Here is a 57,671-nt window from a genome sequence, read left to right on the forward strand (position 1 = left end):
CGCAGGTTGAGGGCGTGCGCGTGCCCCTGGCTGCCGTAACCGATGACGGCCACCTTGCGGCCCTGGATCACCGACAGGTCGGCGTCGTCGTCGTAGAACATCTCAGCAGGCACGTTGTGGATCTCCTTGGTAGGTCGGATTTAGTTGAGTAGGAATGTGATTCAGGCCGAACGGCGACTGCGGTCGGTGATCGACCGGCTGCCGCGACCGATGGCCACGAGCCCGGACTGCACCAGTTCGCGCACGCCGTACGGCTCGAGGACGTCCAGCAGCGCGATCAGCTTCTCCGGGGTGCCGGTGGCCTCGATGACGATGGAGTCGACGGCCACGTCGACGACGTTGCACCGGAACAGCTCGGTGATCTGCACGATCTCCACCCGGCTCGCCGCGTCGCAGCGCACCTTGATGAGCACGATCTCGCGCTGCACCGAGTGACCCGGCTCGAGCTCGACGACCTTCAGCACCTCGATGAGCTTGTTGAGCTGCTTGGTCACCTGCTCCAGCGCGACCGGGTCGACGTCGACCACGATCGTCATCCGCGACACGGTGTCGTGCTCGGTCGGCCCGACGGCCAGGGAGTCGATGTTGAAGCCGCGGCGCGAGATCAGTCCGGCGATGCGCGCGAGCACACCGGGGCTGTTCTCCACCAGGACCGAGAGCGTGTGCCGCGCCATCAGGCGTCTCCTGCCTCGTCGTCGCGATCCCAGACCGGCGTCATCGCCCGGGCCGTGGTCACCATGTCGTTGCTGACGCCGGCCGGCACCATCGGCCAGACCATCGCGTCACGCTCCACCACGAAGTCGATCACGACCGGAACGTCGTTGATCTCCAACGCCTTCCGGATGGTGTCGTCGACGTCCTCGGCGCGCTCGCAGCGCAGGCCCACGCAGCCGTACGCGTCCGCGAGCTTGACGAAGTCCGGCACCCGCGAACCGACCGAGGTGTTGAGGTCGGTGTTGGAGTAACGCTCGTTGTAGAAGAGCGTCTGCCACTGGCGCACCATGCCGAGGCTGGAGTTGTTGATGATCGCGACCTTGATCGGGATGTTGTTGATGACGCAGGTCGCGAGTTCCTGATTGGTCATCTGGAAGCACCCGTCGCCGTCGATCGCCCACACGGTGCGGTCGGGTTCGCCGACCTTGGCGCCCATCGCAGCCGGCACGGCGTACCCCATCGTGCCGAGCCCGCCGGAGTTGATCCAGGAGTTGGGCCGTTCGTACTTCACGAACTGGGCGGCCCACATCTGGTGCTGGCCGACTCCGGCGGCGTAGACCGCGTCGGGCCCGGTGAGGGCGCCGATCCGCTCGATGACGTACTGCGGCGGGATCGCCGCCGCGTTCTCCTCCGGCGCGTAGCCCAGCGGGAAGGTCTGCGCCCAGCCGGTGCTGCGGGTGCGCCACGCGGCGTAGTCGCCCTGGCGGCCGGCCTCCTGGTCCGCGCGCACCACGGCCGTCAGCTCCTCGATGACCTCCTTGCAGTCACCGACGATCGGCACGTCCGCGATCCGGTTCTTGGAGATCTCGGCCGGGTCGATGTCGGCGTGCACGACCTTCGCCTCGGGCGCGAACGAGGAGATCTCGCCGGTCACCCGGTCGTCGAACCGGGTCCCCAGCGCGAGCAGCAGGTCCGACTTCTGCAGCGCGGTCACCGCCGCGACCGAGCCGTGCATTCCCGGCATGCCCAGGTGCAGCGGGTGACTGTCGGGCAACGCGCCGCGGGCCATCAGCGTGGTGACGACCGGGATGCCGGTCAGCTCCACGAACTGAGCCAGCTCTGCGCTGGCCTCCGCACGGATCACTCCGCCACCGACGTAGAGCACCGGTCGCTTCGACGCGAGCATCAGGTCGGCGGCGGCCCGGATCTGCTTGCTGTGCGGGCGCGTGACGGGCCGGTATCCGGGCAGTTCGAACGCGGGCGGCCAGGAGAAGTCGGTCCGGCCGGTCAGCGCGTCCTTGCTGATGTCGACCAGCACCGGGCCGGGCCGGCCGGTGGAGGCGATGTGGAAGGCCTCGGCGAGCGCGCGGGAGATGTCCGCCGCACGCGTCACGAGGTAGCTGTGCTTGGTGATCGGCATCGTGATGCCGCGGATGTCGGCCTCCTGGAAGGCGTCCGTGCCGATGGCCCGGGAGGACACCTGACCGGTGACCACGACGATCGGCACCGAGTCCATCGAGGCATCGGCGATCGCGGTGACCAGGTTGGTGGCGCCGGGTCCGCTGGTCGCCATGCACACACCGACCTTGCCGGTCGCCGCGGCGTACCCCTGAGCGGCGTGACCGGCGCCCTGCTCGTGGCGCACCAGGATGTGGCGCACCTTGGTGGAGTCCATCAGCGGGTCGTACGCCGGCAGGATCGCGCCACCGGGGATCCCGAAGACCGTGTCGACGTCGAGGGATTCCAGGGAGAGGACGAGGCTCTGTGCGCCGGTCACCTCGCGCGGAGGCGCTGCCGGGCGAGCGCCTGCGGGGGGCGCGGGCACTGGGGCGGACGGCTTGTGCGTCACGTTGGTCATCGTTGTCCTCGCGTTCGGTCTGGCCCAGCTGGAACATGGCATGAAAAAGGCCCCCAGCCTTCGCAGGCATTGAGGGCTGGCACGCTCACCGACGGGATGTCAGCGGGCGTGCCTCACAAGTACGAGAATTCGGGCCACGTCCACAGTCTGCAACCGGCTCGCAGCACCGTCAACAATGTGAGACCGACGTCTCATCATTCGAGAACGTCTCCCGATTGTCAGCGGATTACCGGCATCGGCACCAGTGATCCGCTGACAACCGTGGGGGTTCACAGACCTTCGAGGGCCTCGCCGATCGGGGTGGGCCCGTTGTTGAACTCGATGATCCGGCCGTACGACGCCGGGAGCTCCAGGACGCCGGCGATGACCGCGGCCACGTCGGCGCGGTCGACCGAGCCACCCTTCACGGAGCCGTCGTTGATCTCGATGCGGCTGGTCGGCTCGTCGTCGGTCAGCGAGCTGGGCCCGAGGATGGTCCAGTCGAGCCCGGTCCCCCGCAGGTACTCGTCCGCGGCCGCCTTCGCCTCGGCGTACGCGAAGAAGGAGTTGTCGTGCGGCACACCGTGATCGGGACCGGCTCCGAAGTAGGACACCATCACGTAGCGCGTAGCCCCGGCCGAGACCGTGGCGTTCATGCTGCGGATCGCGGCGTCGCGGTCGACCGCGTAGGTGCGTGCCTCACTGCCGCCGCCGGCGCCCGCGGTCCAGACGACCGCCTCGACACCGTGCAGCAGCTCGGCCATCGCGGGGACGTCTGAGGTCTCCAGGTCGGCGACCACAGGCGTGGCGCCGGTCGCGAGGACGTCCTGCACGTGGTCCTCGTTACGGAAGATCGAGCGGACGTCGTGGCCCGCGGCCACCAGGAGCCGGGACAGCGTGAGTGCGACCTTGCCGTGGCCGCCGAAGATTGCGATGGAAGTCATGCGACCACTGTGCCGCATGCACCGCGTCCCCTTCAGGGTGGTTCAGGCGAACTTGCGCAGCTTGCCCAGCATCTCCGGTGCTCCCCGGTCCAGTCGTCGCCCGCCCCACCAGATCCCGATCCCGAGCCCGCCGGAGCCCCAGATCAGTGCGGCCGCGAGCACCACGCACTCCGCGATGGCCGAGTGCCGGGCGAGGACGGCCCCGACGATCACCGGCGCGACCAGGACCGCGGGTACGACGAACATCACGGCGGCGGTGAGGCACCCTCGGGCGCCGCCCCCCGCGTTGCCCGCGAACGGGTTCGCGCCTCGGCGCGTCGCCTGGCCCGGGTCCAACGCTCCCATTGCTGCGCCCAGGCCGAGGGAGATCAGCAGCGCACCGACCAACGGCCCGCTGACCGCCAGCCAGGCGGTGTGTGCCCCGACGGCGATCTGCAGGACCGACACCAGGGCGTCGAAGACGAGGATGCTCACGCCGATCGCGAGAGCGCGGCCGGCACGGTCGACCCAGCCGGGTACGCCGGCAACGACCTGCATCCACCACGCCGTGCCGTCATAGGCGAGGTCGTTCGCTATCAGCACCCCGGCCATGACGGAGGACAGGGCCAGAGGGAGCAGTCCGGACGGATGGCTACCGCCCGAGCTGATCAGGGCCGGCAAGACCGGGAGGACCGACACCGCGATGAGCGAGACGGCCTGCATGGTGAGGCGTGGGTCGCGGCGCCAGCCGAGCAGCCGCCGCCGGGCGATCGCGGTCAGGGGACGGGACCGCCTCGACGGGGCGCGCGAGACGCGCACCGTCCCCGCCTGCCTGGGTGCGGTGGTCGTCAGTTCGACGTCGAGCACCCGTTCCCAGAGCACGACGAGGGTCAGCAACAACGCGGTGGCGAGTGCGAGGTGGAGCAGCGCATCGGCGTACGCGCCACGGGCGACCTCCCATGGGACGGCCCAGGCCCATCCGAACGGGGTCCACTCCGCGACGGTCGCCGCGTGGTGCGCAGCGGCGGACCCGTGGCTGGACCTCCTGCGCTCGAGGAACTGGTCGAGCACCAACGGCGCGAGGTAGATCAGCGGCAGCACCATGGTCACGAGAAAGCGCGCGCGCCGTCTCCACAGCGACCGGGCGATCACGGAGGTGACCATCCGCGACAGCACCACGCAGGTGGCGGCGCCGAGGAGTGCCGCGACGATCGCGGCGAACGTCGCGGGCACCGACCGGCTCCACACCAGCACCTGTTCGAGGGCGAACGCCACGGTGACCGCGCCCGGTATGCCGACCAGCGCGGCCAACGTCAGTCCGGGGATGAGGCGGCGGGCGCCAAGCGGCAGCACCGAGAAGGCACCGGCGTCCAGCATGTCGTCCACTCCCGCCATCAGCAACGGAGCGAGCATCCAGAGCAGGGTCACGGTGCTCATCGCCGCGACGGCACCGGACGCGTCGGTCACCGACCCGGCACGCAGACCCACAGCCACGGGCAAGGATCCGATCACCAGGATCGCCGCGACGATCGCTCCGATCAGATAGCTGACCAACCGTGAGGTGTCCCTGCCGAGGGACCGGAGCAGGATGGTGAGCTTGAGTCGGATCAGGACTGCAGCCACTGCAACCCGCTTCCGAGCTCGTCCACGCCCACCCCCGCCAACTGCAGGAACCGCTCGTGCAGGCTCATGCCGCCCTGTACGTCGGACGTGCGCCCCGCCGCGAGCGCCCGCCCACCGACGATGACCGCGACGTGATCGCAAACGGCCTCGACAAGCTCCATCACGTGGCTCGACATGACCACCGTGCCGCCGCCTGCGACGTACCGGGCGATGACCGCGCGCATCGTCTGCGCGGACACCGGATCGACGGACTCGAACGGTTCATCCAGGATCAGCACGCGCGGCGCGTGGAGCATCGCGCAGGCGAGCCCGATCTTCTTGGTCATGCCGGCGGAGAAGTCGGCGACCACCACGTTGGCGGCGTCGGCCAGTCCGAGCACGTGCAACAGCTCGGCAGCGCGCTCGGCGATCACCGGGCCGGGCATCGAGCGCAACTCGCCGACGAAGCGCAGCAATTCCTGCGCGCTCAGGCTGTCGAAGAGCCGCAGGCCGTCCGGCGCGACACCGAACAACGCCTTCGCCGCCACCGGATCGGCCCAGACGTCGTGGCCGAGCACCTGCACGCGCCCTGCGTCGGGGCGCAGCAGCCCGCTCGCCATGAGCATCGAGGTGGTCTTGCCTGCGCCGTTCGGCCCCAGCACCCCGTAGACGGACCCGACCGGGATCTGCAGGGACAGTCGGTCCACCGCCACCCGGCCGCCGAAGGCTTTAGAGAGTCCGTCGAAGACGACCGCGTGCTGCACGAGCGCAGTCAACCAGGATCGACGCCCCGCGGGGGTCAACCGCGCGGGGAGGGCCTCTCCGGATCGGGGCGGTCAGTCGCAGACAGCCCCGTTGCTGGCCGAACCGACCAGACGGCGGTACTTGGCCAGCACGCCGCGGGTGTACTTGGGCTCGGGGTGGGTGACGCCCGCAGTACGTCGGCGCGCCATCTCCTCCTCGTCGACGAGCAGGTCGAGGGTGCCGCCCGCCACGTCGAGCCGGATCGGGTCGCCGTCGTGCACGAAGGCGATGGGTCCCTCGTCCACCGCCTCGGGCGCGACGTGCCCGACGCACAGGCCGGTGGTGCCTCCGGAGAAGCGACCGTCGGTCAGCAGGAGCACGTCCTTGCCCAGCCCGGCGCCCTTGATGGCACCGGTCACGGCGAGCATCTCGCGCATGCCCGGGCCGCCCTTGGGTCCCTCGTACCGGATGACGACGACGTCCTTCGGCTTCAGCGAGCCCTCGGACACCGCGTCCATCGCGGCGCGTTCGCCGTCGAAGACCCGTGCCGTGCCCTCGAAGACATCGCTGTCGAAGCCGGCCGACTTCACGACCGCGCCCTCCGGTGCGAGCGAGCCCTTGAGGATCGTCAGTCCGCCGGTGCGGTGGATCGGTTCGTTCATCGCGCGGATGACCTTGCCGTCGATGTCCGGCGGCGGCACGTCGGCGAGGTTCTGCGCCAAGGTGCGCCCGGTGACGGTCAGGCAGTCGCCGTTCATGAGCCCGGCGTCCAGCAGCGCACGCATGACGACGGGCACCCCGCCCACCTTGTCGATGTCGGTCATCACGTAGCTGCCGAACGGCTTCACGTCGGCCAGGTGCGGCACCCGGGACCCGATCCGCTGGAAGTCCTCGATCGACAGATCGACGTCGGCTTCGTGTGCGATCGCCAGCAGGTGCAGCACCGCGTTGGTGGACCCGCCGAACGCCATCACCACGGCGATGGCGTTCTCGAACGCCTCCTTGGTCATGATGTCGCGCGCGGTGATGCCCCGGCGCAGCATCTCCACGACGGCCTCACCGGACTTGCGGGCGAACCCGTCGCGGCGGCGGTCCGTCGCCGGTGGTGCGGCGCTGCCGGGCAACGACATGCCGATGGCCTCGGCGACGGACGCCATCGTGTTGGCGGTGTACATGCCACCGCAGGCACCCTCGCCCGGGCAGATCGCACGTTCGATGGTGTCGACGTCCGCGCGACTCATCAGTCCTGCCGCGCAGGCACCGACCGCCTCGAACGCGTCGATGATCGTGACCTGCTTCTCGGTGCCGTCCGACAGCTTCGCGATGCCCGGCAGGATCGATCCGGCGTAGAGGAAGACACTGGCCAGATCGAGGCGCGCGGCAGCCATCAGCATGCCGGGCAGCGACTTGTCGCATCCCGCGAGAAGGACTGTGCCGTCGAGGCGTTCGGCGCTGACGACCGTCTCGACCGAGTCGGCGATGATCTCGCGGCTGACCAGGGAGAAGTGCATGCCCTCGTGGCCCATCGAGATGCCGTCGGAGACGCTGATGGTGCCGAACTCCAGCGGGTAGCCGCCGGCCGCGTGCACGCCGTCCTTGGACGCCTTCGCGAGCCGGTCGAGCGAGAGGTTGCAGGGCGTGATCTCGTTCCAGGAGCTGGCGACGCCGATCTGCGGCTTGGCCCAGTCCTCGTCGCCCATCCCGACCGCGCGCAGCATCCCTCGGGAGGCGGTCTTCTCCAGGCCGTCGGTGACGTCGCGGCTGCGGGGCTTCAGATCAGGGGTCCCAGACATGCCCGGCAGCTTATTCCGCCGGGCCGGCCCCCCGCCGCACGGTCTCAGACCCGGCGGCGGCGTCCGGTACGGGGGGCTCGGCGTCATCCTCGTGCGTCGTACGCCGTGCCGTCCTGCTGGCGGCCACCGCGTCGTAGGCCCGAAGCACCCACGACTCGGTCATCAGGAGCAGCAACGGGTAGTAGGTCGTGGCCGGGATCGCCAGGGTGATGACCAGGGCAACCCCGAGCAGCACCGCACTCACCACCGACGGGGCCATCTGGGGCAGGCCCACCCCGTCGGCCAGAGGCGGTCGGCGCCGAATGGTCCGGACGGTCAGACCGATGACGACCATGCTCACCGTGATGGTGCCGATGTAGAGGACCTTGACGACGGCCTGATGACCCGCCTCGGCGACCAGCGCGGTCGGGAAGGGCAGGAAGACGATCGTGAGCGTCCAGAGGACGAGCAGCCACGACACCGTCGCGTCCGCATCCTGCAGGTGACGCACGGCGCGGTGCTGGGCGAACCAGAGCCGGGCGATCACCGCGAAGCTGAGCAGGAAGGACCAGATCTGCGCCTGGTGGACCCGCAGGAGATCGGCCACGGACCCTGACCCGGTGACCCCCGAGGCAAGATCCGCCAGCGGCAGCACGAGCAGCGTGATCGCGATGGCGACGATCGCGTCGATGAAGGTGAGCAGTCGCTCCAGGTCTCGCCCACGCTCTGCCTGTGTAGCCCGGTGATCCACACCTCAGAGTAAGCGCGCCACCGTGACGCAGGTCGGTCCGAGAGACACAGGCCGACGTGTGTCTCCCGGGCGTACCTGCGCCACGGTCGGCATCGCTGCTGGGGCCTGTCCGCATGGCGCGACGGCTCGTCGTACGCCGTGATGCAGCCTGCACAATGCGCGGATGCGTTTCTTCCTCGCGCACCGCTTCGGCATGCCCGCCATGCCTGTCCGGGGTGACAGAGACACCCGAGCCACCCCGTCAGCGCCTGGCCCGCGGGCTCCCCGGCCCCTACGTCCGCTGGGCCCGCGACCGGTGGTGAGCCGTGCCGTGGGGCAGGCCACCAGGCGGGTACGCGCGGGCGGCCGGGTCACGCGTCAGCCCACGGCGCAGCAGCGGCGCGATGCGCGGGATCTGCTGCGCGGGTCGATCTACGACGGCATGACCTTCCGCGTGACGCCCGCCAACCAGCACTACTCCGCGCGCGAGATCCTCAACTTCTGCCTCGACCTCGGGGAGCTCATGCTCACCGCCGGAGCCGACACGCGCAGCGTCGAGGTGGCCGTGGTCGCGGTGTGCTCGACGTGGAACCTCCTGCCGATGGAGATCGACCTGGCGTCGGAGTCGATCTACCTGATGTACACGCCCGCCGACGGGCAGCCGGTCGTCACCATGCGCGTCATCCGGACCGAGACCTCCGACCTCGGCCGGGTGGACCGGTTGCACCGGGTCGTCGAGCAGGTCGTGCTCGAAGGCGTCGGTCTCGTCGAGGCGACGCGCGCCCTCAGCGGGGTCGCGCAGTCACCCCCGCGGTGGGGGCCGCAGGTGATGACCGTGGCGACCGCTGTCCTGGCGGTCAGCGTCGCTCTGCAGTGCGGTGGGACACCACGCGCCGCACTCGCGGCGTTCCTGCTGGTGTGCGTCGTCACCGAGGTCTCCCTGCTGCTGACGAGACGGGGACTGCCCGGATTCTTCGCTGCCGGCGCCCAGGCCGCGATCGCCGGCGCGTTCGCGACGGTCGCGATCTACACCGAGCTGCTGACCGCCGGCGGGGCCGCCGCCAGTCTGGCGGCCTGTCTGGTGCTGCTGTTGCCGCACGCGTCGATCGTGACGTTCGGCCGCGACGCGATCACCGGCTTCAAGGCCACCGCGGCCTCGCGGTCGATCGGCATCGGCCTGGTCATCATGGGCATCCTCTTCGGGCTGCAGCTGGGGTTGTCCCTCACCCGTCAGTTGCCGGTCCAGGTCGACCCGACGGACATCCGGCTGCATCCCCTCGGACTCGGGCTCGCGGCCCTCGCCTCCGCGATAGCGGCGAGCGCCAACTGCATCGCGCAGGGATCGGCGGCGCGCGTCGTCCCCGCCGCCGCGCTGGCGTGCGTGCTCGCGCAACTGGTCCTGCGCGGCTGCCTGCACCTCGGCCTGGGCAACACCGAGGCCACCTTCCTCGCGGCCACCGCGCTGGGTGCCGCCTGCACCTGGTGGGCCGCGCGACAGCACACCTCGGCAACGGTCTACGCCGTGCCGGCGTTCTGCGGGGCACTGCTCCCGGCGCTCCCGGTCGCCGACTCGCTGCTCAACCTGGTGGCGCACACCCCGAACTCCGGCTGGCGGCTCGCGATCGCGGTGCTGTCGACGCTGTCGATCGGCGCCGGACTGGTCATGGGCGGCCTGCTGGCCACCGGAGGTGCGCGGCGCGTCGTGCGATCGCGGGTGCGCTCCCTGGACTCCGCGATCGAGCGGCCCGAGCGGTCGCTGGTGGCGCCGATCGAGAGCCCTGAGGCCTCAGTCGGCGCGAGCGGTGTGTACGGCTCGTAGTTGCGCCCCGCCGCTCGCGAGCTGGTCCCACTCGCCATCGATATCCAGCACGGCGACCGTGCACGTCGGGTATCCCCGCTCGAGCTCCTCCAGGGCCTCCGCGTCGCCCTGACCGTCGGCCAGGCTCGCGGCGAAGTGGGGTATGCCGGGGGCGTGCCCGACCATCACGACCGTCTCGGCCTTGGGGTCCGCCTCGTGCAGGACCTCGAGCAGCGCGGACGGGTCGGCGTTGTAGATCCGCTGGTCGTGCTCGACGATGGCGCCGATCGCGGCCGCCTCGACGACGGCCGCCCAGGTCTCGCGCGTGCGGGTGGCCGTGGAGCAACGGGTCTCCTGGGGCCGGATGTCGGCGTCCTTGAGCCAGCGCCCGAGGGCGGCCGCGTCCTGGTGCCCGCGATCGGTGAGCGGACGGTCGTGGTCCGGGGTGTCGGCATCGCCGCTGGCGGCCTGGGCGTGTCGGATGAGGACGAGTCGGTGGCGGTCGGTCGTCATGCCACCGAGCATGTCACTGTGCGGGATCAGGCAGCGGATCGCCCACCCGCCGGGCATTGGCGCCCGCCAGGAACATCACCAGCAGCCCGCCGAGCAGCCACCAGCCGAGCGTGCCCGCCGGCCGCAGTGCGTGATCGCGATGGAAGTACACGACGTCCCGCACCAGGTCCACGCCGGCGCCGCCGGGCAGCTGGTGGACGACGGCCCGGGTGATCGCGGGCAGCGAGGCGTCGGACGCGGCGTACGGTCCGCTGAACGTCGCCAGCATCAGGGCCGGGAGCACCGCGCCGCCCGGGCCGAAGACTCCGATGGCGGCGAACGTAAGCACCGCGCTCACCCCGGCGACCAGGGCGCCGGCGAGCGCGAGCGGAAGCCACGGCGCGCTGAGCGAACGGGTCACCGAGAGGACCAGCCACGCCCCGAACGCCCCCGACCCGAGCGAGAAGACGATGGCGGCGAGCAGGGTCCGACGCAGACGGGAGAAGCCCGCTCGCCGGCCGTGCAGCCACGCCCCGAGGGCGGCTGCGATGACGAAACCGCTGACGGACTGGCACAGCACGAGATAGCCGCTCACCTGCCCGCGCGGGTCGCCGGGCTGGGTGGGCGCGACGTCCCGGACGGCGGCAGCGCGTCCCTGGGCGGCTTCGTCCGCTCGCAGGATCGCGGTCGACGCGGCGGCGTCGGCCGCACCGGCCGCGGAGTCGGTGAGGATCGCGTCGGAGGGTTGATCCGGCGTGAAGACGAGCGCCGCCGACGCGTCGCCGTCCGCGAGATCGCTCTCGGCGGCTGCGCGGTCGGAGGCGACGAACGCGCGCAGCGGATGTCCGTCGAGCGCGTTCAGGCGGTTGGCGATCCCCCCGGCCACCCCACGGTCCGCGCTGACCACGAGCACCTTCGGGCCGCGACCGGCGTGGTCGCCGGAGAGTCCGACGTAGGCGATGGTGAGCAGGGCCTGGATCGCGAGCACGACCACGGCCGCGGCGAGCAGGACGGCGACGTACCAGAGGCCACCGCGACCGGTCCGCTGGGCACTCCCCTCGCCGGTCTCCCCCTCGAGCGCCATCGGGTCAGCCGGTGGCGACCACGTGGGACAGGTCCTCGCCCTTGCCGAATCGGGTGAGCTCGCGGCGCAGGAAGTCCAGGGCGCGAGGCACGAACGCGGTGGTCGCACCCCCGACGTGCGGGGTCACGAGCATCCCGGGCGTCGTCCAGACGGGGTGCCCGTCCGGCAGGGGCTCCGGGTCGGTGACGTCGAGGGCGGCGGTGAGCCGGCCTGCCGCACACTCCCGGACGAGGGCGTCGGTGTCGACGACCCCGCCGCGCGCGACGTTGACGACCAACGCGCCGTCCGGCAGCGCGTGCAGGAAATCCGCGTCGACCATCCGGCGGGTCGCCTCCGAGAGCGGCACGACCACGATCACGACGTCGTGGTGCGGCAGCAGATCGGGCAGCTCGTCGGTGCCGTGGATCGTGTCGACGAGTTCGTCGCCAGCGCGCGCCCGCGAGGCGACGGCGGTGAGCGAGACCTCGAACGGCTGCAGACGCCGCGCGATCGCGGTGCCGATCGAGCCGTATCCGAGGATCAGGACGTGTCGGTCGGCGAGCGACCGGCGGCCGTTCAGGGACGTCCACCTGCCCTGCTCCCCCGCACGCGTCGCCTCCGGGATCCCGCGCAACGACGCGAGGGCGAGTGCGACGGCGAGTTCGGCGGTCGAGGTGTCGTGGATCCCGGCGCCGTTCGCGAGCTGGACCCCCTCGGGCAGGTGAGGCTGCACGTGCTCGTATCCCGCCGTGACCAGCTGCACGGCCCGCAACTGCGGACACTGCTGCAGGTGGCCGAGTTGGCGTCGTCCGGCCCGCATGTACGGCGGCACGGCGAGCGCGATGTCGTCGCGGGGCGGCGCGTCCTCCATGTCCCAGGTGACGAGCTCCACACCGGGGACGTCGGAGAGCGCGTCGACCCAGTCCTGGTCCGGGAGGGAGGCGACCGGGTCCATCAGGCTCCTGCCGTGACGGGCAGCGAGCGCAGCCCTCGGATGGTGACGCTGTTGCGTCGCTTCGGTTTCGCCGCGAAGTGCAGCGTGGGCATCCGCTCGGCGAGCACCTGCAGGGCGACCTCGGCCTCCAGCCGCGCCAGCGGCGCTCCCACGCAGTAGTGCACACCCCCGGAGAACGCCAGGTGGTCGGAGTTGTCGGTGCGGGTGATGTCGAAGAAGTTCGGCCGGGCGAACCGCGCGGGGTCCCGGTTCGCGCCCGCCAGGATGCACAGCACCCGGTCACCGGCCGGCACGTCGTACCCGCCGATGGTGCTGTCCTGCAACGCGACCCGGTCGGTGAACTGGATCGGCGGGTCGTAGCGGAGGGTCTCCTCGACCACCCTGGGCGCGTACGTCGCGGGGTCGCCGGCCAGCAGCTCCCACTGGTCCGGGTTGCGCATCAGCGCGAGGACGGCGTTGCCGATCAGGTTGACGGTCGTCTCGAAACCCGCGACCAGCAGCAGGGTGCACAGCGGCAGGATCTCCTCGGGCCGCACCGCGCCACCCTCCTCGGCGACGAGCATCGAGAGCATGTCGTCGCGCGGATCGGCCCGGCGCTCCTGCACCAGTCGCTCGAACATCGCGTCCAGGCCGAGCTTGGCGCTCAGCACCTGCTGCGCGTGCCGCAGCGAGTGCACGCCTTCGAGGGCGCTGCCGAGGGCGGTCCCCCAGCGCAGGAAGAGGCCGTCGTCGGCCTCCGGCACGCCGATCAGCTCGGAGATGATGCGGATCGGCAGCGGACCCGCCAGCTGGCGGATCAGGTCGAAGGACGCGCCGGGAGGCACCGCGTCCAGCCGCTCGTGCACGGTCTTCTCGATCGTCGTGCCGTACGCGGTGAGCCGACGGGGCGTGAACGCGGGAGCGGCGACCCGGCGCAGGCGGGTGTGCTCGGGCGGGTCCATCTCCAGCAGCGACATGCTGAACTCGACCTCGTCCTTGCCGACGATGGTGCGGCCGCCGACGCCGAACTCCCGGCTCTTCAGGATGTGCTTGCACACGTCGTGGGTGGCGCTGAGGTGCACGTTCGGCTCGCGCGGCGACGGCGACAACGGCGCCTGGTCTCGGACCTGGTCGAAGTACGGGTAGGGGTCGAGCCGACCCGGCCAGGTGATGGCCCGCGCGACGGGCGCGCGCAGCACCCGCGCGCCGTACTCGGTCTTCGCCCTCGCGACGTAGACGTCCTTGATGAAGGAGCGGGCCATGCCCAACTGCGTGATCAGACCGGGTCGTTCCATGCCGTCCGCCTCTCATGGTGGGGCGTGCCACCGCGAGGCGGGCTGCCCGCCGGGGTCAGGTCAACCGAGCCAGGATCAGCTCACGGGCGCGTGCCGCGTCCGCCTGACCCCGCATCTCCTTCATCACGCCGCCGATCAGTGCCCCGGCCGCGTTGAGCTTGCCCTCGCGCACCTTCGCGGCGACGGCCTCGTTGGCGGCGATGACCTTGTCGACCGCTGCTTCCAGGGCGCCGTCGTCCTGCGCCAGCGCGAGCCCTCGAGCGTCCGCGACCTGGGTCGGCGTGCCCTCGCCGGCCAGGACGCCGTCGAGCACCTGCCGGGCCATCGCGTCGTTGAGGCGGCCCGAGGCCACCAGGCCGGACAGCTCGGCGATATGCGCAGGCGTCACGCCGGAGTCGTCGATCGCGCGCCCCTCGGCGTTGGCGCGCCGGGAGATCTCCCCGGTCCACCACTTGCGGGCCGCGGCCGGACTCGCACCGTCGGCCACGGTCTGCTCGATCAGCTCGGTCGCGCCCGCGTTGAGTACGTCGCGCATCTCCAGATCCGTGTAGCCCCAGTCCTTCTGGAGTCGCTTCCGCCGCTGGTCGGGAGGCTCCGGGAGCGTCCCGCGCAGCTGCTCGACGTACTCGCTCGACGGTGCGACGGGCACCAGGTCGGGCTCGGGGAAGTAGCGGTAGTCGTCGGCGTCGGACTTGGGCCGTCCGGAGGTCGTGACCCCGGTGTCCTCGTGCCAGTGCCGGGTCTCCTGCTGGATGGCGGCTCCGGAGTCCAGCACCGCCGCGTGACGGCTGATCTCGTAGCGGATGGCCCGCTCGATGGACCGCAGCGAGTTGACGTTCTTGGTCTCGGTGCGGGTGCCGAGCTCGTCCTCGCCTCGGGGCATGAGCGACACGTTGGCGTCGCAGCGCACCGACCCCTGCTCCATCCGCACGTCGCTGACGCCGAGGGCTTTGAGCAGGTCGCGCAGCGCGGCGACGTACGCCTTGGCCACCTCGGGTGCCCGCTCGCCGGCACCGCGCACCGGGCGGGTGACGATCTCGATCAGCGGCACGCCCGCGCGGTTGTAGTCCACGAGGGAGTACTCCGCGCCCTGGATGCGGCCGGTGGAGCCGCCGACGTGCAGCGACTTGCCGCTGTCCTCCTCCATGTGGGCGCGTTCGATCTCGACGCGGAAGATCTCGGTGCCGTCGCCGTTCGCGGTCGGGATCTCGACATCGAGGTAGCCGTCGAAGGCGATCGGCTCGTCGTACTGGCTGGTCTGAAAGTTCTTGGTCATGTCCGGGTAGAAGTAGTTCTTCCGGGCGAAGCGGCACCAGGGCGCGATCGAGCAGTTGAGCGCGAGACCGATCCGGATGGCCGACTTGACCGCCGCGGCGTTGACCACCGGCAGCGCGCCCGGCAGGCCCAGGCAGACCGGGCAGACCTGCGAGTTGGGCTCGGCGCCGAAACCGGTCGCACAGCCGCAGAACATCTTGGTCTCGGTGTTGAGCTCGACGTGGACCTCCAGGCCCATCACCGGGTCGTACCGAGCAATCGCGTCGTCGTAGTCGACGACGGCGTCCAGCACACTCATCGGGTCACCTCCCGCACCGGGAGCGCCGGTGCCTGGTCGAGGATCGGCGCGCCCCACTGCTCCAGCAGGGCCGCCTCGAGCGCCGCGCCGACCTCGTAGAGACGGTCGTCGCGGGTGGCCGGGGCGAGGATCTGGAAGCCGCTCGGCAGTCCGTCCTCGGCCAGGCCGTTGGGGATCGACATGCCCGGCACCCCGGCGAGGTTGGCCGGGATGGTCGCCACGTCGTTCAGGTACATCGCCATCGGGTCCTCGAGCTTCTCCCCCAGCTTGAACGCCGTGGTGGGCGCGGTGGGAGTCACGAGCACGTCGGCCTGCTCGAACGCAGCCGCGAAGTCGCGAGCGATGAGCGTGCGCACCTTCTGCGCCTGGCCGTAGTACGCGTCGTAGTAGCCGGCGGAAAGGGCGTACGTGCCGAGGATGATCCGGCGCTTGACCTCCTCGCCGAATCCGGCGTCCCGGGTGGCGGCCATGACCTGCTCGGCGCTCGGGCTGTCCACGCCCTGCGGACCGACCCGCAGGCCGTAGCGCATGGCGTCGAACTTGGCGAGGTTGGAGGACGCCTCGCTGGGCAGGATCAGGTAGTACGCCGCGAGACCCTTGACGAAGCTGGGGCATGCGACGTGCACGATCTCGGCCCCGCGGGCCTCGAGCAGCTTCAACGACTCCTCGAACCGCGCGCGCACGCCGGACTGGAAGCCCTCACCGGAGATCTCGTCCACGACGCCGATCCGCAGCCCTGAGACGTCGCCGCGGCGGGCCGCCTCGACGACACCGGGCACCGGCGCGTCGATGGAGGTGGAGTCCATCTCGTCGTGGCCGCCGATGATCTCGTGCAGCAGCGCGGCGTCGAGCACCGAGCGGGTGCAGGGTCCGGCCTGGTCCAGGGAGCTGGCGAGCGCGATGAGCCCGTAACGGGACACACCGCCGTACGTCGGTTTGGTGCCGACCGTGCCGGTGACCGCGGCGGGCTGGCGGATGGAGCCGCCGGTGTCGGTGCCGATCGCGAGCGGCGCCTCGAACGCGGCGACCGCCGCCGAGGACCCGCCGCCGGAGCCGCCGGGGATCCGGTCCAGGTCCCACGGGTTGTGGGTGGGGCCGTACGCCGAGTGCTCCGTGGAGCTGCCCATGGCGAACTCGTCCATGTTGGTCTTGCCGAGGATCGGCAGACCCGCGGCGCGCAGCCGGGTGGTGATGGTGGCGTCGTATGGCGGGATCCACCCCTGCAGGATCCGGCTGCCGGCGGTGGTGGGCAGGCCCTTGGTGGCCACGATGTCCTTGACCGCGATCGGCACTCCGGCCAGCGGCGACCGGGACTCGCCCGCGGCGCGCGCCTCGTCGGCGGCTCGGGCGGCTGCGAGCGCACCCTCGGCGTCGACGTGCAGGAACGCGTGGACGGCGTCGTCGACCTCGGCGATCCGGTCCAGGTGCGCCTGGGTGACCTCGACGCTGGACAGGCTGCCGTCGGCGATGGCGGCACCGAGCTCGGCGGCACCGCGCCGGACGATGTCGTGGGGTGAGGAGGGTGAGGACGGAGAAGACACGGAGAAGGGACTCACTCTTCGTCGAGGATGCGGGGGACGGCGAAGCGGCCGGCCTGGGCGTCGGGGGCACCGGCCAGGGCGTCGCCCGAGCTCAGGCTGGGGCGTACGACGTCCGGCCGGGTGACGTTGACCAGCGGAAGTGGGTGCGACATCGGGGGGATGTCGTCGGCCGCGATCTCACCCACGGTGGCGACGAATCCGACGATCTGGTCCAGCTGCCCGGCGAGCTTGTCCAGCTCGTCGTCGGTCAACTGGATACGGGCGAGCATCGCGACGTGCGCGACCTCCGCGCGGGACAGCTCAGGCATGGGAGCCAGTCTATGGGTGCCCCCGTCGACGACCGGCGCGGCCGTGCCGGAGCCCGTGCGGGCTCTCGGCCGTTCGCCGGAGGCTCAGCTCGCGAGGGCGGCGAGCACCACGTCCGGGTCGGGGTTGGTGTGCGCGGCACCCGCGATCACGACGGTCGGGACGATCTCGTTGCCGTTGTTGACACCCGCGACGTACCGGCGCGCCTCGTCGTCCTCCCAGATGTTGCGCCAGGTCGCCTTGTCGGCGGCCGAGCCGAGACTCGAGCGCAGTCGGGAGCAGTAGCCGCAGCCGGGCCGCCAGTAGATCGTCACGTCACTCATGCCCGGTCCAACGCTCCGGTACCCGCGGGTATGCCCGCCCGTCCCCGTCGGGGGGTAGGGCGGTCGGCGAGGGGTGGGGACATAGGCCCATCTCTCGATGCCTTCCCCACCCCACCGATGGGAAGGCTCAGTCGGTCGGGAAGACGTCGGGCAGGTCGGAGGCCGATCCGGCGAAGCGCGGCGAGCGCTTCTCCAGGAACGAGGCGACCCCCTCCTGGCCGTCGCCCTCGCTGGTCCAGAACATCGCGAGCGACTCCGCACGGTGCGCCTCGCGCGGATGCGACGTCGCCGCGTTGCGGTACATCATCTGGCGGGTCAGTGCCACGGCAACCGGACTGCGGTCGTCGGTGAACCGGTGCGCCAACGCCCTTGCCCCAGCGAGCAGGTCGTCCGGCTCGTGCACCGAGCGCACCAGTCCGCCGTCCTTCGCCTCCTGCGCGGTGAGGATGTCCGCGGAGTAGGCCCACTCCAGGGCCTGCTGGATGCCGACGATGCGCGGCAGGAACCACGTCGAGCACGCCTCGGGGACGATCCCGATCCTGCCGAAGACGAAGCCGATCCGTGCCTTGGTCGAGGCCAGCCGGAAGTCCATGGCGCAGGTCATCGTGGCCCCGACGCCGACCGCCGCACCGTTGATCGCCGCGATGACCGGTTTGGGGCAGTCGTAGATCGCGAGCGCGACCCGCCCGCCGGTGTCGCGTACGCCCTCGACGACGGCCGGGTCCTCGAACCGCTCAACCAGGTCGGCCGGGGTCGGGCTCATCGAGCCGTCGAGTCCGAAGACGTTGCCGCCCACCGACAGATCCATGCCCGCACAGAAGGCGCGGCCGGCGCCGGTGACGATCACGGCGCGAGCGTCGTCGTCGCGACCGGCACGCCCGAAGACGTCGATGAGCTCGTTCGCCATCGTGACGGTGAAGGCGTTGAGGGCGTCGGGGCGGTCGAGGGTGACGGTCGCGATGCCGTCGGCCACCTCGTAGCGGATGGTCTCGTACGTCGGGTTCACGCCGTCTTCGCCTTGCGCTTGGCGACCGCTGCCATCGAGGCCTTCATCAGCTTCCAATAGCCGGCCGGGCGGGTGCGGGCCATCACGTCGAGGGCCTTGGCGTCCTGCCCGATCAGCAGCCGCGGTCGGCGGTTGATGGTGGCCTCGATGATGTCCTCGGCCGCTCGGTCGGCGGGATAGCTGAGCATCGCCGCGAACGACTTCTTCTGCGCAGCACTCTCGGCCTCATCGACGCCGGCGGCCACCCGCGCGTTCACGGCGATGTTGGTGCGGATGCCGCCAGGGTGCACGACGGTGACGCCGACGGGCAGGTCCTCCTCGGCCAGCTCGTGGCGCAACGACTCGGAGAAGCCGCGCAGCCCGAACTTGCTGGTGCTGTACGCCGTCTGGCCGGGAGGCGCGACGAGCCCGAAGAGCGAGGACGTGTTGACCACGTGGGCGTTGCCGTTCTCGATCAGGATCGGCAGCAGCGCGCGGGTGATCCGGATCGGGGCGAGCAGGTTGATCTCGAGCAGCCACTCGAAGTCCTGCTCGGAGGTCTGTACGAAGCGGCCGCCGAGCGCGACGCCGGCGTTGTTGAAGAGCAGGTTGACGTCGGGGTGGGCGCTCACGACGCGCGCGATCAGCGTGTCGGTGCCGGCTCGGTCGGCCAGGTCGACGACGTACGTCGTGACGCGCACCGACGGGCTCTCGCGCCCGATCTCCTGGGCGACACGCGCCAGCCCGGTCTCGTCGCGGTCCAGGAGCACGACGTTCGCGCCCCGCCGGGCGAGGCCGCGGGCGATGTGCTCGCCCATCCCACCCGCTGCGCCAGTCACCAGCGCTACCGATCCTTCGACAACGACGTCGGGCAGTGCCATCAACGATCCTTCGTTCGGGTGGGGTGGAGTCGAGCCCGACCCTACGAGAGACCGCCGGCGGTGACGAGGTCGGCGGTCAGGTCGAGGTGGCCGCGGTGCTGGGCGAGCTCCTCGTAGACGTGCAGCAGGATGCCGGCCTGGGTGCGCAACTCGTCGCGGTCGAGGTCGCGCTCGCGCAGCGGACCGACCGGATGGGCGGGGCCGTCGAAGTCCGCGAGGTCGGCGCGGAACCGATCACGGTGCACACCGACGAGCTCGACGAGCTCGGCCACCGTACCCGCCGACTCGAACTCAGCGGCACGGTCCCGCTCGATCGGCCGGTCCGCGAGCACCCGCCCGCCCCAGAACTCCAGCACCCCGCAGCAGTGCCGCACCAGCTGGAACGCGGTGTTGCCCGCCGGCAGCCCGGTCGGGGCGTTGACGCGCTCGTCCCCCAGCCGCCGGACCGTCGCGAGCATTCCGTCGAGCGCACGGTCGACGTGCACGAGGACCGCGGCCAGCAGGTCGCCCTCGGCGAGAGTCGTCTCAGTCATCCGCGTCGGCCGGAGAGGGACGCACCGCGTCGGCGCCCTGCTCCAGCAGGGTGCGGAAACCGGTCTCGTCCAGGATCGTCAGTCCGAGGTCCTCGGCCTTGGTCGCCTTGGTGCCGGCGTTGGCGCCCACCACGACGAAGTCGGTCTTCTTGGAGACCGAACCGCTGGCCTTGCCGCCGCGCACGATGATCGCCTCCTTGCTCTCGTCGCGCGAGAAACCCTCCAGCGAGCCCGTGACCACGACGGTCAGGCCCTCGAGGGTCCGGTCGATGGACGCGTCGACCTCGTCGGCCATGCGGACGCCGTCCTGCGCCCACCGCTGCACGATCTGGAGGTGCCAGTCGACCGCGAACCACTCGACGACGGCCTGCGCGATCACCGGCCCGACACCGTCGGTCGCGGCCAGCTGCTCCTGCGTGGCCTCCCTGATGGCGTCCATCGACCCGAACTCCCCCGCCAGCGCCCGCGCCGCGGTGGGTCCGACGTGCCGGATGGACAGGGCGACCAGCACCCGCCAGAGCGGCTGCGCCTTGGCCATCTCCAGGTTGTCGATGAGCCGAATGCCGTTGGCGGACAGCACCTTCCCGTCGACCACGGTCTCGGGCGGATCGTTCTTCTTCGCGGCGCGGGTGTAGAGATCGACACGCACCAGCTGCTCGCGCGTCAGGCGGAACAGGGTCGACTCGTCCTGCAGGACCCCCGCGTCCAACAGCGCGGTGGCCCCCTCCCAGCCCAGGGCCTCGATGTCGAAACTACCGCGGGCGGCGAGCCCGAAGAGCCGCTCCCGCAACTGCGACGGGCAGGATCGCGCGTTCGGGCACCGGATGTCCTTGTCGCCATCGCGCTCGTAGGCCAGCGGTGTGCCGCACGACGGGCAGTCGGTCGGCATCTCGAACTCGCGCTCGCTGCCGTCGCGCAGCTCCGCCACCGGCCCGACGATCTCGGGGATGACGTCGCCGGCCTTGCGCAGCACGACGGTGTCGCCGATGAGCACGCCCTTGCGGCGTACCTCCGAGGCGTTGTGCAAGGTGGCCATCTCGACCGTGGACCCGGCCACCTTCACCGGCCGCATCACCCCGAACGGCGTCACCCGTCCGGTGCGCCCGACGTTGACCTGGATGTCCAGCAGCTTGGTGTTGACCTCCTCGGGCGGGTACTTGAACGCGATCGCCCACCGCGGTGCCCGCGACGTCGCGCCGAGCGCGCGCTGCACCGGCACCTCGTCGACCTTGACCACGACGCCGTCCAGCTCGTGCTCGACGGAGTGCCGGTGACTGCCGGCCCACTCGATGTAGTCCTGCACCTGCTCGGGGGTGTCGACCACGCGGTAGTGCGTGGACACCGGGAGGCCCCAGGCGCCGAGCAGGTCGTAGGCCTCACTCTGCCGGACGATGTCGAAGCCGCGCCGCGCGCCGATGCCGTGCACCAGCATCCGCAGCGGTCGGGTCGCGGTGACCTTGGGATCCTTCTGCCGCAGCGACCCGGCGGCGGCGTTGCGGGGGTTGGCGAACGGCGCCTTGCCCTGCTCGACCAGCCGCTCGTTCAGCGCCGTGAACGCCTCGACGGGGAAGAACACCTCGCCGCGCACCTCCACCAGCTCGGGCACAGCGACCTCGCCGCCGGACAGGGTGTGCGGGATCCCTTCGACGGTGCGCACGTTGAGGGTGACGTCCTCCCCGGTGCGGCCGTCGCCGCGGGTGACACCGCGCGTGAGGCGGCCGTCCTCGTAGAGCAGGTTGATCGCCAGGCCGTCGATCTTCAACTCGCACAGGTAGTGCACGTCGGCGCCGCCCGCGTCGCGCTCCACGCGCGTGGCCCACGCGGCCATCTCCTCGGCACTGAACGCGTTGTCCAGGCTCAGCATCCGCTCGACGTGGTCGACGGGCGTGAAGTCGGTGCTGTACGTCGCTCCGACCTGCTGGGTGGGGCTGTCCGGTGTGCGCAGCGGGGGGTAGGCCTCCTCCAGTTCGTTCAGCCGCCGGACCAGCGCGTCGTACTCGCCGTCGCTGACGGTGGGCGCGTCCCGCACGTGATAGGCGAACTGGTGGGCGCGGACCTCCTCGGCCACCTGGGTCCACTCGTGCCGGGCATCGTCGGGGATGCCGCTGGCGCCGTCGTCGGCAGGCACCGGTTCCTCACTCACCCGGGCAATCCTGCCGCAGCGCACCGACAGCCGCGACACAACTCCGTCACGAGCCCTGCGCGATCTCCCCCAGCTCGTGGGCGGCTGCCTGCACCAGTCGTGCGACGCCGAGCGCCGCGTCCGGTGAGCGACCAGCGAGTCCGCAGGCGGGCGACAACGTGAGCGTCGACAGATCGGCGTCGGGCAGCCCAAGGCGGCGCCACATCGCGAGCACGCGCTCGACGTACCTGCCCGGGTGCGTGCCGGTGGCGTCGGTCGGCACCAGACCCAGCCAAGGGGCGCGGGACGCCTCGACGGCCTCCGCGACCAGATCCCACTCCGCGCCGCCCAGCAGGGCGACATCGAGGGCCACGCTCAGATCCGGCACCTCGGCGAGCATCCGCAGCGGCGGGGACGGAGCGCACGTGTGCACGACGATCGATCGCGTTCGCGCGGCCAGCCCGGCGGTCAACTCCGTGAGAGCCTCCCGGGCGGTCTGCTCGTCGACGCTGCGCAACCGGGAGAAACCCGACGCCGTCGGCACACTGCCGGTCAGGACGGCGGTGAGCGAGGGCTCGTCGAACTGCAGGGCGACATCGGCCCCCGGCACCAGCGACCGGACCCGGTCGACATGGTCGGTCGCTGCGGCGAGGAGCGCCTGGCGCAGGTCGCGGCAGGCGCCGGGATCGGATAGCGCCTTCTCACCCCTGGGGAGCGCGACGGCGGCAGCGAGGGTCCACGGACCGCACAGCGAGAGCTTCAGCTCACCGACGTAGCCGTCGTAGGCCTCGGCCAGCTCGTCCAGGTCCTGACGCAGGTACGCCGCACCGCGCGCGGCGTCCCGTCCCCGTCCGCCGGACAGCCGCCACCCGCTCGGCTGCAGATCGACGCTCAGGTCCGGCAGCAGCGCGGCGGTCCGACCCACCAGGTCGGCGCCCGGGCCCCGGTCCGGGAGCTCCACCAGGTAGGGCAGTCCGTCCTCGGCGAGCAGATCGCGGATCAGCCCGTTGGCGCGTCGTGGATCGGTGCCCGGCCACGACCCGATGCCGGTGGCCCGCGGTGCGATGCGGGCGACCGGCTGGTCCTCCGCCGACTCAGCGATAGGACGTCAGCGGCTTCGTACCGATCCCCTGCAGCGACTTCTTGACGGTGCCCGACGTGACCTTGACGAAGCAGGCGGCGTACCGGTCGCCCTGCGCCCAGGCCGTCTTGGTGACGTAGAGGCCGTCCTCGACGACATCCTTACGCGACTTCGTGCCGAGGAAGGCCTGCGCCAGCGGCGGGCAGAACTGAGCCCGCTGGGCGATCAGGTGGGCGTCGCCGGGGAACTTGTCGATGTACCGGCCGGACAGGTACCCGCCGGTGGTCTGACCCACGTGCGGGGAGGAGCACTTCACGATCTTGAAGTTCTTCGCCACCTTGTCGACGCAGAAGGTGTACTTGAACGCGTTCGCACCCTTCAACGCGTCCTGCAGCGTGTAGTTGATCGGCAGGTTGGCCTCGTCACCGTCGGTGCGCAGGTGCATCAGGCACACGATCCGGGTGGAGTTGAGCGGGTCGTCGACCAGGGCCACGGGGTTTCCGACGGCCAGCAGACCGACCGGCGCCCCACCGCTGAACTTGACCAGCGAGGCGTTGCAGGTCTCCTGCCGCAGCACCTGACGCGCCGTCGGGTCGGTATTGACGCTGGAGTTCCTGACCACCGCGGTGACCTGGTAGACGTGCGTCTGCGTGCAGGGCACGACCTGGTAGGTCAGGGTGTCGATCAGGCACTGCCCGGTCTGCACCGACGCCGAGATGCCCGAGGCGCTGCTCGAGCTGCTGGAACTGCTGGGCGTCGGCGAGGACGAGCTCGACGACGAGGAGGAACTGGTCGAGCTGGGCGATGTGGAGGTCGCGCTGTGGACCGTCGGGGCGCTGCCTCCCCCACCGCACGCAGCCAGGACCACAGCGGCCGCAGCCACCCCCACGATCTGACGGACCGACATCCAGCACTCCTTCACCCTGTCGCCGGCGGGCACCGGCGCTCGGCCATTGTGACCTGTCCACCCCGTCCGATGCGGCCGACCGGCCCGGTCCGGGTGGGAAATATGCGTGGTCGCCGGCGTGCCTGCGTCAGGCGGAGGCTTCGACGCGGCCGGTGCGCGCGATGGTGGCCGATCCGACGACCCTGGTGCCGTCGTAGAGCACGACGGACTGGCCGGGCGCCACGCCGCGGATGCGACGATCCAGGCGCACCTGCACCCGGTCGCCGTCTGCGGTGGCGGTCGCGGGAATCTCCTCGCCGTGGGCTCGCACCTGAGCGCCCACCCGCACCTCACCGGCGGGCGCCGGGCCGCACCACCGGCCGTGATCGGCGTCCAGCAGGTCCACGCCCAGCAGTTCGGCGGTGCCGACGACGACCCGTCGGGTCGCGGGTTGCACCTCGACGACGTACCGCTTGGCGCCGTCCTCGCGCGGCACCTTCAGCCCGAGGCCGCGGCGCTGCCCGACGGTGTACGCGAACGCCCCCTCGTGGGTGCCGACGACCTTGCCGGCGTCGTCGACGATCTCACCGGGAGCCGTGCCGAGCCGTCCGGTCAACCAGCCCTTCGTGTCGCCGTCGGCGATGAAACAGATGTCGTGGCTGTCCGGCTTCTTGGCGACCGAGAAGCCGCGCGCGGCCGCCTCCTCGCGGATGTGCGGCTTGGTGGTGTCGCCGAGCGGGAAGAACGAGCGCGAGAGCTGCTCGGCGTCCAGCACCCCGAGCACGTAGGACTGGTCCTTGGCCGGGTCGACCGCCCGGTGCAGCTCCCGGCCGTCCGGGCCGTCGACGATCTGCGCGTAGTGCCCCGTCGCGACCGCGTCGAAACCGAGCGCGAGCGCCTTGTCCAGCAACGCCGCGAACTTGATGCGCTCGTTGCAGCGCAGGCACGGGTTGGGGGTGCGGCCGGCGGCGTACTCCGCGACGAAGTCCTCCATGACGTCCTCGCGGAACCGGTCGGCCATGTCCCACACGTAGAAGGGGATGCCGAGCCGGTCGGCGACCCGTCGGGCGTCGCCGGCGTCCTCGATGGTGCAGCACCCGCGCGCGGATTCGCGCAGGGTCGCCGCGGACTGCGACAACGCCAGATGCACACCGACCACCTCATGCCCGGCGTCGAGCATCCGTGCGGCGGCCACGGCCGAGTCGACCCCGCCGCTCATGGCGGCAACGACGCGCATCACTGACCCTTCGGCCGGGCGCCGGCGCGGCCCGCGTGGTGGGCGCGCTGAGCGCGCTCGACGGCGGCCGGAAGCGCGTCGAGGAACGCCGCGACGTCGCTGTCGTCGGAGGTGTGACCCAGGGAGAGGCGCAGCGCGCCGCGAGCGCGGGCCTCCGGCACGCCCATCGCCAGGAGCACATGGCTCGGACGCGGCACGCCGGCCTGGCAGGCCGACCCGGTCGAGCACTCGATGCCCGCGGCGTCGAGCAGGTAGAGCAGGGAGTCACCGTCGCAGTCCGGCACGAGCAGGTGCACATTGCCCGGCAGCCGCCGTTCGACGTCACCGACCTCGTGCGGCCCGCTCACCGTGATGTCGAAACCCGCGTCGAGCGCACCGCGGATCATCTTGTCCCGCAACGACGCCAGCCGGTCGCTCTCGGCCGCCCGGCCGTCGGTCACGAGGGCCGTCGCGACCGCCATCCCGCGGATTGCGGCGACGTCCAGGGTGCCGCTGCGCAGCCCGCGCTCCTGGCCACCGCCCTGAGTCAGCGGCCGCAGCCGCACGTCACGCCGGGCGAGGAGCACCCCCACGCCGAGCGGTCCGCCGATCTTGTGCCCGCTGGCGGTGAGCAGGTCGGCCCCGACCGCTGCGAAGTCGATCGGCAGGTGACCCATGGCCTGGACCGCGTCCGTGTGCATGGGAATGCCGAATTCGTGGGCTACGGAGGTGATCTCGGCGATCGGCTGCACCGTGCCGACCTCGTTGTTGGCCCACATCACCGACACGAGGGCGACGTCCGCGGGATCCTGCTCGATGGCCGCGCGCACGCGTGCGGGATCGATCCGGCCGAGCGGGTCGGGCTCGACCCAGGTGATCCGCGCGCCCTCGTACTCGACCAGGAAGTCGACGCAGTCGAGCACCGCATGGTGCTCGATGGCCGAGACGATAAGCCGGGTACGCCGCGGGTCGTCGGCCCGGCGCTGGTAGTACAGGCCCTTGACCGCGAGGTTGTCCGACTCGGTGCCCCCGGAGGTGAAGACGACCTCGGACGGTCCGGCGCCGAGCCCGGCCGCGATGGTCTCGCGCGACTCCTCCACGACGCGTCGGGCCGCACGGCCGGCCGTGTGCAGCGACGAGGCGTTGCCCGGGACGGCCATCTGCTCGGCCATCGCGGTGACGACCTGCGGCAGCGCAGGCGTCGTCGCGGCATGGTCGAGGTAGTGGGGCATCGGTCGATTCTACGATCCGGTCCTGGGACCCGCCCGCGCCCGCTCCCCGTCTTTGGCAGACTGCTCGCTGATCCCACCCGATGAGAGGCCCGCTTTGTTCTCCCGCGCCACGCGCCTCGGCGGTCCCGCCGCACTCGCCGTTCTCGCGACGTCCGTGCTCACGGGCTGCAGCCACGGCGCGCCCGCGAAGGCCGTCCGCACCACCGTCGTCGCCCCCAGCGGATGCTCCGGCCCCAAGGACGTGTCCTACTCCGGCGGCGCGACGGCGTACGACGTGCCCGTCCCGACCCCCGACCACCGTGCGGTGGCCACCCAGGTCGGTGCGCCCACCCTGTCGCAGGTCTCCAGCGGGGAGAGCAGCTACCGCATCGCGTCGGTGCACATGTCGGCGCGGGTGGTGCAGAACGGGTCGTACGTCGTGTCCCCCGGGTCGCTCGTGATGCTCGACCCGCAGGGCAGGGCGTGCCCGCGGCCCGCGCACAACCCGCTGGCCGGCGCCTTCCCCCTCACGACGATCGACGAGCAGCGCGGCGCCGACGGCAACGTCGCCTTCCTGGTGCCGGCGGACGCCGACCTGGCGAACTACTCGGTCGTCTACGTGGAGAACCCGACCGACCGGCGCGCGCTCGCGAAGTGGTCCAAGCAGGGCACCGCTCCGCAACGCACGGTGACCGATGCGTGCGACGGGCCCCGCACCGCGTACGACCGCAAGGGCGTCGCGACAGTGCACTTCGGCCGGACGATCTCGATCATCAACGGCGGTATCGGCGTCACCGTCACGGCGCAGGCACCGACCCCTCGCACGCTCGGCCCGTCCCCGACCGTCCCCGGCGACGTCGACGGCGTGGCCGTCAGCCTCTCGGTCACCGCGCGGGGCGCTGAGGCGTACGTCGATCGGCGGCAGTTCGTGCTGCTGGACGGGGGCGGCCGGACATGCCGCTTCGGCAGCATCCCCTCGCCCGGCGAGACCCTCACCAGCACGCTGGTGAAGCCGAACGGATCGGGGCGCTACACGATCATCTTCTGGGTGCCCAAGGGCGCACAGCCGCGCAGTTGGACGCTGCTGCAGTTGACCTCACCGACGAGCAAGCGGGCGGCAGCGGCCTGGTCGACGTCGGCCAAGTAGCCCCCCGCGTTTTGGACATGCAGATCGGGGCATATTCGCCCCCATCTGCATGTCCGAAAGATCAGTCCGCGAGCCGGGGCGGGAAGCCGCCGGTCGCGATCGGGCCCCAGCGGGTGGGAGTGACCCGGATCAGGCACTTGCCCTGCCGGCGCATGGCCTCGCGGTATTCATCCCAGTCCGAATGCTCCCCGGAGATGACCCGGAAGTACTCCACCAGCGGCTCGACGGCGTCCTCACCCGACAGCACCTCCGCCTCGCCGTCGACCTGCACCCACTCGGCGTCGAACTCCTCGGACAGCACCAGCACGCTCACCCGCGGATCGCGTGCGGCGTTGCGGGATTTGGCGCGTTCGGGATAGGAGGAGATGACCAGGCGACCCTGCGCATCGACGCCGCCGGTGACCGGTGATGCCTGGGCCGAGCCGTCCTTGCGGGTGGTGATCAGCACGAACCGGTGCCTCGGGCGGACGAAGTCGGCGAGGGCGGCGGCATCGACGTGGGTGGTGGTGGCGACCTTGGGGCTCATGCCCTCAGCGTCTCAGACGGCTTCGTACGACGGGGGGCGTGCGTTCGGGACCGAGCGGGCCAGAACGAGCATGAGCAGCCCGATCCGGTATGCGTTGCGGGCCGAGCGGGCCTTGACAAGCCGTGCGGACCTCAGACGCGGGTGAGCGGCATCGCCGGCCCGGGCGGCGGCTCTACCTCGATCGGATCTCCGTCCGCGACGGTGCCCCCACGCGAGACCACGCCCATCACCCCGGCGAGGCGTTCGACCCGCCCGTCGTCGGTGGTGTGCACCAGACGCTTCAGCAGTCCGGGGCGGAAGTCCTCGATCTGCCGACACGGGTTGCGCAGGCCCATCACCGTCACGGTGGCGCCCGCGATCGTCAGCCGGGTGCCGACCGTCAGGTCGAGCAGGGCGATGCCGCGGGTGGTGATGTTCTCGCCGAGGTCACCGGGCGCGACGTCGTACCCGGCACGTCCCAGCTGCTCGAGCACCTCGACCGGGATCAGGTGCACCTGGCGCAGGTTGGGCTGACTCGGGTCCTGCGCCACCCGAGAGCGGTGCTGCACGGTGACGCCGTAGTGCGCGTCGCCGCGTACGCCGAGCCCCTCGTCGAGCACGATGCGTTCCACGGCCTGCTTGCTGAACTCGTGCACCCCGCTGACGTGGACGGCGACGACCTGGGCTGGCATGCGCTCATCCTCCCACCGGCCGGAGGGGTCACGACGTACGACGCCCCCCGGACCGGCGAGGGTGCAGGGGGCGTCGTTGAGTGTCAGTGCGTCAGCTCTTGGCCTTCTTCACGGCCTCGGTGGCCTGCGGAAGGACGTTGAACAGGTCGCCGACGACGCCGAAGTCGACCAGCTCGAAGATCGGCGCCTCCTCGTCCTTGTTGACCGCGACGATGGTCTTGGACGTCTGCATGCCCGCCCGGTGCTGGATCGCGCCGGAGATGCCGCAGGCGACGTACAGCTGTGGCGAGACCTGCTTGCCGGTCTGCCCGACCTGGTTGCTGTGCGGGTACCACCCGGCGTCGACAGCGGCTCGGGACGCGCCGACCGCGGCGCCGAGCACGTCGGCGAAGCTCTCGACCGGGGAGAAGTCACCGCCGGTGCCGCGGCCACCGGAGACCACGATGGCGGCCTCGGTGAGCTCCGGGCGACCGGACTTCTTCTTCTCCTGGACCTCGGTGATCTTGGCGCTCTTGGCGGTGTCGGACACCGTCAGCTCGACCGGCACGACCTGCGCACCGGCCTGGGAGGCCTGCGGCGGGGTGGTGTTCGGCTTGACCGTGATGATCGGGGTGCCCTGGGTGACCACGCCCTGCAGCGTGTAGCCGCCGGCGAACGCGGTCTGGGTCACCACGATGCCGTCGTCACCCGGCTGCACGTCCTGCGCGTCGGTGATCAGGCCGGACTCCAGCTTGACCGCGAGACGGGCGGCGGCCTCCTTGTTGGTGCCGCTGGTGGGCACCAGGACCGCCGCGACGTCGCCGGCCTGCTTGACCACGGCCTCCAGGGCCTCGGCCAGCGGCGCGACGAGATAGTCGGTGACGTCGGCGTTGTCGACGACGTAGACCTTCTCGGCGCCGAACTGCGCGAGGCGGGGCCGTGCGGCCTCCACCTGCGAGCCGATGAAGACGGCGGACGGCGTGCCGATCCGACGGGCGATCGTGAGCAGCTCCGCAGAGGTCTTCTTGACCGCACCGTCGGTGTGGTCGACCAGGACGAGGACTTCAGCCATGGGTGTTACGTCTCCTTCTGGGGTAGCGCAGCGTCAGACGAGCTTGGACTTGCTCAGGAACTCCACGAGCTTGGTGCCGCCGTCGCCTTCGTCGGGCTGCACCTCGCCCTTCTCGCGGGCCGGACGCTGGGTGACGTCGACGACCTTGGTCCAGGAGCCCTCGAAGCCCACTTGGGCGGCATCCAGACCGAGGTCGGACAGTGACCACGTCTCGACCGGCTTCTTCTTGGCGGCCATGATCCCCTTCAGCGAGGGGTAGCGCGGCTCGTTGATCTGGTCGGTCACGCCCACGAGCGCCGGGATCGAGGCCTCGACGGTCTCCGAGGCGATGTCGGTGTCGCGGCGGCCCTTGACCGACCCGTCGGCGACGGAGAGCTCCGACACCTGCGTGACCTGCGGCAGGCCGAGACGCTCGGCGAGCATGGCCGGGACGACGCTCATGGTGCCGTCGGTGGAGGCGAGACCGGTGAGCACGAGGTCGGGCTTGCCGATCTTCTCGATGGCCTTGGCGAGCACTAGGGAGGTGGCGCCGGCGTCCGAGCCGTGGATCGCGTCGTCGCAGACGTGCACACCCTTGTGGGCGCCCATCTTCAGCGACTTCTTGACCGCCTCGACCGCGACGTCGGGGCCGACCGTGAGCACGGTGACCTCACCCTCGCTCGCCTCGACGAGCTTCAGCGCCTCTTCGACCGCGTACTCGTCGAGCTCCGACAGGAGACCGTCGACGTTGGTGCGGTCGGTGGTGTGGTCGTCACTGAACGTGCGGTCGCTCTGAGCGTCCGGCACGTACTTGACGCAGACGACGATGTTCATGTCCTAGCCCTTCGTTGACGTGGTGCTCGATGAATGGTGACGGGCGATGACGCGGTCGTACGACGCGTCGTTCGGCGATCCCGACATGGTCCCGCAGGCTCGATATCCAGGGTACGCCACCACGTTACTGGCGAGTAACAGCCTGCCCGCCGCGGATTTCAGCGGCCGGCGAACCGCGCCTTCCCCGGACCCTCCTGCACGAACGACGCCATGCCCGTCGCACGGTCCTGCGTGGCGAACAGTCCCGCGAACAGGGCAGATTCGATGGCCAGCCCGGTGTCGAGGTCGGTGTCCTGACCGCGGTCGATGGCCTCCTTGGCGGCGCGCAGCGCGACCTTGGGACCGCCGACGTAGCGGCTCATCCGGGCCTTCGCGGCCTCGAGCACGGAGCCGGGTTCGCACAGTTCGTCGACCAGGCCGATCTCCAGCGCCTCGGTCGCCGCCACCATCCGACCGGAGAAGACGATGTCCTTCGCGCGGGCGGGTCCGACCAGGCGGGTGAGGCGCTGAGTGCCGCCGGCGCCGGGGATGATCCCGAGCAGGATCTCCGGCTGGCCGAGCTTCGCGTCGTTCGCGGCGATGCGGAAGTCGCACGTCATCGACAGCTCGCAGCCGCCGCCGAGCGCGTAGCCGGCGATGGCCGCGACCGTGGGCTGCGGGATGGCCGCGATGGCGGCGAAGAAGGCCTGCAATCGCGGCGCGCGGGTGACCATGTCGACGTACTCCAGGCGCTGCATCTCCTTGATGTCAGCGCCCGCGGCGAAGACCTTCTCCCCGCCGTAGAGGATGACCGCGGAGACGTCGTCTCGGTCGGAGGCCTCGATCGCGGCGGACCGCAGGCCCTCCTGGACCTCGCCGTTGAGCGGGTTCATCTTGGGACGGTCGATACGGATGACGCCGATGCCGTCGGCCACCTCGAGGGAGACGAACTCCCCGTACGTCGATGGTGCGTCGGTCACCCTCAGACCTCGCCGTCGTTGCCGGCGCCGGGGGCATCGTCAGGGCCGGGCAGGTCGGCCGGGTCGGTGTTGGCGACGTGCGGACCCTCACCGAGCACCGTCTGGTGCCACAGCTGGACGGCCTGCAGCACCATCTGCGTGGTGGAGGCGACCATCATCTCCAGGTTGTCGCCGTCCTGGACCAGGTGCTCGCCGGAGACCACGAGGGTGCCGTTGGCGATGCCGGTCTTGATGATGTTCAGGCTGAGCGTGACGTCGTTGCAGGCAAGCAGCTGCTTGACCAGGTCGTCGGGCATGTCGTCGGTGATCTGCCACTGGCCGAAGATGCGCAGCAGGCTCACCTCGCCCTCCGTGCAGCGCGCGAAGAGCTGCTGCTCCTGCACGGTGAAGCTCACGTCGCCGTCGGCGTCGATGTCGGGCTGTGCCTGCATGTCCTGCAGAACGTCCAACACCCGCCCACGCAGGGGGTGTTCGCCGGCGGGCGGGGGGAAGTTGGGCATCGAGGTCGGATCAGTCATCCCGTCAAGATACCCGGGGTCTTTACGCTGACGCCCATGCCCGCCCCGCGCCGCCCCGACCACGTCCCGCCGCCGTACGGCGCCACCCTCACCGGCGACGGCGCGGAGTTCGCGGTCTACGCGGGCCACGCCACCGGCGTGCAGCTGTGCCTCTTCGACGACGCCGGCGCCGAGCGCCGGCTCCCGATGGTGCGCCACGTGCACGGCACCTGGTCCACGTATGTGACGGGTGTGACGCAGGGGCAGCGGTACGGCTACCGGGTCGACGGGGACTGGGACCCCGCGAACGGTCAGCGGCACAACCCCGCCAAGCTGCTGCTCGACCCGTACGCGCGCGCCATCGAGGGCTCCGTCGACTGGCGCCCGGAGGTCTACGGCACGGTCGTCGACCAGTCGCTCGCGGTCGGTGAACCCGCCGACGTGCGTGACGACCGGGACAGCGCGGCGTTGGTCCCGCGCAGCGTGGTCGTCGGCGACGGCTTCGACTGGGGCGACGAGCGCGCGCCGATGACCGCGTGGTGCGACACCGTCATCTACGAGACCCACGTGATCGGCATGACCCACGACCTGCCCGGCGTGCCGGACGAGCTGCGCGGCACGTACGCCGGACTGGCCCACCCCGCGACGATCGCGCACCTGCGACGCCTCGGGATCACCACCGTGGAGCTGCTGCCCGTGCACGCGTCGGTCTCCGAGCCGCACGTCGTGCAGCGCGGCATGAGCAACTACTGGGGCTACAACACGCTCGGCTTCTTCGCCCCGCACCTCCCCTACGCCGCCGCGACAGACCCGGTCGAGGCGGTGGCCGAGTTCAAGGGGATGGTCAAGCTGCTGCACGCCGCCGGCATCGAGGTGCTGCTCGACGTCGTCTACAACCACACCTGCGAGCAGAGCGCGGCCGGCGGTTCGACGCTGGCGTGGCGCGGGCTGGACAGCCGCGCGTACTACCGCCTCGACGAGCGCGGCGACGACATCGACGTCACCGGGTGCGGCAACACCCTCGACCTGAGGCACCCGATCACCGTGCGGATGGTGCTGGACTCGCTGCGCTACTGGGTGCAGGAGATGCACGTCGACGGCTTCCGCTTCGACCTGGCGGTGGCGCTGGCGCGGGGCCGTGACGACGGCTACCACCCGGACCACCCGTTCCTGATGGCCCTGCGCACCGATCCGGTGCTCTCGGACGTCAAGCTCATCGCCGAGCCATGGGACCTCGGCATCCACGGCTGGCGCACCGGGCAGTTCCCGCCGCCGTTCGGGGAGTGGAACGACCGCTTCCGCGACACCGTGCGCACCTTCTGGCTCCCCGACCTGGCGCGCGACGCGGCCGGGGAGGACGGTCACGGGGTGCGCGAGCTCGGCACCCGGATCGCCGGATCGGCCGACCTCTTCCGCGACGCACGGCGGGGGCCGCTCGCGTCGATCAACTTCGTGACGGCGCACGACGGATTCACCGTGGCCGACCTCACGGCGTACAACTCCAAGCACAACGGCGCCAACGGCGAGGGCAACCGCGACGGCAGCGACAACAACTGCTCCTGGAACCACGGGATCGAGGGTCACGTCGACGCCACAGAGGGCGTCGAGGCGCTGCGGCGGCGGTCGATGCGCAACCTGCTCGGCACCCTGCTGCTGTCCGCCGGCGTGCCCATGCTGACCGGCGGCGACGAGTTCGGTCGCACTCAGCGCGGAAACAACAACCCGTACTGCCAGGACAGCGAGATCTCCTGGTACGACTGGGATCTGGCGGACTGGCAACGCGACCTCAACGATTCGGTGCGACATCTGCTCGACCTGCGACGCCGGCACCCCGTGCTGCGTCAACGGCACTTCTTCCCCGGCACCCCCGTCGACGGAGATGCGCTGCCGGCACTGCACTGGCACGCACTGGACGGGCGGGTCCTCACGGCCGAGCAGTGGAACGACGGCCGCACCCGCACCATGTCCGTGGTGTTCGACGGCGCCGACATCGGCGACGACCGCCTGCTGCTGCTCTTCCACGGCAGCGCGCACGACGCGTCGGTGACCCTGCCTGGGCAGGCCGGAGTGACAGCGTGGAAACTGCTGTGGGACAGCCGGTTCGAGAGGATGGATGACGTGCCGCAGGTGGAGACGACAGTCGGGGCGCCGTACGACGTGCCGCCGGCGACGCTCGCGATCTTCCAGGGGGCGTGAGGTGGTCTCCTACTTCGAGGCGTACGACGGCGAGCGGCTCGCCTTCCATGAGGTCGGCGAGGGCAGGACACTCGTGCTCATCCACGGGTTCTTCTCCACCGCGCGGGTCAACTGGATCGCGTACGGGCACGCGCAGACCATCGCCGACCGCGGCTACCGGGTCGTGATGCCCGACCTGCGCGGGCACGGCGACAGCGCGAAACCCCATGATCCGCAGCGGTACCGGGGCGACGTACTGGCCGATGACGGCTTCGCGCTGGTCGAGCACCTCGGACTCGACGATTACGACCTCGGCGGCTACTCGCTCGGCGCCCGTACGACGGCTCGCATGCTCGTGCGCGGCGCCACCCCCGGTCGCGCCGTCCTCGGCGGGATGGGCCTCACGGGCATCACCCGCACCGGCGGGCGTGGTAAGCACTTCCGCGAGGTGCTCACCAGCACAGAGGAATTCCCGCGTTACTCACCGCAGTGGAAGAGCCAGTCGTTCCTGCGCAAGGTCGGGGGCGACCCCGTCGCACTGCTGCGGGTGCTGGAGTCCTTCCAGGACACCCCTGCCGACGACCTGTCGGCCATCGTGCAGCCGACGCTCGTCGTGTGCGGCGAACAGGACCGGGACAACGGCTCACCGCAGGAGCTCGCCGGGGCGCTGCCCAACGGTCAGCTCACGATCGTCCCCGGCGACCACATGAGTGCCGTCGCCGACAAGGCGCTGGGCCGGGCGATCGCGGACTTCCTGGGTGACATCGGTTCCATGTGACGGCCGCTTGCAGGCACCGACTGTGTCGCAGTTGCGTTCGAGGGACACAGGTCTCCCTGTGTCCCTCGTGCGTAACTGCGTCAGGGTCGCAGGTCAGCGCTCATCCGTGCGGCCGGCGCCGGCGGGCACGTCGCGTCGGGTGTGGCGCAGCCACCACAGGCCGAGGATCGGCAGGAGCAGCGGCACGTAGCCGTAGCCCTGCCCGAACCTCGCCCAGACCGTCGTGTCGCCGGCTTGACCCTGAGCGACGAACGCCGAGCCGTCGGCGTAGCTCCAGATGCCGACCGCGATCACGCCGAGCAGCTCGAAACTGATGGTGTACAAAGCGATCCGCGCGTTGCGATCGCCCCCACGACCCAGCGCGACGGTGGCCAAGATGTAGACCACCGCTGCCAGCGCGGACAGCAGGTAGGGCAGGGCCGGGTGCGGCCAGGTCTGCGAGATCTGCAGGACCGACCGCCCGGTCGCGGCCAGGGCGAACAGCGCGTAGAGGGCGACCAGGATGCGCCCGAATCCGGAGTTGACCCGCACGTCAGATCGACCCAGCCGGGTGGCCGAGGTCGGACCAGGCGGCGCGCAGCAGGGAAGCCTCCTGGGCTGCACTGAGCTGTCCCGCGATGAGCCCCAGCACGTTGTGGCCGGAGGCGATGGCGAGGCAGTCCGCCCGTACGACGGTGCCGTGGACGGTGACCCGCTCCTGGAAGGCGAGCGCGCCCGTGCCGTAGCCCGTCGGAGCCGTGCCGGGGGTCACGAGGACCGTCGTACCGTCGGACGACCTCAGCGCGGAGTGGCAGCCGGCGATGTTGGTGCGCAACCCCCCGAGCTCGCGTGCGGTGTCCAGCGCCGGATAGCTCTCGAGAGTCTCCTCGACGTCGCGCAGGTCCGACACCGATGAGATCGCACCGGAGTTGTCGTACGCCGTCTGCTCCTTGTGCGCGGGCGCCGTGGAGAAGACGTCGTCGGAGTTGATGAGCTTCGCCAGTGCCGGGCAGGTGCCACCGGTGCCGACCACGTCGCCGCTCTGCGAGTCGGCCGCGCCGGGGTCGTACGCGACCATGTCCGACGCATACGCAGCGACCTGCGCTGCGGTGATCAGCGAGGGCCGGAACGAGGACGTCGGCAACGTGCCGAGCGGGTCGGCTGCCGAGGACGACGGGGAGGACGGGGAGGACGGTGACGACGGCGTCGTCGTACCGGACGAGGGCCCGCCCGACGGCGCGGACGAGGCGGACGTCGAGCCGTTCGCCCCGACATGCGGCGGTGTCGCCTTCGGTGCGCTGCCTCCGCACCCCGCGAGGGCGAGCACGCCCAGCGCCACGGCCGTGTTGCGGACTCCGGACCACTGCATTCGGCTCTTCCCTTCGTCGACCGGACCGATGCGTGAGCGCCTCATCCGTGTCCGTTCCAGATCTGCACCAACCGCACCAGCATGACGAGCAGACCGAGCCCTGCGACCAGGATGACGCCGGAGCTGGACCGGGACTCCCGCTCGGCGATGGCCCAGACACCCGCGACCGGCAGGGCCACCACCAGGCCGGCGAGGTAGGCGATGAAGAGCGCCGCGGACATGCCGTGCCCGCCGTGGCCCGACAGCGCGATACCGACCACCAACTGGACCACGATCAGTCCCTCGGCGACCAGACCGGTCCAGAACATCGGGTCGTCGATCGGCTTGCCGCGCAGCAGCGCGTACCCGGCCTGCAGAGCCAGCACCACCAGCACCGCTCCGGTCAGGTACGTGAGGGGGGCGAACACCCGGTCATCGTACGGAGCGAGAGGACTCCGCGCCCGCCAGCATCCCTGCCGCATCCGCGGCCCGCGCTATCCGCGCTGCCAGTCCTGCGGTCGTCGACTCACCACTGCGGCGGCGACGGCCACCACCACGGCGATCACGGCGCTGAGGAGGAGACCGGTGCTCGGATCGCTGTGCGACACGAGCAGCGCGCCGATCAGGGCGCCCACCAGCATGGCGGCGATGGCGAGGATGCGGCGTACGACGACCGCGATGTTGCGCTGCCGCAGGTCCGCAGCGATGCCGGTGAGCGTCATGGTGAGCACGGTGGTGGTGAAGTCGGGGACTGCGAGGCGGCGCACTGCGGCGTTGCGCAGCCCGAGCGCGACCGCGGCAAGGGCGACGGCCACGTCGACGCCGGCGACGGTGTAGGGCCGGCCGTCGATCAGCAGGACGAGCGCGGCGGCGAGCAGGAGAGCGGCTTCCGCGGCGACGGCGTTGCGCAGCAGGACTCCTCGGTGCCCGCCGTACCGCGTGACCACAGTGCCACCCAGACCCGCGCCCACGAGGAACCCGACGAGTGCCACCAAGGAGGCGACCAGGGAGAACCCCGGTGCGCCGGCGAGGGCGAAGCCGATGAAGACGACATTGCCGGTCATGTTGGCCACGAAGACCCGGCCGAGGCGCAGGATGCTGACCGCGTCGACCACCCCGGTGCTCGCGGTGAGGAGCAGCAGCAGGATCGGCAGTGGCCCGTGGTCGGGGTGCGCCACGTACTGGCGGTACCAGGGATCCGCGGGCTTCGGCGGACTGGGCTCGGGGGGCTCCGAAGGCACATCGCATCGTTCCACGGCAGCGCAGGTGACAGGCGGAACGGGCAGACCACAGCGGCGTGTCAGCAAGCTGGGCTACGTTCCAGCCACAGCCGGTACGTCCGTTAGAGAGTGCGGGCCGTGGGTACTCCGTCATGAACCTCCCTCTGACAGCGCAGGAGTAGGACGTATGGGCAAACTCACCGGGCTCGGCATCGGCGCCGGGGCCGTCGCGGCACTTGCGGCGCGCGACCTCATCCAGAAGAAGCACTCGGTGCTGCGCAATTACCCGGTGGTGGGCCACATGCGCTATCTCCTGGAGGAGATCCGCCCGGAGATCCAGCAGTACTTCATCGAGAAGAACTGGGACGGCAGGCCGTTCGACCGCGATACCCGCACGATGGTCTACGAGCGCGCGAAGGGCACCGCCGCCGAGCTCTCCTTCGGCACCGAGCGCGACGTCTACCAGCCCGGGTACGAGTACTTGGTGCACAGCACCACTCCGCTGGAGGCACCCGACAACCCGCCGCGGGTGATGGTGGGCGGTCCGGACTGTCGCAAGCCGTACAGCATGGCGCTGGTCAACGTGTCGTCGATGAGCTTCGGTGCGATCTCGGCCAACGCGATCCGGGCGCTGAACAAGGGCGCCGAGATGGGCGGTTTCGCGCACGACACCGGCGAGGGCGGCCTGTCCAAGTACCACGAGGAGCACAACGGCGACCTGGTCTGGGAGATCGGGTCCGGCTACTTCGGCACCCGCACCAAGGACGGGCACTTCGACGAGAGCCAGTTCGCCGACAAGGCCAACCGCGATCAGGTCAAGTGCGTCTCGATCAAGCTGAGCCAGGGCGCCAAGCCCGGCATCGGTGGGGTGCTTCCCGCGGCGAAGGTGACCAAGGAGATCGCCGAGGTACGCGGCGTACCCCAGGGCCAGAAGTGCGTGAGTCCCGCCGCCCACACCGCGTTCCACTCCCCCGTGGAGCTCATCGAGTTCGTGGCGCGACTGCGCGAGGTCACGGGCGGCAAGCCGACCGGCTTCAAGCTGTGCGTCGGTTCGCGCCGCGACGTGCTCGCGATCTGCAAGGCGATCCTGCAGGTCGGTACCGCGCCGGACTTCATCATCGTGGACGGCAGCGAGGGCGGCACGGCAGCGGCGCCCCTGGAGTACGAGGACCACGTCGGCATGCCGCTCACCGACGGGCTGATGATCATGCACAACGCCCTGGTCGGCATCGGCATGCGCGACAAGATCCGGATCGGCGCCAGCGGCAAGGTCGTCGGTGGCAGCGACGTCGTGAAGCGGCTCATCCAGGGCGCTGACTACACCAACTCCGCGCGCGCCATGATGATGGCCGTCGGCTGCATCCAGTCCCAGAAGTGTCACACGGACAAATGCCCGGTCGGCGTCGCCACCCAGAGCGAGGCGCGGGCGCGGGCGCTCGACGTCGGCGACAAGAGCATGCGGGTCAAGCGCTACCAGGAGGCCACGGTCAAGCAGGCGGCGTCCATGATGGCCACGCTCGGCGCCACCCGCCCCGAGGAGCTGAGTCCGCACATGCTGCGCCGCAACATCGACGCGACCCAGACGCAGTCGTACTACGAGATGTACGAATGGCTTTCGCCCGGCCAGCTGCTCGCGGGAGCGCCGCAGACCTGGATCGACGACTGGGACACCGCCAGCCCTGACCGCTTCGTCCCCCAACGCTCGCACCAACGCTAGGAGCCCGATAGTGAACGTCGCCGAGAACCTCGTCACCGCCCTGGCCGATCACGGCGTCACGACCGTCTGGGGGGTCGTCGGTGACGCGCTCAACCCCGTCACCGACGCGATCCGCCGCGAGGACCGCATCGAGTGGATCGGGGTGCGCCACGAGGAGGCCGCGGCGTTCGCGGCCGGCGCTCAGGCCCAGCTGACCGGCACGATCGGGGTCTGCATGGGCACCGTCGGGCCGGGTTCGATCCACCTGCTGAACGGGCTCTACGACGCCAAGAAGTCCCACGTCCCGGTGCTCGCGGTCTGCGGGCAGGTGCCGACCGAGGAGATGGGCAGCGAGTTCTTCCAGGAGGTCAACAACGACGTCCTCTTCAGCGACGTGTCGGTCTTCACGCACACCGTCACCTCCGCCGCGCAGATGCCGCAGATCCTGGAGCAGGCGGTGAACACCGCGTACGCGCAACAGGGCGTCGCCGTGCTGACGCTCCCCGGTGACATCGGCGACTCGAAGCTGCCGGACGACGCGGCGCCGCGCTTCGCACCGCCGCCCGCCGAGGCCGCCGCCCCGGTGAGCCAGATCCAGGAGGCGGCAGCAGTGCTGGCCGACGCCGACGCGGTCACGCTGCTGGTCGGACGCGGCGCCCGCGAGTCGCGCCGCCAAGTGCTCGACCTCGCCGAACGCCTGCAGGCGCCGATGGTGTTGACGCTCAAGGCCAAAGGGGGTCTGGAGCACGACAACCCCTATGCCGTCGGACAGTCCGGCCTCATCGGCAACCCGGCGGCCGCGAAGGCGCTGGACGACTGCGACGTGCTCTTCCTGGTCGGCACCGACTTCCCCTACCGGGAGTGGCTGCCGAAGGGCAAGACGGTCATCCAGCTCGACGCGCGGGCCGAGCACATCGGGCGACGGATCAACGTCGAGCACGCACTGGTCGGCCACGTCGGGCCCACGCTGGGCGCGTTGCTCCCCCAGCTGCCGGAGAAGCGACCGTCCGGTCGCCACCTCGACAAGGCGACGAAGGCGTACGCCACCTGGCACGAGGCCCAGCAGCGCCTCACCGACCCCGATCACGACAAGAAGCTGCTCGGCCGGCTGCGCAGCCTGGGCGACAATCCCGACAAGCTGATCCGCCCGGAGATCGTGGCGAAGGCGCTGAACGATCACGCCGACCCCGACGCGATCTTCACCAGCGACACCGGCATGTCGACCGTCTGGCTCTCCCGCTTCATCGAGTTCTCCGGCACCCGCCGGCTGCTCGGCTCCTACAACCTGGGCTCGATGGCCAACGCGATGCCGCAGGCACTCGGTGCCCAGGCCCTCGACCGGTCGCGCCAGGTCATCGCCTGCTGCGGTGACGGCGGCCTGATGATGCTGCTCGGCGACCTGCGTACGGCGGTCACCTACGACCTGCCGGCGACGTTCGTCGTCTTCGACAACGGCCGCCTCGGCATGGTCAAGCTCGAGCAGGAGCAGGGCGGCCTGCCCGAGTTCGGCACCGAGCTGGACAATCCGGACATCGCAGCCGTCGCAGCGGCGATGGGACTGGACGCCGTTCGCGTCACCGACCCCGACGAGGTCGCCCCGGCGCTTCAGCGGGCCCTGGCGAGCGGCCGGCCCGCACTGCTCGACATCGTGACCAACCCCGACGAGGTGTCGATCCCCCCGAAGCCGAAGGTCGCGCAGGCCTGGGGGTTCGCGATCGCCAAGTCGAAGGAGACGATCGAGAGCGCCTGACCTGTTTGCGCGCGGCCGGGTTCCTTCGCCGGGGGCCCGGCCGCGTCGTTGCGACTACTCGGCCCAGCCGACCGCTGCATGACCCTGACGGCATTCACGTTCGTTGACGGCGTTCAAACACCGTCAACCGACGTGAACGCCGTCATGGTGGGCGCGTTCGTCGTCCGGCGAATCAGGCGTTGAGGGCCAGGCCGAGCTCGCTGGGGCTCGCGAGCCCCTCATGGCGCGGCAGCACCCGCACGGTGTAGCCGAAGGACCCGGTGCGCTGGATCGTCACGTCACCGGCGAACACCTGCCGGCCCGAGCCGTCGGGCCCGTCCTCGGTCTCCACGAACGACAGCGGCACCGTCGTGACGTCGCTCAGCTCATCGGACTCCGACACCCGCCCGTGCACGACCTGCACATCGACCTCTTCCGGCCGCAACCCGCCGAGGGCCACGTAGGCGCGCACGTGCACCTGGTCGCCCACCTGCGGGCTGTCGGACACCCCGTCGGCGTCGACGTGGTCCACCCGGGCGTGCGGGAAGGCGGCCGCCGCTTCCTGCTTGTACGCCGCGAGCTCGCGTGCCTGCGCGAAGCCGTCCTGAGCGCGGCGCCGGGCGGCCTGCGCAGCCGGCGCGTAGAGCTGCTGGGTGTAGTCCTTGACCATCCGGGTCGCCTGCACCTTCGGCCCGAGTGTGGTGAAGGTGTGCGACACCATCGAGAGCCACCGCTGCGGCAGACCGTCGTCGTCGCGGTCGTAGAACGTCGCGGCGACGTTGTTCTCGATGAGGTCGTAGAGCGCGTTGGCCTCGAGGTCGTCGCGGCGGTCGGCGTCCTGCACCCCGTCGGCGGTGGGGATGGCCCAGCCGTTGTGCCCGTCGTACCACTCGTCCCACCACCCGTCGAGGATCGAGAGGTTGAGCCCGCCGTTGAGCGCGGCCTTCATGCCCGACGTACCGCACGCCTCGAAGGGGCGCAGCGGGTTGTTCAGCCACACGTCGCAGCCGGGGTAGAGCTTCTGGGCCATCTCTATGTCGTAGCCCGGCAGGAAGATGATGCGGTGGCGGATCTCCGGGTCGTCGGCGAACTGCACCATCTGCTGGATCAGCTTCTTGCCGGTCTCGTCCGCCGGGTGGCTCTTGCCCGCGATGACCAGCTGGATGGGGCGCTGCGGGTCCAGCAGCATCCGGCGCAGCCGCGCGGGGTGGCGCAGCATGAGGGTGAGGCGCTTGTAGGTCGGCACCCGCCGCGCGAAGCCGATGGTGAGCACGTCGGGGCTGAGGATCTCATCGGTCCAGCCCAGCTCCGCCGACGAGGCGCCGCGCAGCAGCCACGACTCGCGCACCCTGCGGCGCGCGTCCTGCACCAGCTGCTCGCGCAGCTCGCGCTTGACGCGCCAGAACTCCTCCACCGGCACCTGCCCGAGCGCCTCCCAGGCCTGCTCGCCGCGGATCAGCTCCGGCCCGACGAAGCGCTGCCCCAGCTCCACGACCTTCGGGTCGACCCATGTCGGCGCGTGGACACCGTTGGTGATGCTGGCGATCGGCACCTCGGAGTCGTCGAAGCCGGGCCACAACCCGTCGAACATCCCGCGGCTGACGGCGCCGTGCAGCTGGGAGACGCCGTTGGCGCGCTGCGCGAGCCGCAGACCCATCACGGCCATGTTGAAGACGGCGGGGTCGCCGCCTTCGTACGTCTCGGATCCGAGCGGGAGCACCTTGGCGACGGGTACGCCGGGCAGGGTGCTCAGGTGCCGCTCGATCTGGTCCTTGCCGAAGCGGTCGATGCCGGCCGGGACGGGAGTGTGCGTGGTGAAGACGGTGCCGGCTCGTACCGCCTCGACGGCGTCGTCGAACGCCAGGCCCTCGCCGGTCACCAGCTCGCTGATGCGCTCCAGGCCGAGGAAGCCCGCGTGTCCCTCGTTGCAGTGGTAGACCTCCGGCAGCGGGCTGCCGGTGAGCCGCGACCAGATGCGGGTGGCGCGCACGCCGCCGATGCCGAGCAGCATCTCCTGCCGCAACCGCTGCTCACCGCCGCCGCCGTAAAGGCGGCTGGTGAGCTCACGTCCAGCGTCGTCGTTGCCGTCGACGTCGGAGTCGAGCAGCAGCAGGGGCACGCGTCCGACCTGCGCCCGCCAGATCCGGGCGTGCAGGGTGCGGTCGTCCGGAAGGTCGAGGGTCACCCGGGCGGGGGTGCCGTCGTCCTCGCGCACCAGGGACAGCGGCAGATCGTCCGCATCGTGGACGGGGTAGGTCTCCTGCTGCCAGCCGTCGGCGGACAGCGACTGGGAGAAGTAACCGGTCTTGTAGAAGAGGCCGAGTCCGACGATCGGCACGCCCAGGTCGGAGGCGGACTTCAGGTGGTCGCCGGCCAGGATGCCGAGACCGCCGGAGTACTGCGGCAGCACGTGGGTGATGCCGAACTCGGCGCTGAAGTAGGCGATGGCCCGCGGCGCCTCCTGGTCGGCGGCGAAGTCGTCGTACCAGGAGGGAGCGGTCAGATAACGCTCCAGGCTGCGCGCGGCCGCGTGGACACGCTCGACCAGCACGGTGTCGGCGGCGAGCTGGGAGAGCTCGTCGGCAGAGAACGAGGCCAGCAGCGCGACCGGGTCGTGCCGCACGCTCTCCCACCGCTGCGGATCGATGTCCCGGAAGAGGTTCCTGGTGCGGCTGTGCCACGACCATCGCAGGTTGCTGGCGATGTCGCCCAGCGGAGCCAGCGGCTCGGGAAGCACGGTGCGGACGTGGAAACGTCGGATGGCCTTCACGAGGAAGATCGTAGAGCCGCCCGGATCACCCGCCGTGGGGCGTCCGACTGGCAAACCTTGTAGCGTCCTTCGCGTGACTGATTCGCCTGCCATCAGCCGTCGGCTTCCGACCGCGACCAGCGCACATTCGCCTGCTCCCCCGTCGCCCGGTGCCGAGCGCGCCATCGGCCGCATCCCCGTGCAGGACGTCTCCCCGGTGGTCGACGGAGGCACCCTCCCGACGAAGTCGGTCGTGGGCGAGGAGTTCGTCGTCTCCGCCACGGTCTTTCGCGAGGGTCACGACGCGGTGAACGCGACGGTGGTGACCACAGACCCGCAGGGCCGGGTCAGCCACCTGCCGATGACCTGCATCAACCCGGGTCTCGATCTGTGGACGGCCACGGTCAGCGCGGATCGGGAGGGCCGTTGGAGCTACCGGGTCGAGGGCTGGTCGGACCCCTACGCCACCTGGGCGCACGACGCGATCATCAAGGTCGCGGCCGGCGTCGACGTCGACCTGATGCTGGACGAGGGCGTGCTGGTCCTGCAGCGCGCGCTCGAGAAGGGTTCCTACGACACAGAATCCGCTGCCGTGCTCACTGCGGCTGTGGACGGCTTGCAGGACACCACGGCGGACGCCGGCGTGCGGCTGTCGGCGGGCACCGGCGTCGACGTACGCCGGGTGCTCGCGGCTCAGCCGCTGCGCGAGAGCGTGAGCCCCGGCACGACCTACCCCTGGCTGGTCGAGCGCGAACTGGCGCTGACCGGCGCGTGGTACGAGATCTTCCCCCGCTCCGAGGGGTGTCACCAGGACGAGGACGGCGACTGGGTCAGCGGCACCTTCGCGACCGCCGCCGAGCGGCTGCCCGCGATCGCGGCCATGGGCTTCGACGTCGTCTACCTCACGCCGGTGCACCCCATCGGCAGCACGAACCGCAAGGGTCCCAACAACAGCCTGCACGCCGGTCCGAAGGACCCCGGGTCGCCGTACGCGATCGGTGCCGCCGACGGCGGCCACGACGCGCTGCACGCCGACCTCGGCGACTGGGACGACTTCGACGGATTCGTCACCGCCGCGAAGCGATCCGGCCTGGAGGTGGCGCTCGACCTGGCCCTGCAGTGCTCGCCGGACCACCCGTGGGTCACCGAGCACCCGGACTTCTTCACCACGCGCGCCGACGGCAGCATCGCCTACGCGGAGAACCCTCCGAAGAAGTACCAGGACATCTACCCGCTCAACTTCGACAACGACCCCGACGGCATCTACGCCGAGGTGCGCCGCGTGGTGCAGGTGTGGATCGACCACGGCGTCAAGATCTTCCGGGTCGACAACCCGCACACCAAGCCGGTGGAGTTCTGGCAGTGGATCATCGCCGACGTCGCGCGTGAGCACCCCGAGGTGATCTGGCTGGCCGAGGCGTTCACCCGGCCGGCGATGATGCACACACTGGGCAAGATCGGCTTCCAGCAGAGCTACACCTACTACGCGTGGCGCAACGACCCCGCCGAGCTGCGGGAGTACGTCGAGTCCCTGGCGACCGAGTCCGCGGCGTACATGCGTCCCTCGTTCTGGCCCACGACGCACGACATCCTCACGCCGTACATGCAGTACGGCGGGCCGAACGCGTGGAAGCTGCGCGCCGCGCTGGCCGCGACGCTGTCGCCGACCTACGGCATCTACGCCGGCTACGAGCTGGTGGAGAACGTCGCACGCCCCGGCGCCGAGGAGCAGCTGGACAACGAGAAGTACCAGTACAAGGACCGGCACTGGGCCGATTTCGAGCCCGGGGGTCCACGCGAGGGCCAGTCGCTCGCGCCGTACCTGACGCGGCTCAACGAGATCCGCCGCGAGCATCCGGCGTTCGGGTGGCTGCGCAACATCACCTTCCACGCCGTGGACGACCCGCAGCTGCTGGTCTTCTCCAAGCGTCGCGGCGACGACGTCATGATCGTCGTGGCCAACTGCGACCCGCACGCCACCCGCGAGTCGACCGTGCACCTGGATATGGAGGCGCTCGGCCTCCCGGCAGGCAGCTGGTTCGCGGCGCACGAATGCTTCACCGGTGCGACCTGGCACTGGGGCGAGCACAACTACGTCCGACTCGGCCCCGAGGGCGAGCCGGTGCACATCATCCACGTGAGGAGCGCCTGACCAGTGAGTCCGCAGCAGTTCAACCTCCATCAGCCGGGGTTGCGCCACGATCCGCACTGGTACCGCAAGGCCGTCTTCTACGAGGTGCTCGTGCGCGCCTTCGGCGACTCCACCGGCAGCGGTTCGGGCGACTTCAGCGGTCTGATCAACCGGCTCGACTACCTGCAGTGGCTGGGGGTCGACTGCCTGTGGCTGCCGCCGTTCTACGCGTCCCCACTGCGCGACGGCGGTTACGACATCGCCGACTACAAGCAGGTGCTGCCGGAGTTCGGGACGCTGCCGGAGTTCATCGAGTTGGTCTCGCAGGCGCACGCCCGAGGCATCCGGATCGTGACCGACCTGGTGATGAACCACACCAGCGACCAGCACCCGTGGTTCCAGGCCTCCCGCAGCGACCCCCAGGGCCCGTTCGGCGACTACTACACGTGGTCGGACACGGATGAGAAGTACGCCGACGCGCGGATCATCTTCGTCGACACCGAGGTCTCCAACTGGACCTTCGACCCGGTCCGCCGGCAGTTCTTCTGGCACCGCTTCTTCTCCCACCAGCCGGACCTCAACTTCGAGAACCCGGCCGTGAAGGAGGAGATGTTCGACATCGTCCGCTTCTGGATGGATCTCGGCATCGACGGTTTCCGGCTGGACGCCGTGCCCTACCTGTTCATCGAGGAGGGGCACAACGGCGAGAACCACCCCCGGACGCACGAGTACCTGGCCGACCTGCGCGAGATGGTCGACACCGAGTACCCCGGGCGGGTGCTGCTGGCCGAGGCCAATCAGATGCCGCACGAGGTGGTCGACTACTTCGGCACCGAGGAACGCCCCGAGTGTCACATGTGCTTCCACTTCCCCGTCATGCCGCGGCTGTACTACGCGCTGCGCGAGGAGAAGGCCACCTCGATCGTGAAGGTGCTGGAGGAGACGCCCGCGATCCCGCCGGGCACCCAGTGGGGCACCTTCCTGCGCAACCACGACGAGCTGACGCTGGAGATGGTGACGCCGGAGGAGCGCTCGGCGATGTACGGCTGGTACGCCCCAGACACCCGGATGCGCGCCAACATCGGCATCCGCCGCCGGCTCTCCACGTTGCTGGACAACAGTCGCGCCGAGATCGAGCTGATCCACGCGCTGCTGCTGTCGCTGCCCGGATCGCCGTGCCTCTACTACGGCGACGAGATCGGGATGGGCGACAACATCTGGCTCGAGGACCGCGACGCCGTCCGCACGCCGATGCAGTGGTCGCCGGACCGCAACGCCGGCTTCGGCACGTCCGATCCGGGCAAGCTCTACCTGCCCGTCATCTCCAGCCTCGTCTACCACTACAACAACGTGAACGTGGAGTCGGCGATGGGCAGCTCGTCCTCGCTGCTGCACTGGCTGCGCGAGATGCTCGCGATCCGGTCGCGCTACCCGGTCTTCGGGCTCGGCGACTTCACCATCTGCGAGTCCGACAACGACGCGGTGCTCACCTTCACCCGCTGCGTGAGCGACGAGGACGCGCAGGAGAACGAGCTGGAGGTGCGCAACGTGCTCTGCGTCAGCAACCTGTCCAGCCGTCCGCAGGCGGTGACGGTCCACGCCGGCGAGCGGTTCGCGGGTGCGCGGATGCGCGACCTGTTCGGCGGCAGCTGGTTCCCGCCGCTCGACGAGACCGGCACCACCACGCTGACGCTCGGCTCGCGGGACTTCTTCTGGCTGCGCATTCAGGGCGCCGACGACTGACCCGTTCGGAGTGAAACGCGCCGCGCCCGCTCATGGTGGCGCACGCCGGTGAGCGGGCGCGGGCGGGTGTACTCGGACGGCCTCGCGCAGTTGCCGGGTCGGCCGGCCCTCCGTCTGCAGGAAGGTGACCGTTCGGCCGATTCCCGCGCGGCGGCGTACGCGCGGCGCTGGAAAGTGACCGCACCGCCGACAACCCGCGAAGGCGCACCGAGCAGCCGCCGCCGTGTGCAGCGTCCCCGTCCAAGCCGCCTGAGAACCCACATCGAGCAGCGGCACCCGGGGTCCTCCGCAGTCCCATCATTCCGTCACCGACTCGCGTGCGCCGGGCACCGGTGAAATAGTCGCGAGTATGGCCATCGTGTACGAAACGACACTGCAGCCCTCCAAACTCGACCTGATCGCCGGATGGATCGGCGGGCAGCGCTGGTACACCGGCAAGGCACACACCCCGAAGCTCGAGCGCCTCGGCTTCTATCGCTTCGACGACCCCGAGGGCGAGGTCGGCATCGAGGTGATGGTGCTCGCCGACACGGGCGGCGCGGGCGACCCTGTCGTCTACCAGGTCCCGGTGACCTGGCGCGCCGAGCCGGTCGCCGAGCTGGAGCACGCGCTCATCGGCGTCACCGAGCACGGCACCCTCGGCACGCGCTACGGGTACGACGGGTGTCACGACCCGGTGTGCGCGGCCGCGCTGCTGGAGTGCATCGTCACCGGTGGCGCCCAGGCGTCGCTGGAGATCCACGCGAGCGACGGCGCCGTGCGGCGCGAGCAGGGGTCGATCCGCGTGCAGGGCAGCGGCAGCCGCGAGATCACCATGCCGCAGATCGTCCGCAGCCGGGTGCTGACCGGTGAACAGTCGAACACCTCCGTGATCTACGAGGTGACCGACGCCGACGGTGCGTCGAAGTCGTTCATCCTCAAGGTGTTCCGGGTGTTGCACGACGGCGAGAACCCGGACGTCGTCCTGCAGTCGGCGCTGTCGCGGGCGGACAGCTCGCAGGTGCCCACGATGCTGGGCGCGATCCAGGCCACCTGGCCCGGCGTCGACGGCCGGCAGGAGCAGGGTCACGTCGCGTTCGCCCAGGAGTTCCTACCGGGCGTGCAGGACGCCTGGCGCGAGGCGACCGCCGCGGCCGTGGCCGACGCCGACTTCACTCGTCAAGCGCGGGAGCTCGGCGCCGCGACCGCCTCCGTGCACACCGCGCTCGCCACGGCGTTCGGCGTCACCGACCCGAGCGTCGCCGACGTCGCCCGCGTCACCGACGGCATGCGGGACCGGTTCTCCCAGGCCTGCGATCGGGCGTCGGAGCTCGGCGCCCACATCGACCGCTTCCGCGACCTGATCGCCGCGGCCAGGGACGCGAGATGGCCCGCGCTGCAACGCATCCACGGCGACTACCACCTCGGTCAGGTGTTGGACGTCCACGATCGCGGCTGGGTGCTGCTGGACTTCGAGGGCGAGCCGCTGCGCCCGCTGGCCGAGCGCAACGAGCCGGACTCTCCGCTGCGGGACGTCGCCGGGATGCTGCGGTCCTTCGACTACGCCGCCGGGTCCGCCGAGCGTGAGACCAGCGAGGACCGCCGCGCCTGGGCGCAGGCCACGCGGGACGCGTTCGTGCAGGGGTACGTCGCCGCAGGCGGACTGGACCTCGCGGCGTACGGCCCGATCCTCGACGCGTTCGAGATCGACAAGGCCAGTTACGAGGTCGAGTACGAGGCACGCAACCGGCCGTCCTGGCTGGCCATTCCGACCACCGCGATCCTTCGGCTCCTCGCCGACGAAAGGCAGGCCGCCGTGCCCAGCACCGCCGCTATCCTCCCGCCCCCGCCCGTGGACGTTCACGAGGCCGACGCCCTGCTGATGGGCGTGCACAGCGACCCGCACAGCGTCCTCGGCGGTCAGACCGACGCCCGCGGCCCGTTCGTCCGGGCGCTGCGTCCCTTCGCGGAGACGGTGCAGGTGCTGCTCGAGGACGGCACCCGCGTGCCGTTGACCCATGAGTACGAAGGCATCTGGACCGGTCGCCTGCCCGTCGCGCAGCTGCCGGACTACCGGCTGATCACGACGTACGAGGACGGCTACGAGCACGTCCAGGACGATCCCTACCGCTTCCTGCCCACGCTCGGGGACATCGACCTCTTCCTCATCGGCGAGGGGCGCCACGAGCAGTTGTGGACCGTGCTCGGCGCCCACATCCGCTCCTACGACGGCCCGCTCGGCCAGGTGACCGGCACGTCGTTCGCCGTCTGGGCACCGAACGCCAAGGGCGTGCGTGTCATCGGCGACTTCAACTTCTGGAACGGCGAGGCGCACGGCATGCGCCAGCTCGGCAACTCCGGGGTGTGGGAGCTGTTCGTGCCGGGTGTCGGCGCGGGCAGGAGTTACAAGTTCAAGGTCTGCTGCGCCGACCGGGTGTGGCGTGACCGCGCCGACCCGATGGCTCGCGCCGCGGAGACGGCCCCGGCGACCGCGTCCGTGGTGACGCAGACGGCGTACGAATGGGGCGACGAGAAGTGGCTGGCAGACCGCGGCTCGGTCGACCCGCACACCCGGCCGATGAGCGTCTACGAGGTGCACCTGGGCTCCTGGCGCCAGGGGCTCAGCTACGCCGAGATGGCCGAGGACCTGGTCAACTACGTGCGCGACCTGGGCTTCACGCACGTGGAGTTCATGCCGGTCATGGAGCACCCCTACCCGCCGAGCTGGGGCTATCACGTGACGGGCTACTACGCCCCGAACTCACGGATGGGCACCCCCGACGACTTCCGCCACCTGGTCGACGAACTGCACCAGGCCGGCATCGGCGTCATCCTCGACTGGGTGCCCGGGCACTTCGCGACCGACGAGTGGGCGCTGGCCAAGTTCGACGGCACGGCGCTCTACGAGCACCCCGACCCGCGCAAGGGCTGGCACAAGGAATGGGGCTCCTACGTCTTCGATTTCGGCCGCCCGCACGTGCGCAACTTCCTCTTCGCCAACGCGCTCTACTGGCTCGAGGAGTTCCACGCCGACGGCCTGCGGGTCGACGGCGTCGCCTCGATGCTCTACCTGGACTACTCGCGCGACGAGGGCGAGTGGATCCCGAACATCTACGGCGGCCGGGAGAACCTCGACGCGGTCAAGCTGCTGCAGGAGACCAACGCCACGGCGTACCGACGCAACCCCGGCACCGTGATGATCGCCGAGGAGTCGACGTCCTGGCCGGGTGTCACCCAGCCCACCAGCGCCGACGGGCTCGGCTTCGGCTTCAAATGGAATATGGGCTGGATGCACGACTCGCTGGACTACATGTCCCACCCGCCCATCTACCGCAAGTACCACCACGGCGAGATGACCTTCGCGCTCGTCTACGCGTGGAGCGAGCAGTTCGTGCTGCCCATCAGCCACGACGAGGTCGTGCACGGCAAGGGCTCGCTGCTGCGCAAGATGCCCGGCGACCGCTGGGAACAGCTGGCCAACCTGCGCGCGTACGTCGCGAACATGTGGTCCCACCCGGGCAAGCAGCTGCTCTTCATGGGCCAGGAGTTCGCGCAGGAGGCCGAGTGGGCCGACGGCCGCAGCCTGGACTGGTGGCTGCTCGAACAGCCCGCGCACTGGGGTGTGCACGCCATGGTCAAGGACCTCAACCGGTTGTACGCCGCGCACCCCGCGCTGTGGGAGCTGGACAACGAGCCGCGCGGCTTCGGCTGGATCGATGCCGATGACGGTGATCGGAACACGTTCTCCTACCTGCGGTTCGGCAAGTCCACCGACGACGTCGTAGCGGTCGTGGCGAACTTCAGCGGCGCCGAGCACACCGGCGTACGCATCGGCCTGCCGCACCCGGGCACCTGGGCCGAGGTGCTCAACACCGACGCCGAGGGGTACGGCGGCGGGGGCCGCGGCAACCTCGGCAGCGTGACCGCCGAGCCGGTCCCGATGCACGGCCAGCCCTTCTCGGCGGTCATGACGCTGCCACCCCTGGCGGCTTTGTGGTTCGTGCCGGAGCATGACCTCACGTCCGATTCCGCACCTGCACCGACGCAGCAAGGAGCATGAGATGGCACCGTCCCGCGCAGGGCAGCCGGCACAGCCCTCGGACCTGGTGGACGTCGCCCACCTGGTCACCGCCTACTACGCGGACGTGCCCGACCCGGACAACCTCGACCAGCAGGTCGTCTTCGGCACCTCCGGTCACCGCGGGTCCTCGCTGAACTCCGCGTTCAACGAAGCGCACATCCTCGCCACGACGCAGGCGATCGTGGACTACCGCCGCGACCAGGGGTACGACGGGCCGCTCTTCATCGGCCGGGACACCCACGGGCTGTCCGAGCCGGCGTGGGTCACCGCGCTCGAGGTGCTCGCCGCGAACGACGTGACGGTCCTGGTCGACAGCAAGGACTCGGTGACACCCACCCCCGCGGTGTCACACGCCATCCTGCGCGCCAACGGCGGGCGCACGACCGGCAGCGGGCTGGCCGACGGCATCGTCGTCACGCCGTCGCACAACCCGCCGAGCGACGGGGGTTTCAAGTACAACCCGCCGCACGGCGGACCCGCCGACAGCGACGCCACCAAGGTGATCGCGGCGGCCGCGAACGCCTACCTCAAGGCGGAGCTGGACGGCGTCCGGCGGGTGCCGTTCGCCAAGGCGCGGGCCGCGGCGTCGGCGTACGACTTCCTCGGCACCTACGTCGACGATCTGCCGAACGTGGTGGACCTGAAGGCGATCAAGGACGCCGGCGTGCGGATCGGAGCGGACCCGCTCGGCGGGGCGTCGGTCTACTACTGGGGCGAGATCGGCGAGCGGCACGGCCTGGAACTCACCGTCGTCAACCCGCTGGTGGACCCGACGTGGCGCTTCATGACGCTGGACTGGGACGAGAAGATCCGGATGGACTGCTCCTCCCCCTCGGCGATGGCCTCGCTGATCGCCCAGAAGGACAAGTACGACATCGCGACCGGCAACGACGCCGACTCCGACCGGCACGGCATCGTCACGCCCGACGCGGGCCTGATGAACCCCAACCACTACCTCGCGGTGGCGATCCAGTATCTCTACGGCGGTGCGCGCCCGAAGTGGTCCAGCGACCGCGTCGGCAAGACGCTGGTGTCGTCCTCGATGATCGACCGGGTCGTGGAATCGATCGGCGCCACGCTGTGGGAGGTGCCGGTCGGCTTCAAGTGGTTCGTGCCCGGACTACTCGACGGCAGTGTGGGATTCGGCGGCGAGGAGTCCGCGGGCGCGTCGTTCCTGCGCTTCGACGGCACCGCATGGACCACCGACAAGGACGGTCTCCTGCTCGCGCTCCTGGCCTCGGAGATCCAGGCCACGACCGGGAAGTCACCGAGCATGCACTACGCCGACCTGTCCGAGAAGTTCGGTGCACCGGCGTACGCCCGGGTCGACGCACCGGCGAACCGCGAGCAGAAGGCCAAGCTGGGCGCCCTCAGCGGCTCGGACGTCAGCGCGGACTCGCTTGCGGGAGAGCCCATCACGGCCAAACTGACAGAGGCGCCCGGCAACGACGCGGCGATCGGCGGGCTGAAGGTGACGACGCGGAGCGCCTGGTTCGCCGCGCGACCGTCCGGCACCGAGGACGTCTACAAGATCTACGCCGAGTCCTTCAAGGGTGCCGATCACCTCAAGCAGGTGCAGGACGAGGCGCGGGAGATCGTCGGGGCAGCCCTCGGCGCCTGAGCGGCATACCCATCCATCGAGTGCACCCCGTAGAGGTATGCCACTCGACAGATAGGTATGCCACTCGACGGGGTCAGCCGAAGGAGCGGCGTGCGAGCAGGACGATCGCCAGGGTCGGCAACGCGACCACCACCGTGATCCACGGCAGTGACCCCGATCCGAGCGCTCCCAGCGCCACCGCTCCCAGCGCCGCTCCTCCCCCGATGCCGACCTGGAAGGCCGTCACGTACGCCGCTGACGCCCGGTCCGGGTCGCCGGGCGCGACGGCCAGCACGCGCGCCTGCAGCACCACCGGCGCCGCAGCGAAGGCTCCCGCCCAGGCCAGCAGGCCCGGGACGGCCCACCACCCCGAGCGCGCCACGCCCAGCGCCGCGACGCCGAGGACCAGTACGACGACCAGCACCGCGGCGGTGCGGCGCGGCGACCGGTCCGTGCCCGCACCGACCGGTCTGACCGCCAGCAGCCCGGCGGCGCCGTACGCCACGAGAGCGAGCGCGTACTGCGCCCCGTGCACGCCGCGGTCGCCCATGAGCACCGCCAGGTAGGTGTAGGAGATGTAGTGCGCGGTCACCACCACGATGGTCGCGCCGCTGATCACCGCCACCGGTCCCCACACCGACGGGGTGACGGAGCCGTCAGACCGGGCGTGGACGGGCTCGGCGGGTAGTGCAGGCAGCGCGAGCCGCACTGCCGCTCCGGCCAGCAGAGCGAGGATCCCGATCAGCGCCGCCGCCGGGCGCCACCCGAACGCCTGGCTGAGCGCGGCCGCCATCGGGCTCCCGAGCACGAGCCCGGCGCTGCCGCCGAAGAAGACCACCGAGCTCGCGCGACCGGCACGCTCGGGTCCCGCGAGCCGGGCGGCGATGACGGGCCCCGCGGACCAGACGACACCGTGCGACAGCGCCCCGACCACTCGCAGACAGAACACCGCCCAGAACCCTGGCACCAGCGCCATCCCCAGCTGGGAGACGGCCAGGAGGACAGCTGCGCCGACGATCAGCGAACGGCGTTCTCGGGCCCGGGTGGCGGCGACCACGGGCACCGCGCTCAGCCCCGCGACGACCGCGTATCCGGTCAGCAGAAACCCGACCTGGCCGTCCGAGACCTTCAGCCCCGACGCCATCTGCGGCAACGCACCGATCGGGAACATCTCGGCGGTCACGAAGACGAACGTGACGGCGGCCAGGGAGTACAGCCGCCAGGTCATGGTGGTGATCCGTCGGGTGCGTCAGGTCGTCGCGAGAGCACACCGCATCCTGCGCCGGTGCGCACGGGCGACCGGCACCGGGGTCCGACACGGATCAGCCTATCTCGTGAGTGCGATACTCGCGCATCGCCCGTAGCAGGACGCAGGCCCAGGTGCGGAACGGGCGCCAGGCGAGCGACACCTCGTCGAGCACGGCGTCGTCGCCGTAGCGTTCGGCGATCTCAGCATGCAGGCGGCTCTCGTTGGCGGGCACCGCATCGGGCACGTTGGCCCCGCGCAGCACGACGAGCTCCGCCGCGAACGGGCCGATCCCCTTGACCTGCTGCACCCGTTGCTCTGCCTCCTGCGGGTCCACCGACCTCAGCGTCGCGGTGTCGAGCCGTCCCTCGAGGGCGGCGTCCGCCACGGCCCGCAGGAACTCGTTCTTCCTCCCCGGAAGGTCGAGATCGGCGCGTCGCAGCCTCTCCGGGCTGGGAAAGGCACCCTCGTCGCCGTAGTCCTCGATGATCCCCGCGCGCAACCGGGCGGCCTGGACGATCCGGATCCGCTGGGAGAGCACCGCCCACGCCGCCGCTTCGTAGGGCGAGTGGAATCCGCAGGGCCGCAACCCGGGAAGCTCGCGTTGGGCATCGGCGATCACCGCGTCGCGCTTCCCGACCTCGGGCCACCCCTCGGCGTCGACGTCCAGCGACAGGAACCGCGTCACCTGCGCGGCGGCGGCCTCGAGGTCGCCATCGCCGCGGACCTGCACGACCGCGGACGATTCGCGCTGAGTCACCTCGGCGCTCGCCCAGGACCAGTCGGCCTCGACCCGGAACACCGTCGACAGCGCATCCGAAGCCTGTGCGGCCAACGCCGCCGGGGCGAACCCCTCCCAGAAGCGCCGACTGGTCGCGAGCGACCACGGGCCGCGCACTTCGTACTCCGTGCTCAGAGTCCTCATGGGCTCACCACCTCCTGCCACGTTCCTAGCACCGGCGTGTGACAGCCGAGCCGCCGTCCGAGGCCCTGACAGAATCGCGCCATGCCCGCGTTGCCCGACTCATCCGACATCCCTGCAGCGCCGGACGACCCCGGCCGCCTCTTCGTGATCACCGGCGCCCCTGCCTCCGGGAAGTCCACCGTGGGGCGGGCGTTGGCAGAGGCCCTCAAGAAATCGATCTTCGTGGACGGCGAGGTGATGGCCGACATGGTCGCCGCCGGCCGGATGCCGATGACCGCAGAGCCGACCATCGGAGCGCTCGAGCAGCTGTTCACCCGCTACGCCGGCGCGCTGACCCTGGCGGACGTCTACTGCGCCAACGGTTTCGACACCGTGATCGCGGACAACATGGTCGGTGACTACCTCGAGGACTTCCTCGATCTGGCCGACACCGGACCGTTGCACCTCATCGTGCTGCACCCGTCGGTGGACGCCGTCCACGAGCGCGAGCTGGCACGCGGCGTCAACGCGTACGGGGACGGGTCGGCGACCGAGAACGTCTGGAACGAGGTCGAGTTCAACACCAAGCGCGTCGGGCTGTGGATCGACAACTCGACTCTCACGCCCGCCCAGGTGGTCGTCCGCATCCTGCGCAACCTCGACGAGACGACGGTCGCCCCTCCGGACTGAGCTTCAACCGCTGTGCTGAGCGATGTTCAGCACGTTGCCGTCCGGCGCTCGCACGAAGAACCGTCGGATGCCCCACGCCTCCTGACTCAGGTCGTGGACGATCTCATACCCCCGCCGTCTCGCCTCGGCGTACGCCTCGTCGACGTCGTCCACCTTCACGGAGACCACCGGCGGCACGGGCGCGGTCGCGTCCCGCGTGAGCAGCTGCAGGCCGGCGCCCGTCCGAGGATCGGTGTGCCTCGTCACCCACGACAGGCCGAGCGACTCCTCGCTCAGCCCCAGGTATCCGGCGTAGAAATCCCGTGCTGCCTCCAGATCGGGCACGCGCAGGTCGGCGATGATCGATTCGACCCGCATGTGACGACACCTCACGGTTGCGATGAGAGCTGGTGCTCGCACGCTACGCCGACGACTCGCCCCCGTCAGCCCGCCAGCGCCGCCTCGTCACGCGCCCACAGCCCGGTCAGGCCGCGGAAGTGGGCCAGGAACCGCTCGTGCTCGTGCGGCGGATAGGTCGAGCGGACGGTGTCGACCAGGATCGCGTCGAACGACGGCGACGTCACCCACTCCAGCACCATCTCGTCCACGTGCGGCAGCGCCGTCCCCACGAAGTCGCGATACTTCTCCACCTCGAAGTAGTCGTCCGAGAGCCGTTGGTAGTCAGCCAGTTTCGCGTCGTACGACGCGTCGGTGTCGGCGATGTCGAACCACGGACCGGTGTCCACCTGGGTCCGGGCGCGGCGGCCGCTGACCGCGCAGTAGACCGACCACTTCAGCAGCGACTTCATCGCCCAGGGGAAGTAGTAGTGCAGGGAGGTGACCGCGACGTCGGGGCAGGCGTTCGCGTAGTCGATCGGATAGACGACGCCGTCCTTGACGAGCATCTCGCAGCTGTTGAACTCCCACCGGAAGAACGCGTTGACCGTCTGCGCGATCGTGCGCGTCTCGGCACCGACCGCCGGGCTGAGGAAGTCGTGCGACACGGCGTACCGCTCGTGCATCGGCTGGTCCGGGCGGAAGTTCATCACCATCGTCTCCGGTCCGATGGTGAGCGCCCTTGCGAACACCTCGAATCCGTCGACCGCGGCCTGCAGGTGCATCAGCATCTCGCCGGACTCGTCGTACGAGCGGTGCAGCTCGGCCTCGTCGCGGACCATCGATACGCCTCGCCACGCGCCGCCGTCGAACGGCTTCATGAACATCGGGTAGCCCACGTCCCGCGCGACCGCGGCCAGGTCGAACGGCGCGTTGTACCGGCCCGAGGTGTAGGCCCACCGCACGTTGTCCAGGGGATTCTTGTACGGCACGAGCACCGTCTCGGGGACGTGCATCCCGAGACGCATCAGCGCGCAGTACGCCGAGTGCTTCTCCATCGACTGGAAGGTGAACGGGCTGTTGAGCAGATAGACGTCGTCCATCAGCGCGACCTTCTTCAGCCACTCGCGCGGGTGGTAGTA

Annotated in this window: 51 protein-coding genes (2 of these 51 running past the window's edge); 12 read left to right on the top strand and 39 right to left on the bottom strand. The window is 70.5% G+C overall.

The genetic code is table 11. The features are described 5' to 3' along the window. The 8 genes from ilvC to HNR15_RS11535 form a co-directional block, all read right to left on the bottom strand. On the bottom strand, positions 1-101 hold the 5' portion of the coding sequence (gene ilvC, locus HNR15_RS11500) for a ketol-acid reductoisomerase (RefSeq protein WP_179483736.1). Its footprint begins 919 nt before the window's first position; the window shows 101 of its 1,020 coding nt (coding positions 1-101); the start codon lies at positions 99-101; the stop codon falls past the left edge of the window. Positions 102-161: 60 nt separating this feature from the next. Then, entirely contained in the window at positions 162-674 is a 513-nt protein-coding gene (gene ilvN, locus HNR15_RS11505) for an acetolactate synthase small subunit (RefSeq protein WP_179481882.1), read from the bottom strand. Continuing rightward, positions 674-2,512, bottom strand: a complete 1,839-nt coding sequence (locus tag HNR15_RS11510; RefSeq protein WP_179481884.1) for an acetolactate synthase large subunit — start codon at positions 2,510-2,512, stop codon at positions 674-676. The genes ilvN and HNR15_RS11510 overlap by 1 nt, the downstream gene beginning before the upstream one ends. 269 nt (positions 2,513-2,781) lie before the next feature. Next, a complete protein-coding gene (locus HNR15_RS11515) occupies positions 2,782-3,435 on the bottom strand; it encodes an SDR family oxidoreductase (protein ID WP_179481886.1) in 654 nt (217 codons plus the stop codon). Positions 3,436-3,477: 42 nt separating this feature from the next. Then, positions 3,478-5,037 carry a hypothetical protein gene (locus tag HNR15_RS11520; RefSeq protein ID WP_179481888.1) on the bottom strand — a complete coding sequence of 520 codons (1,560 nt, stop codon included), beginning with the start codon at positions 5,035-5,037 and terminating at the stop codon, positions 3,478-3,480. Continuing rightward, positions 5,022-5,780 (bottom strand): ABC transporter ATP-binding protein, encoded by a 759-nt coding sequence (locus HNR15_RS11525; protein WP_343048518.1) that lies wholly within the window; start codon positions 5,778-5,780, stop codon positions 5,022-5,024. The genes HNR15_RS11520 and HNR15_RS11525 overlap by 16 nt, the downstream gene beginning before the upstream one ends. A gap of 72 nt (positions 5,781-5,852) precedes the next feature. Further along, positions 5,853-7,553: a dihydroxy-acid dehydratase gene (ilvD, locus tag HNR15_RS11530; RefSeq protein ID WP_179481892.1), complete on the bottom strand. Its 1,701-nt coding sequence runs from the start codon at positions 7,551-7,553 to the stop codon at positions 5,853-5,855. A gap of 10 nt (positions 7,554-7,563) precedes the next feature. Then, positions 7,564-8,283 carry a TMEM175 family protein gene (locus HNR15_RS11535; protein ID WP_179481894.1) on the bottom strand — a complete coding sequence of 240 codons (720 nt, stop codon included), beginning with the start codon at positions 8,281-8,283 and terminating at the stop codon, positions 7,564-7,566. Positions 8,284-8,581: 298 nt separating this feature from the next. On the opposite strand from HNR15_RS11535, the gene HNR15_RS11540 reads away from it, so the two are divergent. Beyond that, entirely contained in the window at positions 8,582-10,081 is a 1,500-nt protein-coding gene (locus HNR15_RS11540; RefSeq protein WP_179481896.1) for a threonine/serine exporter family protein, read from the top strand. On the opposite strand, the gene HNR15_RS11545 is transcribed toward HNR15_RS11540, so the two are convergent. From HNR15_RS11545 to HNR15_RS18855, 14 genes are all read right to left on the bottom strand, one after another. Further along, positions 10,049-10,573, bottom strand: coding sequence for a SixA phosphatase family protein (locus HNR15_RS11545; protein ID WP_179481898.1), 525 nt, complete (start codon positions 10,571-10,573; stop codon positions 10,049-10,051). The two genes, HNR15_RS11540 and HNR15_RS11545, sit on opposite strands and share 33 nt — an antisense overlap. A gap of 13 nt (positions 10,574-10,586) precedes the next feature. Continuing rightward, a complete protein-coding gene (locus tag HNR15_RS11550; RefSeq protein ID WP_179481900.1) occupies positions 10,587-11,636 on the bottom strand; it encodes a hypothetical protein in 1,050 nt (349 codons plus the stop codon). A gap of 4 nt (positions 11,637-11,640) precedes the next feature. Next, the gene (locus tag HNR15_RS11555) at positions 11,641-12,570 is read right to left on the bottom strand and encodes a 2-hydroxyacid dehydrogenase (protein ID WP_179481902.1); all 930 of its coding nucleotides are present in this window, start codon (positions 12,568-12,570) and stop codon (positions 11,641-11,643) included. Then, complete coding sequence (locus HNR15_RS11560) at positions 12,570-13,844, bottom strand: cytochrome P450 (protein WP_208053047.1); 1,275 nt, start codon at positions 13,842-13,844, stop codon at positions 12,570-12,572. Before HNR15_RS11560 ends, HNR15_RS11555 begins: the two co-directional genes overlap by 1 nt. 55 nt (positions 13,845-13,899) lie before the next feature. Beyond that, positions 13,900-15,417: an Asp-tRNA(Asn)/Glu-tRNA(Gln) amidotransferase subunit GatB gene (gatB, locus tag HNR15_RS11565; protein WP_179481904.1), complete on the bottom strand. Its 1,518-nt coding sequence runs from the start codon at positions 15,415-15,417 to the stop codon at positions 13,900-13,902. Beyond that, entirely contained in the window at positions 15,414-16,958 is a 1,545-nt protein-coding gene (gene gatA / locus HNR15_RS11570) for an Asp-tRNA(Asn)/Glu-tRNA(Gln) amidotransferase subunit GatA (RefSeq protein ID WP_179481906.1), read from the bottom strand. Before gatA ends, gatB begins: the two co-directional genes overlap by 4 nt. An 11-nt stretch (positions 16,959-16,969) precedes the next feature. Further along, positions 16,970-17,266, bottom strand: coding sequence for an Asp-tRNA(Asn)/Glu-tRNA(Gln) amidotransferase subunit GatC (gene gatC, locus HNR15_RS11575; RefSeq protein WP_179481909.1), 297 nt, complete (start codon positions 17,264-17,266; stop codon positions 16,970-16,972). Positions 17,267-17,350: 84 nt separating this feature from the next. Next, positions 17,351-17,587, bottom strand: coding sequence for a glutaredoxin domain-containing protein (locus tag HNR15_RS11580; RefSeq protein WP_179481912.1), 237 nt, complete (start codon positions 17,585-17,587; stop codon positions 17,351-17,353). A 127-nt stretch (positions 17,588-17,714) separates the two neighbouring features. Continuing rightward, a complete protein-coding gene (locus HNR15_RS11585; protein ID WP_179481914.1) occupies positions 17,715-18,593 on the bottom strand; it encodes an enoyl-CoA hydratase-related protein in 879 nt (292 codons plus the stop codon). Then, positions 18,590-19,453, bottom strand: coding sequence for an SDR family NAD(P)-dependent oxidoreductase (locus HNR15_RS11590; protein ID WP_179481916.1), 864 nt, complete (start codon positions 19,451-19,453; stop codon positions 18,590-18,592). The genes HNR15_RS11585 and HNR15_RS11590 overlap by 4 nt, the downstream gene beginning before the upstream one ends. Positions 19,454-19,494: 41 nt before the next feature. After that, on the bottom strand, positions 19,495-19,986 hold the full coding sequence (locus HNR15_RS11595) for a mycothiol transferase (RefSeq protein WP_179481918.1): 492 nt from the start codon (positions 19,984-19,986) through the stop codon (positions 19,495-19,497). Then, a complete protein-coding gene (ligA, locus tag HNR15_RS11600; RefSeq protein ID WP_343048519.1) occupies positions 19,979-22,129 on the bottom strand; it encodes an NAD-dependent DNA ligase LigA in 2,151 nt (716 codons plus the stop codon). Before ligA ends, HNR15_RS11595 begins: the two co-directional genes overlap by 8 nt. Before the next feature lie 46 nt (positions 22,130-22,175). Beyond that, positions 22,176-23,069, bottom strand: a complete 894-nt coding sequence (locus HNR15_RS18335; RefSeq protein WP_343048520.1) for a uroporphyrinogen decarboxylase/cobalamine-independent methonine synthase family protein — start codon at positions 23,067-23,069, stop codon at positions 22,176-22,178. Between the two features lie 133 nt (positions 23,070-23,202). Continuing rightward, the gene (locus HNR15_RS18855) at positions 23,203-23,895 is read right to left on the bottom strand and encodes a septum formation family protein (protein WP_179481920.1); all 693 of its coding nucleotides are present in this window, start codon (positions 23,893-23,895) and stop codon (positions 23,203-23,205) included. Positions 23,896-23,905: 10 nt separating this feature from the next. Between HNR15_RS18855 and HNR15_RS11615 the strand changes: the two genes are divergently transcribed. Next, a complete protein-coding gene (locus HNR15_RS11615; protein WP_179481922.1) occupies positions 23,906-24,085 on the top strand; it encodes a hypothetical protein in 180 nt (59 codons plus the stop codon). A 138-nt stretch (positions 24,086-24,223) separates the two neighbouring features. Here the strand turns inward: HNR15_RS11615 and mnmA are convergent, their stop codons facing one another. Together mnmA and HNR15_RS11625 are read right to left on the bottom strand one after the other, a co-directional pair. Beyond that, positions 24,224-25,312: a tRNA 2-thiouridine(34) synthase MnmA gene (gene mnmA, locus HNR15_RS11620; RefSeq protein ID WP_179481924.1), complete on the bottom strand. Its 1,089-nt coding sequence runs from the start codon at positions 25,310-25,312 to the stop codon at positions 24,224-24,226. Further along, a complete protein-coding gene (locus tag HNR15_RS11625) occupies positions 25,312-26,523 on the bottom strand; it encodes a cysteine desulfurase family protein (protein ID WP_179481926.1) in 1,212 nt (403 codons plus the stop codon). Before HNR15_RS11625 ends, mnmA begins: the two co-directional genes overlap by 1 nt. Before the next feature lie 94 nt (positions 26,524-26,617). On the opposite strand from HNR15_RS11625, the gene HNR15_RS11630 reads away from it, so the two are divergent. Further along, positions 26,618-27,649 carry a DUF4352 domain-containing protein gene (locus HNR15_RS11630; RefSeq protein ID WP_179481928.1) on the top strand — a complete coding sequence of 344 codons (1,032 nt, stop codon included), beginning with the start codon at positions 26,618-26,620 and terminating at the stop codon, positions 27,647-27,649. Between the two features lie 61 nt (positions 27,650-27,710). On the opposite strand, the gene HNR15_RS11635 is transcribed toward HNR15_RS11630, so the two are convergent. From HNR15_RS11635 to HNR15_RS11660, 6 genes are all read right to left on the bottom strand, one after another. Continuing rightward, on the bottom strand, positions 27,711-28,175 hold the full coding sequence (locus HNR15_RS11635; protein WP_179481930.1) for a PPOX class F420-dependent oxidoreductase: 465 nt from the start codon (positions 28,173-28,175) through the stop codon (positions 27,711-27,713). 131 nt (positions 28,176-28,306) lie between these two features. Continuing rightward, positions 28,307-28,846 (bottom strand): MOSC domain-containing protein, encoded by a 540-nt coding sequence (locus HNR15_RS11640; RefSeq protein ID WP_179481932.1) that lies wholly within the window; start codon positions 28,844-28,846, stop codon positions 28,307-28,309. A 91-nt stretch (positions 28,847-28,937) separates the two neighbouring features. Next, positions 28,938-29,897 carry an electron transfer flavoprotein subunit alpha/FixB family protein gene (locus HNR15_RS11645; protein WP_179481934.1) on the bottom strand — a complete coding sequence of 320 codons (960 nt, stop codon included), beginning with the start codon at positions 29,895-29,897 and terminating at the stop codon, positions 28,938-28,940. Positions 29,898-29,930: 33 nt separating this feature from the next. After that, positions 29,931-30,710 (bottom strand): electron transfer flavoprotein subunit beta/FixA family protein, encoded by a 780-nt coding sequence (locus HNR15_RS11650; RefSeq protein WP_179481936.1) that lies wholly within the window; start codon positions 30,708-30,710, stop codon positions 29,931-29,933. Positions 30,711-30,868: 158 nt separating this feature from the next. Next, the gene (locus tag HNR15_RS11655; protein ID WP_179481938.1) at positions 30,869-31,669 is read right to left on the bottom strand and encodes an enoyl-CoA hydratase-related protein; all 801 of its coding nucleotides are present in this window, start codon (positions 31,667-31,669) and stop codon (positions 30,869-30,871) included. Positions 31,670-31,671: 2 nt separating this feature from the next. After that, positions 31,672-32,187 (bottom strand): LptE family protein, encoded by a 516-nt coding sequence (locus HNR15_RS11660; RefSeq protein ID WP_179481940.1) that lies wholly within the window; start codon positions 32,185-32,187, stop codon positions 31,672-31,674. Between the two features lie 36 nt (positions 32,188-32,223). On the opposite strand from HNR15_RS11660, the gene glgX reads away from it, so the two are divergent. Beyond that, positions 32,224-34,362 carry a glycogen debranching protein GlgX gene (gene glgX, locus HNR15_RS11665; RefSeq protein ID WP_179481942.1) on the top strand — a complete coding sequence of 713 codons (2,139 nt, stop codon included), beginning with the start codon at positions 32,224-32,226 and terminating at the stop codon, positions 34,360-34,362. A 1-nt stretch (position 34,363) separates the two neighbouring features. Next, positions 34,364-35,119, top strand: a complete 756-nt coding sequence (locus tag HNR15_RS11670; protein ID WP_218883680.1) for an alpha/beta fold hydrolase — start codon at positions 34,364-34,366, stop codon at positions 35,117-35,119. Positions 35,120-35,212: 93 nt separating this feature from the next. Here HNR15_RS11670 and HNR15_RS11675 read toward each other — a convergent pair whose 3' ends face one another. The 4 genes from HNR15_RS11675 to HNR15_RS11690 all read right to left on the bottom strand — a co-directional run bounded on the left by HNR15_RS11675 (position 35,213) and on the right by HNR15_RS11690 (position 37,687). Beyond that, entirely contained in the window at positions 35,213-35,650 is a 438-nt protein-coding gene (locus tag HNR15_RS11675; RefSeq protein ID WP_343048521.1) for a hypothetical protein, read from the bottom strand. 1 nt (position 35,651) lies between these two features. Beyond that, positions 35,652-36,467 carry a hypothetical protein gene (locus HNR15_RS11680; RefSeq protein WP_179481947.1) on the bottom strand — a complete coding sequence of 272 codons (816 nt, stop codon included), beginning with the start codon at positions 36,465-36,467 and terminating at the stop codon, positions 35,652-35,654. Between the two features lie 41 nt (positions 36,468-36,508). Next, positions 36,509-36,874 (bottom strand): hypothetical protein, encoded by a 366-nt coding sequence (locus HNR15_RS11685; RefSeq protein WP_179481949.1) that lies wholly within the window; start codon positions 36,872-36,874, stop codon positions 36,509-36,511. A 66-nt stretch (positions 36,875-36,940) separates the two neighbouring features. Continuing rightward, complete coding sequence (locus HNR15_RS11690; RefSeq protein ID WP_218883682.1) at positions 36,941-37,687, bottom strand: DUF1275 family protein; 747 nt, start codon at positions 37,685-37,687, stop codon at positions 36,941-36,943. 166 nt (positions 37,688-37,853) lie between these two features. Between HNR15_RS11690 and HNR15_RS11695 the strand changes: the two genes are divergently transcribed. Both HNR15_RS11695 and HNR15_RS11700 read left to right on the top strand, forming a co-directional pair. Further along, the gene (locus HNR15_RS11695) at positions 37,854-39,383 is read left to right on the top strand and encodes an FMN-binding glutamate synthase family protein (protein WP_179481953.1); all 1,530 of its coding nucleotides are present in this window, start codon (positions 37,854-37,856) and stop codon (positions 39,381-39,383) included. Positions 39,384-39,393: 10 nt separating this feature from the next. Continuing rightward, positions 39,394-41,112: a thiamine pyrophosphate-dependent enzyme gene (locus HNR15_RS11700; protein ID WP_343048522.1), complete on the top strand. Its 1,719-nt coding sequence runs from the start codon at positions 39,394-39,396 to the stop codon at positions 41,110-41,112. 172 nt (positions 41,113-41,284) lie between these two features. Here HNR15_RS11700 and glgP read toward each other — a convergent pair whose 3' ends face one another. Continuing rightward, positions 41,285-43,861, bottom strand: coding sequence for an alpha-glucan family phosphorylase (gene glgP / locus HNR15_RS11705; protein ID WP_179481955.1), 2,577 nt, complete (start codon positions 43,859-43,861; stop codon positions 41,285-41,287). Between the two features lie 73 nt (positions 43,862-43,934). Here glgP and HNR15_RS11710 point away from each other — a divergent pair, with 73 nt between their 5' ends. From HNR15_RS11710 to pgm, 4 genes are all read left to right on the top strand, one after another. After that, positions 43,935-45,992: an alpha-1,4-glucan--maltose-1-phosphate maltosyltransferase gene (locus HNR15_RS11710; protein ID WP_425484536.1), complete on the top strand. Its 2,058-nt coding sequence runs from the start codon at positions 43,935-43,937 to the stop codon at positions 45,990-45,992. Between the two features lie 3 nt (positions 45,993-45,995). Beyond that, a complete protein-coding gene (gene treS, locus HNR15_RS11715) occupies positions 45,996-47,714 on the top strand; it encodes a maltose alpha-D-glucosyltransferase (RefSeq protein WP_179481959.1) in 1,719 nt (572 codons plus the stop codon). A 349-nt stretch (positions 47,715-48,063) separates the two neighbouring features. After that, on the top strand, positions 48,064-51,753 hold the full coding sequence (gene glgB, locus HNR15_RS11720; protein WP_179481961.1) for a 1,4-alpha-glucan branching protein GlgB: 3,690 nt from the start codon (positions 48,064-48,066) through the stop codon (positions 51,751-51,753). A 1-nt stretch (position 51,754) separates the two neighbouring features. Continuing rightward, the gene (gene pgm / locus HNR15_RS11725; protein WP_179481963.1) at positions 51,755-53,395 is read left to right on the top strand and encodes a phosphoglucomutase (alpha-D-glucose-1,6-bisphosphate-dependent); all 1,641 of its coding nucleotides are present in this window, start codon (positions 51,755-51,757) and stop codon (positions 53,393-53,395) included. Between the two features lie 73 nt (positions 53,396-53,468). On the opposite strand, the gene HNR15_RS11730 is transcribed toward pgm, so the two are convergent. Then, positions 53,469-54,602, bottom strand: coding sequence for an MFS transporter (locus HNR15_RS11730; RefSeq protein ID WP_179481965.1), 1,134 nt, complete (start codon positions 54,600-54,602; stop codon positions 53,469-53,471). Between the two features lie 94 nt (positions 54,603-54,696). Beyond that, positions 54,697-55,545, bottom strand: coding sequence for a DNA-3-methyladenine glycosylase family protein (locus HNR15_RS11735; RefSeq protein ID WP_179481967.1), 849 nt, complete (start codon positions 55,543-55,545; stop codon positions 54,697-54,699). Positions 55,546-55,626: 81 nt separating this feature from the next. On the opposite strand from HNR15_RS11735, the gene HNR15_RS11740 reads away from it, so the two are divergent. Next, a complete protein-coding gene (locus tag HNR15_RS11740; RefSeq protein ID WP_179481969.1) occupies positions 55,627-56,214 on the top strand; it encodes an AAA family ATPase in 588 nt (195 codons plus the stop codon). A 3-nt stretch (positions 56,215-56,217) separates the two neighbouring features. Here the strand turns inward: HNR15_RS11740 and HNR15_RS11745 are convergent, their stop codons facing one another. Next, a complete protein-coding gene (locus HNR15_RS11745) occupies positions 56,218-56,571 on the bottom strand; it encodes a VOC family protein (protein WP_179481971.1) in 354 nt (117 codons plus the stop codon). A 65-nt stretch (positions 56,572-56,636) separates the two neighbouring features. Continuing rightward, positions 56,637-57,671, bottom strand: the 3' portion of a protein-coding gene (locus HNR15_RS11750) for an ATP-grasp domain-containing protein (RefSeq protein WP_179481973.1). It continues 201 nt past the right edge of the window; 1,035 of the gene's 1,236 nt are visible here — the last part of the coding sequence; its start codon lies beyond the right edge, outside the window — the gene reads right to left on this strand; its stop codon occupies positions 56,637-56,639.

This window comes from Allobranchiibius huperziae, from assembly GCF_013410455.1.
GTDB lineage: Bacteria > Actinomycetota > Actinomycetes > Actinomycetales > Dermatophilaceae > Allobranchiibius > Allobranchiibius huperziae.

Coding starts and splice junctions, on each gene's coding strand:
- ilvN (WP_179481882.1), bottom strand. CDS start 674: ATGGCGCGGCACACGCTCTCGGTCCTGGTGGAGAACAGCCCCGGTGTG.
- HNR15_RS11510 (WP_179481884.1), bottom strand. CDS start 2,512: ATGACCAACGTGACGCACAAGCCGTCCGCCCCAGTGCCCGCGCCCCCC.
- HNR15_RS11515 (WP_179481886.1), bottom strand. CDS start 3,435: ATGACTTCCATCGCAATCTTCGGCGGCCACGGCAAGGTCGCACTCACG.
- ilvD (WP_179481892.1), bottom strand. CDS start 7,553: ATGTCTGGGACCCCTGATCTGAAGCCCCGCAGCCGCGACGTCACCGAC.
- HNR15_RS11545 (WP_179481898.1), bottom strand. CDS start 10,573: ATGACGACCGACCGCCACCGACTCGTCCTCATCCGACACGCCCAGGCC.
- HNR15_RS11550 (WP_179481900.1), bottom strand. CDS start 11,636: ATGGCGCTCGAGGGGGAGACCGGCGAGGGGAGTGCCCAGCGGACCGGT.
- HNR15_RS11555 (WP_179481902.1), bottom strand. CDS start 12,570: ATGGACCCGGTCGCCTCCCTCCCGGACCAGGACTGGGTCGACGCGCTC.
- HNR15_RS11560 (WP_208053047.1), bottom strand. CDS start 13,844: ATGGAACGACCCGGTCTGATCACGCAGTTGGGCATGGCCCGCTCCTTC.
- gatB (WP_179481904.1), bottom strand. CDS start 15,417: ATGAGTGTGCTGGACGCCGTCGTCGACTACGACGACGCGATTGCTCGG.
- gatC (WP_179481909.1), bottom strand. CDS start 17,266: ATGCCTGAGCTGTCCCGCGCGGAGGTCGCGCACGTCGCGATGCTCGCC.
- HNR15_RS11580 (WP_179481912.1), bottom strand. CDS start 17,587: ATGAGTGACGTGACGATCTACTGGCGGCCCGGCTGCGGCTACTGCTCC.
- HNR15_RS11590 (WP_179481916.1), bottom strand. CDS start 19,453: ATGGCACTGCCCGACGTCGTTGTCGAAGGATCGGTAGCGCTGGTGACT.
- HNR15_RS11595 (WP_179481918.1), bottom strand. CDS start 19,986: ATGACTGAGACGACTCTCGCCGAGGGCGACCTGCTGGCCGCGGTCCTC.
- HNR15_RS11615 (WP_179481922.1), top strand. CDS start 23,906: ATGCCCGAGGCGCTGCTCGAGCTGCTGGAACTGCTGGGCGTCGGCGAG.
- mnmA (WP_179481924.1), bottom strand. CDS start 25,312: ATGCGCGTCGTTGCCGCCATGAGCGGCGGGGTCGACTCGGCCGTGGCC.
- HNR15_RS11625 (WP_179481926.1), bottom strand. CDS start 26,523: ATGCCCCACTACCTCGACCATGCCGCGACGACGCCTGCGCTGCCGCAG.
- HNR15_RS11635 (WP_179481930.1), bottom strand. CDS start 28,175: ATGAGCCCCAAGGTCGCCACCACCACCCACGTCGATGCCGCCGCCCTC.
- HNR15_RS11640 (WP_179481932.1), bottom strand. CDS start 28,846: ATGCCAGCCCAGGTCGTCGCCGTCCACGTCAGCGGGGTGCACGAGTTC.
- HNR15_RS11645 (WP_179481934.1), bottom strand. CDS start 29,897: ATGGCTGAAGTCCTCGTCCTGGTCGACCACACCGACGGTGCGGTCAAG.
- HNR15_RS11650 (WP_179481936.1), bottom strand. CDS start 30,710: ATGAACATCGTCGTCTGCGTCAAGTACGTGCCGGACGCTCAGAGCGAC.
- HNR15_RS11660 (WP_179481940.1), bottom strand. CDS start 32,187: ATGACTGATCCGACCTCGATGCCCAACTTCCCCCCGCCCGCCGGCGAA.
- glgX (WP_179481942.1), top strand. CDS start 32,224: ATGCCCGCCCCGCGCCGCCCCGACCACGTCCCGCCGCCGTACGGCGCC.
- HNR15_RS11680 (WP_179481947.1), bottom strand. CDS start 36,467: ATGCAGTGGTCCGGAGTCCGCAACACGGCCGTGGCGCTGGGCGTGCTC.
- HNR15_RS11695 (WP_179481953.1), top strand. CDS start 37,854: ATGGGCAAACTCACCGGGCTCGGCATCGGCGCCGGGGCCGTCGCGGCA.
- glgB (WP_179481961.1), top strand. CDS start 48,064: ATGGCCATCGTGTACGAAACGACACTGCAGCCCTCCAAACTCGACCTG.
- pgm (WP_179481963.1), top strand. CDS start 51,755: ATGGCACCGTCCCGCGCAGGGCAGCCGGCACAGCCCTCGGACCTGGTG.
- HNR15_RS11730 (WP_179481965.1), bottom strand. CDS start 54,602: ATGACCTGGCGGCTGTACTCCCTGGCCGCCGTCACGTTCGTCTTCGTG.
- HNR15_RS11735 (WP_179481967.1), bottom strand. CDS start 55,545: ATGAGGACTCTGAGCACGGAGTACGAAGTGCGCGGCCCGTGGTCGCTC.
- HNR15_RS11740 (WP_179481969.1), top strand. CDS start 55,627: ATGCCCGCGTTGCCCGACTCATCCGACATCCCTGCAGCGCCGGACGAC.
- HNR15_RS11745 (WP_179481971.1), bottom strand. CDS start 56,571: ATGCGGGTCGAATCGATCATCGCCGACCTGCGCGTGCCCGATCTGGAG.